Annotated in this window: 54 protein-coding genes (2 of these 54 only partly in view); 38 read left to right on the forward strand and 16 right to left on the reverse strand. The window is 38.8% G+C overall.

Annotation, left to right across the window (positions count from 1 at the left end; all coding sequences use genetic code 11):
* The 18 genes from ACXAFV_RS02000 to ACXAFV_RS02085 all read left to right on the forward strand — a co-directional run.
* Window positions 1-213, forward strand: partial view of an ABC transporter permease subunit gene (locus tag ACXAFV_RS02000; protein WP_475124078.1) — the final stretch only. Its footprint begins 531 nt before the window's first position; the window shows 213 of its 744 coding nt (coding positions 532-744); the start codon falls outside the window, past its left edge; the stop codon is at window positions 211-213.
* Window positions 210-1238, forward strand: coding sequence for an ABC transporter permease (locus tag ACXAFV_RS02005; RefSeq protein WP_475124080.1), 1029 nt, complete (start codon window positions 210-212; stop codon window positions 1236-1238). The genes ACXAFV_RS02000 and ACXAFV_RS02005 overlap by 4 nt, the downstream gene beginning before the upstream one ends.
* A gap of 52 nt (window positions 1239-1290) precedes the next feature.
* Window positions 1291-1833, forward strand: coding sequence for an RNA polymerase sigma factor (locus ACXAFV_RS02010; protein WP_475124081.1), 543 nt, complete (start codon window positions 1291-1293; stop codon window positions 1831-1833).
* Window positions 1820-2497 (forward strand): hypothetical protein, encoded by a 678-nt coding sequence (locus ACXAFV_RS02015; RefSeq protein ID WP_475124082.1) that lies wholly within the window; start codon window positions 1820-1822, stop codon window positions 2495-2497. The genes ACXAFV_RS02010 and ACXAFV_RS02015 overlap by 14 nt, the downstream gene beginning before the upstream one ends.
* Window positions 2498-2875: 378 nt before the next feature.
* The gene (locus tag ACXAFV_RS02020; RefSeq protein WP_475124084.1) at window positions 2876-3313 is read left to right on the forward strand and encodes a recombinase family protein; all 438 of its coding nucleotides are present in this window, start codon (window positions 2876-2878) and stop codon (window positions 3311-3313) included.
* A gap of 177 nt (window positions 3314-3490) precedes the next feature.
* Window positions 3491-3655 (forward strand): hypothetical protein, encoded by a 165-nt coding sequence (locus ACXAFV_RS02025; protein WP_475124085.1) that lies wholly within the window; start codon window positions 3491-3493, stop codon window positions 3653-3655.
* A gap of 55 nt (window positions 3656-3710) precedes the next feature.
* Entirely contained in the window at window positions 3711-3890 is a 180-nt protein-coding gene (locus tag ACXAFV_RS02030; protein ID WP_475124087.1) for a hypothetical protein, read from the forward strand.
* A 3-nt stretch (window positions 3891-3893) separates the two neighbouring features.
* Window positions 3894-5264: a recombinase family protein gene (locus ACXAFV_RS02035; RefSeq protein ID WP_475124088.1), complete on the forward strand. Its 1371-nt coding sequence runs from the start codon at window positions 3894-3896 to the stop codon at window positions 5262-5264.
* 2 nt (window positions 5265-5266) lie between these two features.
* Entirely contained in the window at window positions 5267-6826 is a 1560-nt protein-coding gene (locus ACXAFV_RS02040; RefSeq protein WP_475124090.1) for a recombinase family protein, read from the forward strand.
* A 233-nt stretch (window positions 6827-7059) separates the two neighbouring features.
* Window positions 7060-7248 (forward strand): hypothetical protein, encoded by a 189-nt coding sequence (locus ACXAFV_RS02045; protein WP_475124091.1) that lies wholly within the window; start codon window positions 7060-7062, stop codon window positions 7246-7248.
* Between the two features lie 128 nt (window positions 7249-7376).
* Window positions 7377-7709, forward strand: a complete 333-nt coding sequence (locus ACXAFV_RS02050) for a recombinase family protein (RefSeq protein WP_475124092.1) — start codon at window positions 7377-7379, stop codon at window positions 7707-7709.
* A gap of 246 nt (window positions 7710-7955) precedes the next feature.
* On the forward strand, window positions 7956-8132 hold the full coding sequence (locus ACXAFV_RS02055) for a hypothetical protein (protein WP_475124093.1): 177 nt from the start codon (window positions 7956-7958) through the stop codon (window positions 8130-8132).
* On the forward strand, window positions 8129-9628 hold the full coding sequence (locus ACXAFV_RS02060) for a recombinase family protein (protein ID WP_475124094.1): 1500 nt from the start codon (window positions 8129-8131) through the stop codon (window positions 9626-9628). Before ACXAFV_RS02055 ends, ACXAFV_RS02060 begins: the two co-directional genes overlap by 4 nt.
* A 420-nt stretch (window positions 9629-10048) precedes the next feature.
* Window positions 10049-11833: a type I restriction-modification system subunit M gene (locus tag ACXAFV_RS02065; RefSeq protein ID WP_475124096.1), complete on the forward strand. Its 1785-nt coding sequence runs from the start codon at window positions 10049-10051 to the stop codon at window positions 11831-11833.
* Window positions 11826-13085 (forward strand): restriction endonuclease subunit S, encoded by a 1260-nt coding sequence (locus ACXAFV_RS02070; protein WP_475124098.1) that lies wholly within the window; start codon window positions 11826-11828, stop codon window positions 13083-13085. Before ACXAFV_RS02065 ends, ACXAFV_RS02070 begins: the two co-directional genes overlap by 8 nt.
* A 13-nt stretch (window positions 13086-13098) precedes the next feature.
* A complete protein-coding gene (locus ACXAFV_RS02075) occupies window positions 13099-16113 on the forward strand; it encodes a type I restriction endonuclease subunit R (RefSeq protein WP_475124099.1) in 3015 nt (1004 codons plus the stop codon).
* Between the two features lie 213 nt (window positions 16114-16326).
* A complete protein-coding gene (locus ACXAFV_RS02080) occupies window positions 16327-22230 on the forward strand; it encodes an ATP-binding protein (RefSeq protein WP_475124101.1) in 5904 nt (1967 codons plus the stop codon).
* A gap of 151 nt (window positions 22231-22381) precedes the next feature.
* Entirely contained in the window at window positions 22382-23362 is a 981-nt protein-coding gene (locus ACXAFV_RS02085; protein ID WP_475124103.1) for a Gfo/Idh/MocA family protein, read from the forward strand.
* A gap of 490 nt (window positions 23363-23852) precedes the next feature.
* Here the strand turns inward: ACXAFV_RS02085 and ACXAFV_RS02090 are convergent, their stop codons facing one another.
* Window positions 23853-25034 (reverse strand): MFS transporter, encoded by a 1182-nt coding sequence (locus ACXAFV_RS02090; RefSeq protein WP_475124104.1) that lies wholly within the window; start codon window positions 25032-25034, stop codon window positions 23853-23855.
* Between the two features lie 82 nt (window positions 25035-25116).
* Here ACXAFV_RS02090 and yeiL point away from each other — a divergent pair, with 82 nt between their 5' ends.
* Complete coding sequence (yeiL, locus tag ACXAFV_RS02095) at window positions 25117-25788, forward strand: transcriptional regulator YeiL (RefSeq protein WP_475124105.1); 672 nt, start codon at window positions 25117-25119, stop codon at window positions 25786-25788.
* 146 nt (window positions 25789-25934) lie between these two features.
* Here the strand turns inward: yeiL and ACXAFV_RS02100 are convergent, their stop codons facing one another.
* Window positions 25935-27257 carry a YheC/YheD family endospore coat-associated protein gene (locus ACXAFV_RS02100; RefSeq protein ID WP_475124106.1) on the reverse strand — a complete coding sequence of 441 codons (1323 nt, stop codon included), beginning with the start codon at window positions 27255-27257 and terminating at the stop codon, window positions 25935-25937.
* 47 nt (window positions 27258-27304) lie between these two features.
* The gene (gene cuyB, locus ACXAFV_RS02105) at window positions 27305-27988 is read right to left on the reverse strand and encodes a cysteate racemase (protein ID WP_475124107.1); all 684 of its coding nucleotides are present in this window, start codon (window positions 27986-27988) and stop codon (window positions 27305-27307) included.
* A 278-nt stretch (window positions 27989-28266) separates the two neighbouring features.
* Between cuyB and ACXAFV_RS02110 the strand changes: the two genes are divergently transcribed.
* Window positions 28267-28752, forward strand: a complete 486-nt coding sequence (locus ACXAFV_RS02110) for a hypothetical protein (protein ID WP_475124109.1) — start codon at window positions 28267-28269, stop codon at window positions 28750-28752.
* On the forward strand, window positions 28749-29291 hold the full coding sequence (locus ACXAFV_RS02115; RefSeq protein ID WP_475124110.1) for a hypothetical protein: 543 nt from the start codon (window positions 28749-28751) through the stop codon (window positions 29289-29291). Before ACXAFV_RS02110 ends, ACXAFV_RS02115 begins: the two co-directional genes overlap by 4 nt.
* Window positions 29292-29335: 44 nt before the next feature.
* On the opposite strand, the gene ACXAFV_RS02120 is transcribed toward ACXAFV_RS02115, so the two are convergent.
* Window positions 29336-30331, reverse strand: coding sequence for a tRNA dihydrouridine synthase (locus tag ACXAFV_RS02120; protein ID WP_475124111.1), 996 nt, complete (start codon window positions 30329-30331; stop codon window positions 29336-29338).
* Between the two features lie 322 nt (window positions 30332-30653).
* On the opposite strand from ACXAFV_RS02120, the gene ACXAFV_RS02125 reads away from it, so the two are divergent.
* Window positions 30654-31592, forward strand: coding sequence for an AraC family transcriptional regulator (locus tag ACXAFV_RS02125; protein WP_475124112.1), 939 nt, complete (start codon window positions 30654-30656; stop codon window positions 31590-31592).
* Between the two features lie 15 nt (window positions 31593-31607).
* A complete protein-coding gene (locus tag ACXAFV_RS02130) occupies window positions 31608-32003 on the forward strand; it encodes a DUF1761 domain-containing protein (RefSeq protein WP_475124113.1) in 396 nt (131 codons plus the stop codon).
* A gap of 209 nt (window positions 32004-32212) precedes the next feature.
* Here ACXAFV_RS02130 and ACXAFV_RS02135 read toward each other — a convergent pair whose 3' ends face one another.
* Genes ACXAFV_RS02135 through ACXAFV_RS02145 form a run of 3 tightly spaced genes read right to left on the reverse strand, consistent with a single transcriptional unit; the run spans window position 32213 to window position 33386 of the window.
* Entirely contained in the window at window positions 32213-32608 is a 396-nt protein-coding gene (locus ACXAFV_RS02135) for an SRPBCC domain-containing protein (RefSeq protein ID WP_475124115.1), read from the reverse strand.
* Between the two features lie 18 nt (window positions 32609-32626).
* The gene (locus tag ACXAFV_RS02140; RefSeq protein ID WP_475124117.1) at window positions 32627-33079 is read right to left on the reverse strand and encodes an SRPBCC family protein; all 453 of its coding nucleotides are present in this window, start codon (window positions 33077-33079) and stop codon (window positions 32627-32629) included.
* The gene (locus tag ACXAFV_RS02145; protein WP_475124118.1) at window positions 33072-33386 is read right to left on the reverse strand and encodes an ArsR/SmtB family transcription factor; all 315 of its coding nucleotides are present in this window, start codon (window positions 33384-33386) and stop codon (window positions 33072-33074) included. Before ACXAFV_RS02145 ends, ACXAFV_RS02140 begins: the two co-directional genes overlap by 8 nt.
* 271 nt (window positions 33387-33657) lie before the next feature.
* On the opposite strand from ACXAFV_RS02145, the gene yiaA reads away from it, so the two are divergent.
* Window positions 33658-34128: an inner membrane protein YiaA gene (gene yiaA, locus ACXAFV_RS02150; protein ID WP_475124120.1), complete on the forward strand. Its 471-nt coding sequence runs from the start codon at window positions 33658-33660 to the stop codon at window positions 34126-34128.
* A gap of 276 nt (window positions 34129-34404) precedes the next feature.
* Here yiaA and ACXAFV_RS02155 read toward each other — a convergent pair whose 3' ends face one another.
* Both ACXAFV_RS02155 and ACXAFV_RS02160 read right to left on the reverse strand, forming a co-directional pair.
* Window positions 34405-34716 carry a nucleotide pyrophosphohydrolase gene (locus tag ACXAFV_RS02155; RefSeq protein ID WP_475124122.1) on the reverse strand — a complete coding sequence of 104 codons (312 nt, stop codon included), beginning with the start codon at window positions 34714-34716 and terminating at the stop codon, window positions 34405-34407.
* A 205-nt stretch (window positions 34717-34921) separates the two neighbouring features.
* Window positions 34922-35347, reverse strand: a complete 426-nt coding sequence (locus ACXAFV_RS02160; protein WP_475124123.1) for an organic hydroperoxide resistance protein — start codon at window positions 35345-35347, stop codon at window positions 34922-34924.
* Between the two features lie 171 nt (window positions 35348-35518).
* Here ACXAFV_RS02160 and ACXAFV_RS02165 point away from each other — a divergent pair, with 171 nt between their 5' ends.
* Complete coding sequence (locus ACXAFV_RS02165; protein ID WP_475124124.1) at window positions 35519-35953, forward strand: MarR family winged helix-turn-helix transcriptional regulator; 435 nt, start codon at window positions 35519-35521, stop codon at window positions 35951-35953.
* 137 nt (window positions 35954-36090) lie between these two features.
* Here ACXAFV_RS02165 and ACXAFV_RS02170 read toward each other — a convergent pair whose 3' ends face one another.
* From ACXAFV_RS02170 to ACXAFV_RS02180, 3 genes are all read right to left on the reverse strand, one after another.
* Window positions 36091-36630: a hypothetical protein gene (locus ACXAFV_RS02170; RefSeq protein ID WP_475124126.1), complete on the reverse strand. Its 540-nt coding sequence runs from the start codon at window positions 36628-36630 to the stop codon at window positions 36091-36093.
* Window positions 36627-37115, reverse strand: a complete 489-nt coding sequence (locus tag ACXAFV_RS02175; RefSeq protein ID WP_475124128.1) for a hypothetical protein — start codon at window positions 37113-37115, stop codon at window positions 36627-36629. The genes ACXAFV_RS02170 and ACXAFV_RS02175 overlap by 4 nt, the downstream gene beginning before the upstream one ends.
* Before the next feature lie 70 nt (window positions 37116-37185).
* Window positions 37186-37686 carry a CBO0543 family protein gene (locus ACXAFV_RS02180; protein ID WP_475124130.1) on the reverse strand — a complete coding sequence of 167 codons (501 nt, stop codon included), beginning with the start codon at window positions 37684-37686 and terminating at the stop codon, window positions 37186-37188.
* A gap of 732 nt (window positions 37687-38418) precedes the next feature.
* On the opposite strand from ACXAFV_RS02180, the gene ACXAFV_RS02185 reads away from it, so the two are divergent.
* The 8 genes from ACXAFV_RS02185 (at window position 38419) to ACXAFV_RS02220 (ending at window position 44235) form a co-directional block, all read left to right on the forward strand.
* A complete protein-coding gene (locus tag ACXAFV_RS02185; RefSeq protein WP_475124132.1) occupies window positions 38419-38760 on the forward strand; it encodes a PadR family transcriptional regulator in 342 nt (113 codons plus the stop codon).
* Window positions 38757-39743, forward strand: coding sequence for an HAAS signaling domain-containing protein (locus ACXAFV_RS02190; protein WP_475124133.1), 987 nt, complete (start codon window positions 38757-38759; stop codon window positions 39741-39743). Before ACXAFV_RS02185 ends, ACXAFV_RS02190 begins: the two co-directional genes overlap by 4 nt.
* 216 nt (window positions 39744-39959) lie before the next feature.
* The gene (locus ACXAFV_RS02195) at window positions 39960-40289 is read left to right on the forward strand and encodes a PadR family transcriptional regulator (RefSeq protein ID WP_475124135.1); all 330 of its coding nucleotides are present in this window, start codon (window positions 39960-39962) and stop codon (window positions 40287-40289) included.
* A 4-nt stretch (window positions 40290-40293) separates the two neighbouring features.
* On the forward strand, window positions 40294-41064 hold the full coding sequence (locus ACXAFV_RS02200; protein WP_475124137.1) for a hypothetical protein: 771 nt from the start codon (window positions 40294-40296) through the stop codon (window positions 41062-41064).
* A gap of 158 nt (window positions 41065-41222) precedes the next feature.
* Window positions 41223-41789, forward strand: coding sequence for a bifunctional transcriptional activator/DNA repair enzyme AdaA (locus ACXAFV_RS02205; protein ID WP_475124138.1), 567 nt, complete (start codon window positions 41223-41225; stop codon window positions 41787-41789).
* A 3-nt stretch (window positions 41790-41792) separates the two neighbouring features.
* Window positions 41793-42707: a DNA-3-methyladenine glycosylase family protein gene (locus ACXAFV_RS02210; protein ID WP_475124139.1), complete on the forward strand. Its 915-nt coding sequence runs from the start codon at window positions 41793-41795 to the stop codon at window positions 42705-42707.
* Complete coding sequence (locus tag ACXAFV_RS02215) at window positions 42691-43173, forward strand: methylated-DNA--[protein]-cysteine S-methyltransferase (RefSeq protein WP_475124141.1); 483 nt, start codon at window positions 42691-42693, stop codon at window positions 43171-43173. The genes ACXAFV_RS02210 and ACXAFV_RS02215 overlap by 17 nt, the downstream gene beginning before the upstream one ends.
* Before the next feature lie 66 nt (window positions 43174-43239).
* Entirely contained in the window at window positions 43240-44235 is a 996-nt protein-coding gene (locus ACXAFV_RS02220; RefSeq protein ID WP_475124142.1) for a DUF2268 domain-containing putative Zn-dependent protease, read from the forward strand.
* A 500-nt stretch (window positions 44236-44735) separates the two neighbouring features.
* Here the strand turns inward: ACXAFV_RS02220 and ACXAFV_RS02225 are convergent, their stop codons facing one another.
* On the reverse strand, window positions 44736-46082 hold the full coding sequence (locus tag ACXAFV_RS02225; protein WP_475124144.1) for a PepSY-associated TM helix domain-containing protein: 1347 nt from the start codon (window positions 46080-46082) through the stop codon (window positions 44736-44738).
* A 497-nt stretch (window positions 46083-46579) separates the two neighbouring features.
* On the opposite strand from ACXAFV_RS02225, the gene ACXAFV_RS02230 reads away from it, so the two are divergent.
* The gene (locus ACXAFV_RS02230; RefSeq protein WP_475124145.1) at window positions 46580-47560 is read left to right on the forward strand and encodes a glycerophosphodiester phosphodiesterase family protein; all 981 of its coding nucleotides are present in this window, start codon (window positions 46580-46582) and stop codon (window positions 47558-47560) included.
* A gap of 146 nt (window positions 47561-47706) precedes the next feature.
* Here the strand turns inward: ACXAFV_RS02230 and ACXAFV_RS02235 are convergent, their stop codons facing one another.
* Window positions 47707-49242, reverse strand: coding sequence for a vanadium-dependent haloperoxidase (locus ACXAFV_RS02235; RefSeq protein WP_475124147.1), 1536 nt, complete (start codon window positions 49240-49242; stop codon window positions 47707-47709).
* Between the two features lie 504 nt (window positions 49243-49746).
* On the opposite strand from ACXAFV_RS02235, the gene ACXAFV_RS02240 reads away from it, so the two are divergent.
* From ACXAFV_RS02240 to ACXAFV_RS02250, 3 genes are all read left to right on the forward strand, one after another.
* On the forward strand, window positions 49747-51249 hold the full coding sequence (locus ACXAFV_RS02240; RefSeq protein ID WP_475124148.1) for a malate:quinone oxidoreductase: 1503 nt from the start codon (window positions 49747-49749) through the stop codon (window positions 51247-51249).
* A gap of 548 nt (window positions 51250-51797) precedes the next feature.
* Window positions 51798-53186, forward strand: a complete 1389-nt coding sequence (locus tag ACXAFV_RS02245) for a YjiH family protein (protein WP_475124150.1) — start codon at window positions 51798-51800, stop codon at window positions 53184-53186.
* Between the two features lie 270 nt (window positions 53187-53456).
* Window positions 53457-54665, forward strand: coding sequence for an aminotransferase-like domain-containing protein (locus ACXAFV_RS02250; protein ID WP_475124152.1), 1209 nt, complete (start codon window positions 53457-53459; stop codon window positions 54663-54665).
* 100 nt (window positions 54666-54765) lie between these two features.
* On the opposite strand, the gene ACXAFV_RS02255 is transcribed toward ACXAFV_RS02250, so the two are convergent.
* Both ACXAFV_RS02255 and ACXAFV_RS02260 read right to left on the reverse strand, forming a co-directional pair.
* Entirely contained in the window at window positions 54766-55383 is a 618-nt protein-coding gene (locus tag ACXAFV_RS02255; protein ID WP_475124153.1) for a sterol desaturase family protein, read from the reverse strand.
* Window positions 55373-56077, reverse strand: coding sequence for a GntR family transcriptional regulator (locus tag ACXAFV_RS02260; RefSeq protein ID WP_475124155.1), 705 nt, complete (start codon window positions 56075-56077; stop codon window positions 55373-55375). The genes ACXAFV_RS02255 and ACXAFV_RS02260 overlap by 11 nt, the downstream gene beginning before the upstream one ends.
* A 230-nt stretch (window positions 56078-56307) precedes the next feature.
* On the opposite strand from ACXAFV_RS02260, the gene ACXAFV_RS02265 reads away from it, so the two are divergent.
* Window positions 56308-57671 carry the 5' portion of a putative bifunctional diguanylate cyclase/phosphodiesterase gene (locus tag ACXAFV_RS02265; RefSeq protein WP_475124157.1) on the forward strand. It continues 682 nt past the right edge of the window, so only the first 1364 of its 2046 coding nucleotides appear in the window; the start codon lies at window positions 56308-56310; its stop codon lies beyond the right edge, outside the window.

The raw sequence follows: 57671 nt of genomic DNA on the forward strand, positions 1-57671 counted from the left end.
AAATTAATACTGTGGTTAATCATTTCCAACCTTTTAATTACTGAATATATCTTTAATATGAAAGGTATATTTAGTTTTATGTTTAGACACTTAAGTTCAGCTGATGTACTCGCAGCATGTCTACTTTTTATTTTTATTCCGTTTTATTTCATCGAATATTTAGGAGAACTTATATCTAAAAGAGTGTCAGGTCAAGGAGGAGATAAAGCGTGAGTAAACTATTCAAGAATAAAAAGTTGTTCTTTGGGTGTTTCTTTATTCTCCTTCTAATAATTTTGAGTTTAGTATATTCAATATTTTTACATAAGATAATACCGCAGCCACCGGATACCATTTATGGGGAGGGTCATCGTATAGTGGATGTTCCTCCTTATCCACCAAGTAAAGAATATCCATTAGGGGTTGACCGTTACGGAGAAGACATCTTATGGAAGGTAATAGATGGAGCAAAATACACTATCATGGTAGCTCTAATTGTGAGTGTTGTAAGGATAATAATAAGTCTTTTTGGAAGTGTATTATTAGTTTTGTTTCTATACCGTTTCACTTTTTTAATCCATGCTTTCATAAGAGCTTTTAGATTTATCCCTGCTGTCATACTAGCTTATATTTTTTTCATAACCGTTAAACAGGATCCTGATATTCCAATATTAAGTCTGATAACTCAGCAAATATTAATTTTAGGTTTTATTGGAGGCATCCCTCTAACAGGTTACTTAGCAACAGAATTAAGAGGCTTTCTGAAAAATGACTTTATAAAGTGCTCTCAGTCTTTAGGCGCTAATAAAACTTGGCTGATAAAAAAGCATATCTTGAATTATCTTAGACCAAGGCTATTGATTCTTTTCACGCAACAAGTCGTTCAATCTTTGTTGATTTTGGTGCATTTAGGAGTTTTCCAAATGTTTATAGGAAAAGTAAAAACATTGAAAATTATGGATGGAATAAGTTCTGCCGACAGTGTAACATTGTCATTATCAAATGAGTGGTCCGGATTAATAGGCCTTTCATATCGTGAGTTGATGCTTGATCAATGGATTGTATTAGGACCTTCTTTAGCTTTTGTTCTGACAATATATTTATTTAGACTAGTAGAAAAAGGATTAAAAGAATCTCTTGAAGCCCTTGAACAAAAGAATAATCAAACTCCTCAAGAAAAAGAAATTTCAATGGACGAGATTTCAGGTGGTTCATTTACATTGATAGCAGGAAGAGATAATAAAATGCATACTTCATAAATCACCAAAGCATTCTTGTGCCAAAAAAGTCCTTGAGAGGAGTAAAAGTTCATTGTTTATTGATGAGGAAAAAGCAGAAAGGATTTTCAAAGAGTATGGAGATTATGTATTTAGGACTGCCTTACTTTTAACAAAATCACGCAGTTTGGCAGATGACATAACTCAAGAGACTTTCATTAAACTCTTAAGCAAATATGATACTTACGACCAGACTAGACCAATTAAACCATGGATATATACCATCACTATGAATGTAGCTAAGACGGTAATCAAAAAACAAAAGATAATAAAATGTTTTTCTTTCTTTTCTGATGATGTAGCACATGACCAAATTGATTCAGTTGAAGGTGATTTTTTAAAAGAGGAAGAGATTCAAGAACTGTGGAGAATTGTCAACTCTCTATCTTGGAAAAGTAAAGAAATCATAATACTTCATTTTTACTCAGATCTCACGTTAAAAGAATGCTCCTATGTTCTGGGGATTCCTTTAGGTACTGCGAAATCAAGGTTACACACGGCTCTTAAACAATTGAGGCGACTAGAAGTAAAGGGTGAATTTGATTTTACCAAGGCGGGATTATATGAGAAAAGATAATCTTAAAAAGCTATTCAATTATGTAAATGAAAATGAAAAGTCGTCGGTTGAATTTCAAGCAGTATGGAGAAAAGTTCATCGAACTAGGTGGAAAAAAAGAATTCTCCAATCTGCGGTGCATAATATAGCAATATTTATAACCATATTAATCCTCACTCCCATTGTGGGGAATTATGTTATTACTCAAAAACCATTATCTAATTCTTCTCAGTCTAGTTCTGATCATATTTCAAAAATTGACTACAATATCTCTGGAAAAGTATATAACTTCCCGAACCAAATAGTCATAAAGGGGCAGAGTAATTTACCAAAGGGAACGATCATCAGTTTAGAACAGTTAGAAAAAGAGGGAGAATTCATTTCGGAAGATAGAGTTAGTACTAGCGAAAGTGGTTCGTTTCAATTTACAACCGATCGTCTTGACAGAAGTAAGGAATATATAGTGAAAGTATCTGTTTACTCTCATATTCAAAAACAAGACATTAAGGCATTGTTAGGGGATAAAGGGGAGTATTTAAGGAATAATGGATATCTCTATCAGCAAGACGGGGAAAGTTTCTATGGACTGAAGTTGTTAGGGCTTGCGAATAAGATTGACGATACCAACCAATATGTATTATCTACATTTCTACAAAGTCCTAAAGAGTTTGATCCCACCTATTGAAATTTAATTTTTAAAGTCAAATAATCATAGAGAAGTGATGAATTAATTAATCAAGTAGTATGTTCTTATAGTATTAGAGATGGTAGGGTTTATAAAAGTTAAGGTTAATAGATGGAAGAAGCTAAAAAAATCACAAAAACTTTTTGTACTTATATTTGCTATCCTAATGTACCTGGTATATGATAAGGTCAATTCAACAAATAAAAAGTAACTATAAGCGAAGCACGCTAGGTTACATAGTCTATCAATCTATCCGGATTGGTAGCTGTGTCTCCTTGCGTGCTTTTTTTGTTACATACAGAGGAGGAGTGTAATGGACTGTAAATAAGCACACGTATCAGCAGTAGTTATACTACAAAAAATTGGAGGAAATAATAAATGAAGAAGTGTAAAGCAACTGCCGTTTATGCTAGAACTAGTTCAAAAAAGCAAAATTTTGTTTTGCAAATTGAGGCTGCTAGCCCACATCTGAAAGGCATTGAGCCAGAAGGTTTGTTCTACTTTGTGGACGAAGGGGTTTCGGGGTTCTCCAAGCCAGTCGACCTATTAAAACTGATTGACTTAATTAAAAATGATGAAATTGGTACTTTAGTCGTTTATGATCGTAAGCGGTTGGTAACCAGTTTGGATATCTATCTGCAATTAGTCAATTTAATTGATAAACATGAAGTTAAGGTGATTTTTACAGCAACAGATGAAGATATACTTGGAGATATGTTTTCAGAAGGCTTTAAGGCATTGATGATAAAGTATGAAGGTATTATGTTGTCAAATCGAATAAAAGCAGGTAAAAAATATAGAGCAAGTAGAAACTAAAAGTCATATATTCGTATCGTTAATAGCAAAAAAATACAAAGATAAATCGGAAGGACCGTTTTATCTTGTGTATCTTAATTTCCTATGGAGATTAAGTTCTACACAAGATATCCGGTCCTTTTCTTGTTCTTGAAACAGTAGCCTATCATTCTATGAATATCACAAGGAGGGAGAATAGTGAATAAGGCTTTTGAGAAATATGATTTCCCACAATCAAGCCCAAAGAAGGTTATTATTCCGAGAGTCATCAATAAAGATGCACAGTCACAGGTGGCTTTTCAATTAAAGCTGGACTTAATGGAACCGGACTCGAAAGGCAATCTAAAAGAAAAGGAAGTATAAACCTTACACCTCCTGTCAAGTATGGATATATCAAATACTTGGAGGAGATGAACACATGTCAAAATCAAGGATCACGAAGATTACTTACTCACAAGATCTTTCAGCAGAATCTGCTGTGTGGGTGCAAAAGCTAGTTACAAAACTGTTAATCAATGAATTAGACATTGATTGCTCTGTTAAGGCAAAGCTTCTTCACTCAGCTGATAAAAGATTCAGATACAAAGGAGGTAAATAATTTTTGCAGAGAAAACTGGTTGCCGTCTACTTGCGAGTTAGTTCAAGCTCGCAGAATTTACGCGAACAAAAAGATGCCGCAAAAAAGTTTTTAAAGACGAGAAACATAAATGAGGATGATGTGATCTTTCTCGAAGATTTTAGTGTTTCTGCAACAAAAAACGATGCAAACAATCGTCCTGCCTATAAGAAATTGCAACAATTAATAAGAGAAGGCAGAGTTGCTTTACTTATTGTTTATGCTCGTGACAGAGTTCAACGGAACTTTTATGAAGCCTCTGAGTTCAATGAACTTGTTAATATTTTTGGTGTAGAAGTTGTATATACTGCTTCAAATGAAGCTCCCTTCAACAAAAATTCCAGTATTGAGAATTTCTACGGGATATTCAGTCAGCAGGAAGCTAAGAACATCGGAAGACGTAGCCATGATGCCATTAAAAGATATCCAGGGGAAGTCATTGGCTTCAAACGCATTAACGAACCACTAGAGAATGGTCGTACAAAAGTACGATTCTTGCTGGATAATGATCGAAGTATTGTTATTAAATCGCTATTTGAAGAGTTTAGTCAGATTATAACAAGAGAAGAGTTTGTTAATGTCTTAGCTAAGTACGGAAAAAAGCTTAGTGGACATGCTACCGTAATGAAAATTTTACAAAGGCCATTCTACTCTGCGTACTGTCTCACTGATTATGGCTATGATGAACTCAACCATGTAGAAGCACTCATTTCACTGAAGCTGTTTGAAAAAGTCCAGGCAATTCTTAATCAATTTATTGACGAATACCAGGAAACAGTTTCACGAGCAAAAGACAAGGTGTTACTCAACCCCATTTGTGGAGTTTGCAATAAAAAAATGGTATTCAAAAAGTTCCTGGACAAACCTTCTTACTTTGTATGTAGTTCCCGCCATAAGAAAGTGGTTGTCGAAGTAGATGAGTTCAATAAGATTATTGAAGAAACAATCATAAAAGAAACAGAGTTATTTGTTATAGAAGAGTATGAATCTATTTTTAAGATGCACCTTCGTGGAATAACAGATAATCTGGTTCATCGTAAACAACATAAAGAACATCTACTTAACAAATCCATGTTGTCTGTAGCTAGTAATTTTAACTCCAAGCACGAGAAGTTGAAGCTGGTAATTCAAAGAACACATGCTGAAATTGATGAAATAGATCATGAAATCACGTTATTACAATCATTAAGAAATGAAATAAAAACAATTTCTCAAATTGTACAACCTGCTCTTGGAAGTTTAACAAAAACCGAAAAAGAAACTTTAATAGAGCTCCTGATTAAAGTTGTTAAGGTTCATCAAGATTATTTTGAAGTAGATCTTTACTCATTAGTCAAAGAGAAAGGAGTTAGATAAAAGTGGTGAAAAACCTTATACCAGCTGTAGGTTACTTGAGAAATTCAGACAATAAGCAAAAAGATAATCATTCTGAAGAAATTCAAAAAAGAATGATCACTGAGAAGGCGAAACAAGAAGGTTATGAAATCATTAGATGGAGATTCGATGAAGCTGTAAGTGGATTTCGTAAGAGAGCATCTAAACGAAAGAATATGCAGTTACTACTCGAAGATGCAAAAGAAGTAGATGCAATATTCTTCTATGATGAGTCTCGTTTAACACGCAAAATTTATGACTTTCAGCGTGAAATTTATCTTCCTCTTAAGGAACAATTTCCAAAGATAAAATTCTATAGCTCTGAATCATCTAGTGGTGAATGGGATCCAAACGATCCTCTAGTCCAAGCAAAGTTGGTTTTTGCTGCTGAAGAATCCAATATAAAATCTAAGCGAGCAAAAGATGCACAACTCAGCATTATCGCAAATAATGATTCTGACAAACCAATCCGCCCAGGTACAAGAACACCGGTTGGATATGATTTAGTCGAAGGTCTATTAATACCAAACGCTGATTCCCCAATTGTTACTAAGATATTTGACATGGCATCTTGGGGCTATTCGAATGGGAAAATTGCAGATGTATTAAATGCCGAGAATGTTAAAACAAAGCATATAAGCCAATGGCATAGCAGTACGATCGATTACATCCTAAAGAATATTGTATATGCAGGTCACCTTAGTTGGTCTGTAAAGCAGATCCAATCACCCTTGAATAAAAGAAATAACGGAGATTTAGAGGCATTCAAAGATGTACATGATCCTATCATATCTCCTGTCATGTTTTCTGTTGTTACACAAGTTAAAAGCTATAAGAAAAGATACGGCAAACTAGAGACACCATTTTTACTTAGGAACCTCTTATATTGCAGCCAATGTAACACAGCGTTCAGGACAAAAGACAATTCGCCTAAAGGCAAAGAAGGGAAATATCGAGTGTATCGATGTCATAATTGCAAAATGAATATTAACGCCGATGACATTCATGAAGAAGTAAAATCTGATCTGTCAAAGAAATGGACATCAAATCTGCATCAAATGATAGACGAAAGTAAGTCTGCCCTAACAGATTGGATGAAAACATTAAGAGCTTGGAAAAAATCAGTAGAACAAACGGAAGAGAGAATTCTCTTTAATGAACGAATGCTAGGCCAAAAAGAAGATCAAGAATACATTGCAACTATCTTCAAGAGCTCTAAAGATTTAATAAATGAAGAAAAGCGTAAAATTAACCAGGCAATCGAAAAAATCGATTTACTGAACAATGACATGGCATTGCTTGAGGTATATTCTCATTTCAAAAAAGCAGATATTTCCTCGTTATCAAATAATGAATTAAGGGTATTGTGCTTAACTTTCATAGATGATATCCAGTTATCTTATAGTAGAGATAATGATTTCACACTCTCTATAAATTATAGGCTAAACCCTTTCGTTGAGATTGAAACAAGCACTGGTCAAATAACCGAAGAGTTATTAAAGCAACTGCCTGAAAAACCGAAAGACCTGAAATTGAAAAAATAAACTAAAACATCCTATCTCCAAAATCCCTTGATATCAAGGGATTTTGGAGAGGGTCTATCGGTGAAGTAACCACAAAAGGATACTTTTCCGGTTGTAAAATCGAACTTGTTATTTACTTTATGGTCAAAAAACCGAAATTTTAAACGGTATTGAATAATCTTTTAAAAAATTTATCGCTTATGTTCGCCATTAGAACAAGCCCCAATTATCATAGGGTGTAAGGAGGTATTCGAATGTATAATTCTTTATCAGAAACAAGAAAACTTAAACCAGCAGTTGGCTATATAAGGGTAGCAACTAAGGAACAACTTGTACAAATTCATCATGCTAGGGTTAAACCCCTTCTGGAAACCAAGTATGATTATCAAAACCTCCCAAGGGTTCGTGGTCTAATTATGGAAGAGTATTTAAAAAAATTCTAGGGAGGCTCGAAGATAATAATATATGAACAAAATTCCAACTCACTTCAACCTGCAGTTGATGATCCTCTAATCTGAGGGTTTCGGGTTCCACAGATAAAACAGTAGATTACTGAAAGGATGAACTCACAATGAATAACGAAGTAGAGAGTGTCTTATATATTCGCTCAGCTAATAACGCTAAGGAATCCTTAGAATTACAAAGGTTAATGGGGGAAAAGTTTGACAAGGACAATTCCATGTCATTGAGCATTATAGGAGATACTCATGCATCAGGAAACACCCCTGTGCGAGAATTAGCTGGCTTACGGAATCTTTTATATTTAATAGAAATTGGAATGATTAAAACTGTTCTCGTTAGCTGCTTAACCAGAATTAGTCGAGATGTAAAGGACGTACTTTATTTCCAAGCATTCCTAAGAAATCACAATGCAAAACTTATTGTATTATCTGATGAGCAATAACAGAGATTATTAACACTAAGAGGGATGTCATAAAATAGTAAAGACACTCTTTAACCAAATGGAATTTTAATAAAGAGTTACAAAACTTAAACTATGCGGAAGCACCGCTAACGATGTATTTGAAGAAAATCTATTTCTTTTCTTTAAATATTGTTAGCGGTGCTTTTTTGTCTAAATGAACACTGATTCAGTCATAAATCTTTGCTGAAGAATTCTAGAGAATAACAATTTAAAGAGGTGCTGTATATGAAGAAAAACATACCGGTTGATTACAACCAACATTATAGATCAGTTTTAACGATTGAAAAAGATTTGGAGAAGGTTAAGGCTTCAGACTTTTTACACAACTTCGCGGATTTAATAATAAAATATTCGAGCCACATAGAAGAGCAACTTAAAAAAGAAAGTGAGGAATTACAATGAAGAAGAAAAGAGCGGTAGGGTATAAACGGAGAAGTCCAAGGTCGGAAAAAGACTTTGGGAACACATCCTTGGAAAAACAAGAAGATGAGATAATTAAGTATTGCATGCAGAATGATATCGAACTAGTTGATGTTTACAAAGATGATCTAAAGTCGGGTAGTTCATTCAAAGGTAGGGACGGATTTATTGAAATGTATAGCCGAGTTTTAGATGATTATGAAGAAATAGATTACATAATTGTCTACAAGCAAGACAGATTATCCCGTGATTCGTTGGATACATTGTATTTTATGAAACAACTTAATGCAGTTGACAAACATATCATATCAATAGCCGACCGTATAAATACAGAGGATCCGACGGCAAAGATTCTTGTTCATGTTTTGTCATTAGTTGCTGAATTGGAAAGGGAATTCATCTCATTTCGGACGAATTCCGGAATGGAAAAAAGAGCTGAAGATGGAGAGTTTTTAGGTGGAAAAGTCTTTGGGTATGAAGTAATAAATAAGAAATTATCAATACTGCCTGAGGAAGCGAAGGTTGTCAGATATATATTTGAAAAATGTGCTTCGGAAAAGTGGGGTTACAAAAAGATTGCTGCTAACCTTAATTTACAAGGTATAAGGACTAAAAATAAAAATCAATGGACAGTTAATGCAATAAAAACTGTGTTACAGAATCAGCAGTATATAGGTAATTCTAAATGGCGAGGGAAACTTAGAAAAGGGCAACATACTCCAATCATTGAAAAGTCATTGTGGGACGAAGCAAGAAAGGTAATGCAAGCAAGAAGTTATACACCTAGAAAGATACATCCAGGCTCCTATCCTCTTAGTGGAATACTTAAATGTCCTCAATGTGGGGGATCTATGGTTCAAGGGAATAGTAGTCAGAAATACAAGTATTACCAATGCAATAAAAATAAAAATAGTGGGAGTAGTGTCTGTTCTTCCAATCTCATTAAAAAGGAGTATGCTGAGGGGGTTGTACTTAAGGATTTTCTGCATCAGCTCAAAAGAAAAGTATCTCCCTCAACTGTTTACTCAGTAACACAGTCAATATTAGGCTATGAATTAAATCCTTTGGAGAAAGAAGCTAGTAAACTAAAAAAACAGGTAGGAAGGTTAGAAAGAGAGATGTTGAAAATAATGGAGCACTCTAGTGACACCTCCCTTAATCTAGATGCCGATATGATAAAGTCCCAGTTAGCAGCAAAGCAAGATGAATTAAACAAGATAAAATCAGCACTTTCAGAAATTACTTTGCAAGTAGAATTAAAACAAAACGAAGCCATAGTAGATATTATAGAATTTTCTATTAAAAACTTTGAAGATTTCTACCTTACACTCTCTGATGATGAGAAGAAGATGTTTTTTCACTCCGTGATAAAAGAAATTCACGTTGTTAAAGGGAAGAAAACAAGGGATCGTCGTATAAAGGAGGTTAAGTATCATTTTAATTTTGAGGACATAAATTACTTAATAGCGAAGTATTAAGTAAAGCCTGTTTTCTAATATATTGAGGTTTTTAAATAATGAAAATAAGCTTTAAGGGACTTTATTTTATAATGTTGATATAGAGGGGTTTGTTGATGGTGGAAGGTGTATCCTTCCACCATCAACTTTATTTATTGAAGCCACAGATGACTTCATCGGCAAATGGTTAAAAGTTTCATACTTCTTTTTCCACACCGGAACTACTTTCCGTACATTTGTTCATTATAGTATTATACGAGATTGGAATAATATCTTGCGAAAACAGGCTGATTTTTGAATAAGTTAAAGGTGGATTTTTGGTTTAAACTAAATTGCTTAAAAGGTTACTAGTTATCACTAATAAACTATTCCCCTAATTTTTACATATGATAAAATTAATATAGTTAATAGTTGCAGTAGTTGAGAAGGGAAGAAGTTATAATGACAGAAAATCAACGAAATACACAAACATCAATTAATGTACAAAAACAAGCCAATTTAATATGGAACGTTGCAGATATATTAAGAGGTCTATACAAGCCACATGAATATGGAAAAGTAATTTTACCTATGACTGTAATTAAACGTCTTCACGACACGTTATTACCAACACGTGAAAAAGTATTAAAGGCTTCAGAACAGTATAAAGAAATGAACGATTCATTCCGTCATCGTTTCTTAACGCAAGCATCGGGTTACTCATTTTACAACACGAGCGTATATACATTTGATACGCTGCTTGCAGACCCAACAAATATCGAAACAAATTTCCGAACTTATTTAAATAGCTTCTCAGATAACATGCTAGATATTTTGGCTAACTTTAAATTTGATGTTGAGATTTCTACATTAGCTGAAAATGATGCGCTATTTCACGTCATTCAAGAATTTAATAAAAAAGAATCATATCTAGGTCCAGATAAAGTAACAAGTACAGATATGGGATATATTTTCGAGGAATTGGTTCGTAAGTTTTCTGAGAGTTATAACGAAGAAGCCGGGGAGCATTTCACCAGTCGAGATATTATCTATTTAATGACAGATTTATTATTAATTGAAGATAGAGATACGTTAACTGGAGAAGATATCGTAAAAACGGTGTATGACCAAACAATGGGAACTTCACAAATGTTATCAGCAATGCAAGAACGCATTCAGGATTTTAACGAAAATGCAGAAGTAAGGACATATGGACAAGAATTAAATTCAGAAACATATGCTATTGCCAAAGCAGATACCATGATTCGTGGAGGTAATCCAGACAATATGGCATTAGGAAGTACTCTTTCAAATGATCAATTTGAAGGGTATGAATTTGATTACTGTATTTCCAACCCACCTTTTGGTAGTGATTGGAAAAGAGATCAAAAGGCGGTAAAAGATGAGTATGCTTTAGGTGAAAAGGGACGTTTTGGTGTTGGGCTTCCGAAAATAAGTGATGGTCAATTATTGTTTCAGTTAAATGGTATTTCAAAGTTAAAGAAGACAGGAAGAATGGCGATCATTCATAATGGTTCTGCATTATTTTCAGGTAGTGCAGGTGGTGGAGAAAGTAGTATTCGTCAATATGTCATTGAAAATGATTGGTTGGAAGCGATTGTTCAATTACCGAATGACTTGTTTTATAACACCGGGATTTCTACATACGTATGGGTCATTACGAAAAATAAATCGACCGAACGTGAAGGAAAGGTACAACTAATAGATGCATCAAAAATGTATGAAAAACGAAGAAAAAACATTGGTGAAAAACGTGTCGATATTTCTGAAGAATGTAGAAACGTGATCGTACACGCATATGGTGAATTTGATAATAAGGAATATAGATTGGATGAAAAAGTAGTAGAGTCTAAGATTTTTGATAATGAGGATTTTGGTTATACACGAGTTACGGTTGAAAGGCCACATTGTGATGAAGATGGAAATATCATCTTAAAGAAAAATAAACCTGTAGCAGATCCGAAATTACGTGATACAGAAGATATTCCATTAAAAGAAGATATTGATGCTTACTTTAAACGTGAAGTACTATCGTTTAATTCAGATGCATGGATAGACCGAAAAAAAGATAAAGTTGGTTATGAGGTTCCATTTACAAAATTGTTTTATAAATATACCCCACCTGAACCTTCTGACGTAATTGCCGAGCGGATAAAAAAAATCGAAGAATCGATCGTTGCAAACTTCCAAGCTTTATCTGGCAAGGATGTGAGTAACGTTGAGTAATGTAATGAAGGATTCAGGTGTGAAGTGGATTAAAGAAACACCAAGAGGTTGGAAGTCAATGAGGTTAAGTAACTTAATAAGAATAATTAATGGACAATCACCAGATGGAGAGACGGTAGCAAATAATCAGAGAGATAATTCAATAGAATTCCATCAAGGTAAAACTTTTTTCTTTAACAGGGAATTGAAAAAATCAAACCTTTACACTACTGGCGCACGTCAGGTAGTACGTGGGAAAACTATACTTATGTCTGTTCGAGCGCCTGTGGGCGATGTTGTAATGACTGATAGGGAAATTGCTCTTGGCAGGGGACTTTTGGGTATAAAGGTGAAGAAACTAATAGAATTAGAATTTCTATATTATACCCTAATTGCTCATAAAGAAAATCTGTTATCGTTTGTAACAGGTACTACCTTTGAATCAATAACTAGTGGAGTTTTTAAAAAAGTATTTATAAGTTTACCTAATATAAAGAAACAAAAGGAAATAGTAAGTATCTTAAACAATAAAGTAGAACATATAGAAAACATTACTTTAAACACTAAACAATCCATCGAAGAATTAAAAAAATATAAGCAAACTATCATTACTGAAGCAGTTACAAAAGGATTAGATCCAAATGTGGAAATGAAATTTAGCGATATTGATTGGATTGAAAAGATACCAAAGCATTGGAATGAAATTAAAATAAAGTATGTATTAAATGAGAAGAATGAGAAAAGTGTTACAGGTGAAGAAGAGCCACTTTCCATGTCACAAAAATACGGAATTATTCCAAGTAAAAATATGGATGTCATACCAAATCCTTCAGCAAATTATATTGGGAGTAGAGTTGTTGAGAAAAATGATTTAGTTTTTAATAAACTAAAAGCACATTTAGGAGTTTTTGATGTATCAAAATACTATGGCATAGTTAGTCCTGATTATGCTGTTTATCAAACTAAAAATCAAAATAACATTAACATTGAGTACTTAAATTATTTATTTAAAACCCCATTAATGATTGGTGAGTTCATAAAGAATTCAAGAGGGGTAGGCTCAGGGTTAACGAGATTATATACAAATGAATTTTTTAACATCAAAATACCTATTCCCATTATTAACGAGCAAAGTCAAATAGTTTTTTATTTAAATAATCAAGTTAATAAAATTGACAACTTAATTCAAGATAAAGAAAAAGTTATCGTTGAACTTCAAAAATACAAGAGTTCACTGATATTTGAATATGTAACAGGTAAAAAAGAAATGTGAGGGGGGTTGGGATTTGCTTGAAAACCAAGAAGAGCGTTTTGAAAGAGATATTGAGACCAGTTTAACAAATAAAGGTGGCTGGGAGTCGGTCGCTTTTAAAGATACAAACTATGCTCCACAACAAGGGTTAGATGCTTCTGTCCTACTGTCTTTTATTCGCGAAACACAACAAAAAGCATGGAAGCGATACGAAAAGATTTACCGTTCTGATGCTGAAACAAAGTTTCTAAAGCGATTTAATGAAGAAGTAAATGCACATGGTCTTTTGTATGTACTTCGAAAAGGAATTAAAGATCGTGGTGTTTCTTTTAAAGTTGTTTATTTTCGACCTGTTTCTTCTTTGAGCTATGAAAATATTAAGCAATTTGAATCCAATCGTTTTCAATGTATCCGCCAGTTTGCTTATAGTAGTAAAAACCGAAACACAATCGATATGGTACTAGCTGTAAACGGTATTCCTCTTGTTGCTTTAGAATTAAAAAATCAGTATACCGGACAAAATGTTGAACATGCAAAAGTACAATTTGAAAATGATCGTGATCCGAGTGAAATTGTATTTCAATTTAATAAACGATTTCTAGTGTATTTTGCTGTTGACCATTTCGAAGTACATATGACTACCAAATTAGAAAAGAACAAAACATACTTCTTACCATTTAATCAAGGATCAAATGGAGCGGGAGAAGTAGGTGGAAAAGGGAATCCACATAATTTAGCTGGATATCCTACAGCCTATTTATGGGAGCAAGTTTTACATCGAAATCAGCTCATGGATATTTTGGAGCGATTCATGAATTTTGAAGTGAAAAAGGATATATTAATTTTTCCACGCTATCATCAATTAGATGTAGTAAATAAATTAGTACAAGATGTGGGAGAACATGGCTTAGGGAAAAACTATCTAATTCAACATTCTGCTGGGTCAGGAAAATCTAATAGTATAGCATGGCTTGCTTATCATTTAGCATCCTTACACGATAGAGATAACAATCCAATTTATTCGTCTATTATAATCGTGACAGACCGGACAGTGTTAGATCGACAGCTACAAGACACGATTACAAGTTTTGAACATACTACAGGACAAGTAGAAACAATTGGTGATAATAAATCGTCTCAAGACTTGAAGGATGCAATTAACGATAAAAAGAAAATCATTATTACTACACTACAAAAGTTCCCAGTCATTTATCAGGAAATCGATGCTGTAGAAGGAAGAAGGTTTGCAGTAATAGTCGATGAAGCACATTCTTCGCAAACTGGAAGAAGCGCACAAAAGTTAAAAGAAGCACTTGCAGATAAAGAAGCATCTCTCAAAGAATATCAAGAAATAGAAGAAGATATTGAAAGTCAAACACTAGATGATCAAGATCAACTTGTGCAAACGCTATTATCACAAGGACAACATCTAAATTTAAGCTTTTTTGCTTTCACGGCTACTCCTAAAGAGAAAACGGTGGAAATGTTCGGTACAAAACAAGCTGATGGGAGTTTTAGACCGTTCCATATTTATAGCATGAGACAAGCTATTGAAGAAGGTTTTATTTTAGACGTGTTAAAAAACTATATGACCTATAAAACTTCATATCGCATTGCAAAAGAAATTGAAGAAAATCCTGAGCTGCCAAAAACAGAAGCTGTACGAGCAATTGCACGTTATCAATCGTTTCATCCTTGGGTATTAAGGCAAAAAACCGAAGTTATGATTGAACAGTTTAGAGCAGTAACTAAAAAAGCTATTGGTGGCAGGGCAAAAGCAATGATCGTTACCCCGTCACGTCTTCATGCTGTTCGGTATATGAAAGAATTTAAAGATTACATTAAAGAGAAAGGCTATACAGACCTTGATGTTCTCGTGGCTTTTTCAGGTTCAGTTACTGATGACGATAATGAATATACAGAGCCGAATATGAACGTCACAAAAGATGGTGAGCGGGTTAAAGAGAATCAATTAAAAGAAACATTCCATGGGGATGACTTTAATTTATTGATAGTAGCAGAGAAATACCAAACTGGTTTTGATGAGCCGCTACTTCATACAATGTTTGTCGATAAAAAATTACGTGGAGTTAAGGCAGTACAGACACTTTCTCGATTAAATAGAACTATGCAAGGAAAAAAAGATACATTTATCTTAGATTTTGTTAATACTGAGGAAGAAATATTAGACGCGTTCCAGCCTTTTTACGAAGCAACAACGCTAAAAGAGGAAGTGAATCTAAATTTAATTTACGATACGCAAAGTAAATTACGTAAATTTGCCCTTTATAATAATGATGACATAGCAGAAGTAATGAAACTGGTGAAACAAGCTCAAAAGAAACAAGATGCACGTTTATTAGGTCGCTTGTCCAGTTTATTCAAGCCTGTCATTCAGCGTTACGAAGACTTGCCAGAAGATACACAATATGAATTTAGAGTAACATTACGTAACTTCGGTAAATGGTATAACTATGTCGCGCAGCTAGATCGTACATTTGATATGGAATTATTAGAAGAAAATATTTATACGAGTTATCTATTGAAATTTATCCCGAAAGAAAACCGTGAGAAAGTGGATATTGCAGATAAAGTGAAGCTGGAATATTATAAGCTTCAAAAGGACTTTGAAGGCGAAATCATGCTTGTTGCTGAAAATGAAAAGGGTGGCGAATTAAAACATCCTGAAGAATTTAATGCAAACTTAAAACCAGCTGATGAGCGTGATTCGTTAGAACAGATTGTTCATCGAATTAACGAGCGATTCCCAGATGATTTTTCACCACAAGATCGCGTAATTGTGGAAACCTTACACAAGGCGTTTACTCAAGAAGTGGATGCGAAAATAGTAAACATGGCCAAAAATAATAGCCAAGAAATGTTCGAAAATAGCTTGTTTAAAGATATATTCCTTGATCGAGTAATGGATGAGTACACTAAGAATTCAGAAGCCTACCAAAAATTAATTGGAGCTGACGATTCATACTTTAAAACTGTCTATGCATATATTGCTGCGGATGTTTATAAGACATTGCGGTCGGAATTATAGCGTGGAAATATATTGGTAACCAAATCAAAAGATAAATATAGAATAATACAGCGAATGTCAGTCATTTCTAGAGAAGTTAGTAAAGGAACTTACGAATGGCTGACTTTTTTTCTGAAGAAAAAGCTAGCGATGAAATTAAGAAAGAGATTCCAATTAAAGAGTTTGGATTTTGGATGGTGAAGTAGAATAAAAACCAATCTTAGAGGTGATAAAATGTCAACGCCGGGAATTGGAGATCCATACTGGTACGAATGGTACGTGGGCTTGCAAAGAGTTATAGAAATGATTAATCCGGATAGCAATATATCATATGTGATTTTTCAATCAGATATTCATAATACGATTGATGATGTAGTTGTTGGAATTGGCAATATTGAAGAAGTATGTTTTCAAGTTAAGCATGAAGTTGGAGATGCTGGAAAGGGAAACCTTACATTTTCAAAATTAATAGAAACAACTACTAGGGAAAATGGAAGTACCAAGATTAGTTTAATAAAGTCATTAGCTAGTGGTTGGAAAGAAGCTAGGGATAATGGGGGTAAGATTATTACACCCGTTTTATATACCAATAGAAATTTAGGAGTGAATAGAACAACACGAACATTTGATGGTGAGAAGTATAGTGCTTTCCCTTTAAAGGAATTTATCCAAGTAATGAAGTCATATATAGAACAATCAAAATCAATAGTAGAAATCGATAAATTAATTGATGATAAAGATTTAGGAATGCAGTGGAATGAATTTAAATCATCAATAGGTGAGAAATTCTTAGAATTAGGTTTTTTAAAATCAGTTGTAATAAGAAGTGATGAAGGCTCATTAGAGGAATTAGAAAATTCTATGCTTATATCCCTACAAGATACATTTAATTGTAATTCAATGGTTGCGAAAGGCTTGTTTGATAAGCTTTGTTCTAATCTCAGAATTTGGGCAACTACTAGAAGAGGAGATAAAGTACAAGTAACCCTAGAGGATGTTTATGATGCTCTATCACTAAGCTTTGACATAGAGCATGGAGAGCATGAGTTACCTTTTCCAACGCCATTTTTTAAAAGCCGTGAAGAATTTGCTGATAATGTAATTAAGAATATAAAGGAAATGGATCGGAAAGTAGTTTGGATATCCGGTGATCCGGGAAGTGGTAAAACTAGCCTTATAAGTTATTTACAATTAAATCATAATCTTTTTAATGCTAGATATCATACTTTTAAACCTATTTCTCCTGAACAAAGATTTTACGATATTGATTCAGGTTTATGTAAGCCAGAATCTTTATGGAATGATTTATTAATTCAATTAAGAAGATACTTTAAAGGAGAATTAAAAAAATATAATGTTCCAATTACTAACGCATTATGTTCAGTAGAACAAATGAGAAAAGAAGTTATTCGTTTAGCTGAAATTTTATATAAAAAAACATCTGAAAAAGTAATTATTTGTATTGATGGTATTGATCATGCAGCGAGAGCAAATAATGAGATAACTTTTTTACATAGTTTATTCAGTCCGGACGAAATTCCAAAAGGTGTTGTATTTGTAATTGTGGGTCAACCAGCTCAATTATATGATCAATATCCGCTTTGGATAAAAGCAAGTACAGAAAATGTGGAACATTTACAGGTGCCACCTCTGTTTAAAGAAGATATTAAAGAATTAATAGAACAAAAAGGCATAAAGCTCAATATAGATATTAATACCTTATCTGAATTTATTTATAATAAAACCCTTGGGAATAATTTATCAGTAGCATTTGCAATCGAGGAAGCTAGATACTGTACTACACTTGATGACTTCAAAAGAATATTAGATGAAAAATATGTGAGTAGTGATATTACAAATTACTATAGTCACATATGGAGGTATGTAACAAATTATTTGAATAAAAAGAACTTAGGATTTCCTTTTCCAGATAAAGTAGTATCAAGTGCGATTATTTTATTGAATGGAAGAGTCAATTCCGAGATATTAAGTAAAGCATTAAAGATGAATTTACAAAAAGATGATTGGGACGAATTATTAGACCTACTATTTCCTTTAGTACAGAAAATGAGTAATGATGAATATGCATTATTTCATAATGACTTTAGAGTTTTCTTAATGGCTAATAATAGTAGCGGTCCTAAGTATAGAAGTATCGCCTTGCAATTAGCTGAATATTTTATGAGGGATAATTATAGTCTATCAAGCTTAAATAACTTAATACCCTTATTAATCAGTTCCGGTAGGAAAGATTTAATATCAGAAGTTTTTAATGTAGATTATGTAATTCACTCTTTGGCTAATGGATTGTCAAAGAGGGAGTTGCAAGAATATGGATCCTTGGCTTACCAATCTGCAATTGATTCTAGGGATTGGGAAAGATATCATAATGTCTATCTTGCAATAAACACAATGTACCAGCATGATCGTTATTATGAGTATTATGAAAAGGAATATAAAATTAAAGATAAATCTTATGTGAAGAACATTAGCTCTTATGAGTTAAAAGCAGAAGATTTAAGGCTAGAAAGTCTAGAAAACTATCTATTCATGTTGAAATTTTGTTTAGATTTATTATCTTATGATGATCCCGTATCTTATTCTAGAGCAAGTTCAACTTTTAATCTATGGATGAAGGATTTCACACCGTCATCATTTATTGGAACAGTTCTCTCTGAGGGAAAAAGTGTTTTATGGGATCAAAACTTGCTAGATGAAATAATAACTAATTGGGCAAATTTAGCTATTGAATTTAACAAGGATTTTACTAAAATCGACAAATCTAAACAAACAGACGATGAAATAAGCCTTTCTATACTATTTAATGATACTTACTTTGAAAAGTTAATTAAAATGAATGAAACCGATAAAGCGCTTGAAGTTATTTATAATGGTGGTGTTTCTTACAGCTGTATTGAAAAGAATCTAATGAAAATTTTATTTAATAATCAGATTGATAAATATAATAAGATTTTAGTAAGAATAGCTGAAGAAAGAGAACCTTCAAATGATGTCTTATTAGCCCATGTTTGCTTAATAATTGATAATCAGAAACCACCAGTAATAGATTTGAAAGAGTTAGATAAGATTAAATATATTACGAATGACACTAGTTTTAGAGCTATACTTTTATCAATTATAATAGGATACCAAGAGTTTAATAATGATATTTTAGCGGGACTTGGACTTATTTATGACTTAATACGGGATGTTGAAAAAAGAGATGCAGATAAAGACTTCCGATATTTGAGGAATTTAACTCGTCATGGCTTTTTAATGGGTAGAGCTCTAAGAGAGTTCAATAATGATAAAAATACAAAAACTAATACCAGAGATCTATTAATAAAAAGTTATAGGGACTTTTTTGAGTATTGGACCAGAGGAGTAAGAACCTTTAATTATAATGAAGGATTTAAGGTGCTGTTGTATATATCATTAAACCAAAATAATCTTTTAAAAACAATCGAAGATGACTACCTAAACAACTTATTAAGAACACACTTATTTGATAGAAATCTATTAGGAATGCATTATAAAACTATTATCTTGGACTTTTTAATTAAAAATGAAAAAAATGATACAGTACAAGAATACTTATTAAAATTATACGGGGAAAATGGCGAAAAGCTTTTTATAGAAAGTAATTATGAAGAAATGCATGAGTGCTTTAAGAAATTTGGAGAAGTTGTAGTTCCTGAATTAACGAATGAGATTGATAAGAAGATACAATGGGATGTTGTTAGCTATGTAGATCACAAGGAATATGCTCTATGGCCGCTACTAACTTATTTTAAAAAAATTATTAAACAATTTCCTCATGAATGGCTGTCTAGAGGTCTAGAACTATATCAGTTATCTAGCATAGCAGATATAAAAGGGAGTAATAGAGCCTCAGATGATATAAAAAAAGAAATAGCTTCAGCTGCAGTAAAATGTGGAATTAATGATATATGGAAGTTAAGGCAGCACGATGAAGAGTTTCGGTTTTCGCTAGATATAATGTATGGTCAGCTATTTGAGATGGTGGAAAACTCAACAGATATTGAGGAAATAATTTCGATTTGGATGTTAAGTTGTGGAACGTTATCTTGGTACAACAATAATGACAGGATAGGATTAAAGAATATTTATTTTAAATGTTTAAACAAGGGGAAAAAAATAGAAGCTGGTGAAATAGAGAGTATATTAGCCCGACTATCACCAGAACACGTAAAAATTGCCCTAAATCAAGAAAATAAGCATGATTATAAAGTACGAAACCAAGATGAATTTAGTCAAAAGAGAAGATTAGAGAGAGGGAATTTAAAATCAAGCCTAGCTGAAATGAAAACAGAAGAGATTGTTCACTTTTTGGAATCTGAACAGGATCCATTTATGAAGTGGGATTCTATTAATATTGCGTGGGATATAATCGACAAGCGCGATGAGATCTCTAAAAATATAGCTTCAAAGTTTACAGAAATCACTCTAACTAGACTAGAAAATTATGCTTGGGAACAGTCCGGATGTACAAATATTGTTGAAAAACTTTTAGAAGTATTTGAAGAGGATATTTTGTGGGTTTTAGCTGACTATAATAAAAAAAATTTAGATGATAACGACCAATACTATACTTGTAGTTCTAATATGGAATTTTTATTACGATATGCTGGTAATTTGTTATCTACTGATTTTTTTAAATTAATGTTTGATAAGGGACTGGAATGTCATTATAAATGGCTCACTGGATGTGGTCATTTGAATTTTAGTAGAGAGTTAATAAACTCATCAATTAGTAGTTTACTTCTTCCCAAAAATGTTACGGAATTAACTTGTAATATTTTTATGGAACAAATTTTATCTAGGAATATCCATAGAATTGAAATCTGCTTACAAGGTTTACAACTACTTGTTGAAAGATATCCAGATTTATTCAAATTCATGTTGGATTCATGGGAGCTATATACCGATGAGCAAAGAGAATATCTTTTATTAATGTCGGAAAGATGGTCTCAAGAAAATATTGAAGGATTTGATGTTATATATCCTTGTATAGAGAAAGAATATTTTGAGACTAATGATTTATCTAAAAAGATACAATTATTTACAATAATAAAAAATGTAAAAGATATAGAAATTCAATACACAGCAAACGGGATTGATTACGAGCTTCCTAGTAATCCGCCAATGGTATTTAGTGATTCTAATGTAAGTTTTTCAGCAAGGAGATTTTTAAGCATAATGGAAGATATTACTTATGTGTCTAATGATGATATTAGTTATTTTTTGCAGACCGAGAAGACAATAAAACGCCAAAACCCCTCTGTAAATATAGGAGGTAGACCGGGCGATTCTATGCTTTACCCACAATCTGATAGTGAGTTAGACATGAAGGTACTATATGCGGAAGAAAAAAAGGGGAGATGGAGAAATGTCCCTTTATCTATAAAAGCCCAAGTTTTATTAAATACAGATGATGCTTGGGTAATTTCAAAAATACCACAGGTTACTTATGATAAAGAATGGGATATAGAGAACGAACTTAAAAAATTTGCGGAAGAAAGTACTGTATCAAAAAGCAAGCCTTATTTAAATGAAATTTTAGAAAAAAATGTGCCTGAAGATAAATACGTTATAGGTGGGATAGTATGGTATCCAATCGGCAGTAGAGATGGAATTGTTTATACCGAAACAGCAAAAATAGTAAATAATAATGTATTAGTTAAGGACTTATCAATAACAAAATCTTTAAATACGGGTGGTCTAGTCTCGTCGTGTATTTCAAAGGGGAAAGAAATGTTTATTATTGAAGAAGAATTCTTGGAGAGTACAGGAGTCTGCTTTACGAATGAACTTGTAGGAACTAGTGTTTTTATATATGGAAATACTATGATGTATCCTTCACCTATTTTAATAGATTTATTTAATATTAACCCTTCAAGTGAAAATTCATTAATCTGGGTAAATAAATGTAATGAAATGGTTTTACAATTTGAACGTTTTACTTCTCCGAATAGAGAAGCTATGCACCAAAATTACTTTAGGCAACCATTAATGTGTAGATGGCTAGGTGATAAAGAAAAAATAGATGATTTGTGTCGTAAATATGGATTAACTTATTATAAGACGAATAAAGTACAAAATATGCCGAATTTATAAAAGGTATAAACTAGATGTATCTTAGAAAAGTTGAAGACACTGGAATTATTACTCCAGTGTCTATTTTTGCCTCTTAAATAACCACGGTGAACCGTATCATAAATAGACAAGCCAAGCAGAAAAAATAAGATTTATGAGGAGGAATCCACCCGTGAAATACAATAAAGTCCGATGGGGAATCATCGGCTGCGGCGATGTAACGGAAAAGAAGAGCGGTCCTGCTTTTCAAAAGGTTGAACACTCGGAACTTGTTGCGGTCATGCGAAGAACGGGTGAGCTGGCGAGGGATTATGCAGAAAGACATCAGGTCCCCAAGTGGTACGATGACGCGGATGCATTGATTAACGACCCTGAGGTGGATGCAGTTTATATCGCAACGCCGCCGGGCTCACATAAGGAATATACGCTGAAGGCAGCCGCAGCGGGGAAACCTGTTTATGTGGAGAAGCCGATGGCGCACAACACAGAGGAATGCAGCGAGATGGTGGCTGCCTGTAAAGAGGCTGGGGTTCCTTTATATGTGGCTTACTATCGCCGGGCACAGGAGCGGTTTTTGAAAATAAAAGAGTTACTGGATCAAAAGGCGATTGGAGACGTTCGTTTTGTCTCTTCGACTCAGTATCAAAAAGCGGGGGACGACGTGAAGGATTCAGACCATCTTCCGTGGCGGGTGCAGCCTGAAATAGCCGGTGGCGGCTTGTTCTTTGATCTGGCGAGCCATACCCTCGATATTCTCGATTTCCTGCTCGGGCCGATCCAGGAAGCAAAAGGCTTTTCTTCGAATCAAGCCGGCTATTATGAGGCGGAGGATATCGTGACGGGTACATATCAGTTTCAATCCGGCATTCATGGGGTTGGAAAATGGTGTTTCACGGCTTTTGAAGATGTGGATATGAATGAGATTGTCGGAAGTGAAGGAAAGATCAGCTTTTCTACATTTGGGGATGACCCCATCATCTTGACGACCCGTGAAGAACAGCAGCAATGGAGTTTCGAACGTCCAGAGCATGTCCACCAGCCGCTAATAGCGACGATTGTCAAAGAGTTAACCGCCGGCGTCAATCGGTGTCCCAGCACCGGAGAAAGTGGCGCAAGAACCAACCACGTGATGGATGAGATCGTCGGGAAGTAGAGGATCTGGTGAAGAAATGTGGTGAGGTTGCTGTGATAGCGCAGCGAGTCCCTCTAGTTTGCTAGCAAATAAAAGGCTGGAATATAAGTGATGTTACCTAAGTAAAACCCGAATCAATTTGTTAACTATCTAGCAAATTGATGCGGGTTTTTAGTTAAATATTAGCTCTTTCCAGCGGTTGATTGGAGTGCAAGACGAAGACTCCTGCCGGAGAAGTGACTAATGTGAGACTTGTCTAGCTGCGGAGCTTAGAGGCACATGTCATAAGTCGAATCGACCAAGAAGGCAAAGAACGCCTTCGTGGACGATTCGCCTTATGCCAACCGCCTCTGAACAAAGCCCCTCCGCTTTTCTTCCCGCAGGAGCAACGCGACGAGGAGGCTCACGGGTCACCCTCGAAAAGCGAAGTCTTGCACGGAAATCAAAAGCGGTGTTAGAAAGTGTTATTAGGGTCTAGTTCCAGCTACTTTCTTTAAACATGCCAAATAAATCAACGTGCTTCAGCAGACAACAAAACTTCCTTTTCCACTTCCGATTTCCGATACACAAGAGCAATAAACATCGCCGGCAGGCTGCAGGCAAGCATTCCGATGAAGGCATATCTTGGCTCAATTTCATATAAGAACCCTCCGAATATCGTAAACACTGCCGTGCTCCAGCTAAGTGCAAAGGCTGAATACATGCCTTGAGCTTTTGGGATATGTGTATGCGGAATGTTCGTTGTTAAGTATTTCATAAAAGCATAGTGTCCCATCGCAAACGAAAATGCATGCAGCGTCTGGGCAATACAAAACACCACAACGTTTGGAAACGAAAACACCAATACCCACCGAAGAGAAGAACCGGCTGCAGCTAACGCTAATAAGGTTCCTGGTGAGAAACGATTAAAGCGTTTATCAGCAATTGAAAAAAAGATAATTTCTGCAATGACGGCAATATTAATGATGACGCCGATGAGATAGATGGGTGCATGGATCTCTTGTAAAAAGATGTAGCCATAGTTGTAATAGGTTGCGTGGGCTGCTTGAAGAAGCACCACAATAAATAGGACTACCAGGAAATGTTTCGTCTTGAATAGATCAAAGATATTGACCTTTATGGATTGATTTACTTGCGGTTTCTTCGTTAAAATCTCCGGGCCATTCGTTAAGCTGAGAGCAACAAAGCAGCTGATCCCAAGCAGTAGTGCCCAAAAAATAACGTCATCCCCAAACATCCCTGTAAAAACCGTTAACAATATTCCTACGGAGACGAATCCTATAGATCCCCACTGGCGGCTTTTCCCATATTGCTTCAATTGCTTACTTTGCACAAGAACGCCGGCAACGCTGTCTAAAGCGGGCATCAAGGTCGGGTAAAAGATGTGCAGTACAACGGTTACGACTAGTAAGGCGGTAAACGAGTCAGCCGGGATATAGCAGATTATCGCGACCAGTGTACCAATTCCTGCGATGTTCAAGAGTGCCTTATTACTGACCCTTTCTAGTAAATAAGGAAAAGCAAATAGTGTAGAAAGGCCCCTCGCCACTAAACCGATACTCATGATTAAACTCACTTCTGAGACCGAAATGCCCTTCGTTTGTATCATCCACCCTGACCAATAAGGCAGAAAGATTCCCCATGTCAAAAAGAAACTAAAAAAATGTGTACTCATCCAACGTTGTGTATTCATTTGTATCCTCCTTTATCAATCGCATGATATCATGGGAATAAAGAAGATTAATATGAGATATCTCATATTTTCGAGGTGGAAGATGGAAATTTATATAGGTGAGAAAAAGCGGTTATATCTAGAAAATCACTCAATCGCTCGTCGATTTTCTTTTCAAATTGAAGAATATCTTGAAGTGAGGGAATATAAACGGGATGAATGGATCATTCAAGAAGGAAAAAGACCGGATTACTTATTTTATGTGACAGAAGGAAAGGCAAAAATATATGTCACGCATCAAAATGGGAAAGTATCGCTTATTAACTTTATCAATGCGAATGATTATATAGGTGAGATGGAATTACTGAACGATGTGTACTATACAAAAGGAATTCAAGCATCCACAAAAACAGTCTGTTTTGCTATGCCTTTTTCCAAGTACCGAACCAAACTGCTTGAAGACACAAAATTCCTTCGTGAATTAACAAAATTCTTGAGTCTGAAAGCAACGTTAATGGCAGCCAAGTATTCACAGAGCCTTGCTTTTCCGTTGGAAAACAGGCTTGCAGACTTTATTTTACAGACGTCCGATAAAGGAGTTTACCTGGAAAAGCACGTCATCGTTTGTGATTATTTAGGCGTCTCTTACCGCCACCTGCTGCATGTACTGACACAGTTTTGTGAAAAGGGGTATTTGCAAAAAGAAGGCAGGAATTATCGGATTAAAAAGCAGCATGCTTTGTATGAGCTTGCCGAAGCGATAAAGAATAAATAAATGTTGATTTCATGAGTTTATGACATCTGATATGTTTAGATACAAAAGGTGAACCTTACCTTATAGTAAATGTAGTTTTATATATACAAAGAGTTAAAAGAGACTGTCTCTTAATAGTAGAGACAGTCTCTTTTAACTCTATCGCATCAAAATCCTGCCAGCGCCCTGGCATATTCAAACGGAGTTGGAAGTATATAAGGCAAAACCCGGCGCTCATCCGTGGTTCTGTTCGCTTTCCTTTCTGCAGCATAATTCGGCTGCATTTCTAATACCCACACCTTGCCCTGTTTATCTAATATGAAATCAAAAGCAACATCCCCGAGGTGTACTTCTTCATTCTCCATCACGTTTAAAATATTCATACACAATTGGGTGATTTCAACTATTTTGAGTTTCATTTGATCTTCACTTAAATGATATATTTCCTTAAGAGCTGCTTCTCCTGGTAGTACTTTCTCTCTGTTACTTGAATTTGAGATTACACTTCCAACCTTTGCTACTTTCGTTTCCATGCCTGAATATTTCCAGTTTTTCGTTTCATCTTTTTGAAGGTATAGTCGGAAGTCGATTTTTTTCCCTGTGTGGGTAAAAGGGATTTCCTGTTGAATGATGTATTTACTATTTTTCATTATGCTTGATTGTAATCTCTCTTCTAAATTCTCCAGGGATTCGATTAGAAGCTTATCTCCAGTTGTATTTGATAATAAATATCCTTTATTCGCTTTTTTTATCTGAAGAATCCCCTTGCCTCTGCTTAAGGAGGCAGGTTTCAAAAAGACGGATTCATATTTTGCAAGCATGTGAACCAGACTTTCCAGCCCGTTATATTTTCTTGTAATAGGTAAATGCTCTCTTATAGAAGGTATTTTGGACATGTTGAGCCAAAAAGAATATTTATTGTCATTGCGATATGGATAGTTAAATATATTTTCACCTATATGCTTTTTAAAGTGTCTATAGATGTCTGGATTCATAGGAGAACGATTGTAGATGGCAGAAGGATAAGGAAAATTTCCTTTAATGAATCTGTTTGTAGTTGGTTCGTAATAATATCCGGTAACCGTATTATTAGATTGATTAATCGTTTTACTATTAAAAATATAAATTAACCCCTTAATCTTGTCATAATTTGAAAACCGTAACTTGGCGGTCTCTTTCTTAGGATTGAACCAAGGTGTTTCCAAAAAACCAATAACTGGACCCAAGAATAAATGATTTTCATTAAAGTAGGATTCATATGGGAGATCGGGGATAGATATGTTTTCGTTCAAGCAGGATGGGAGGTTGATTTGATTTAGTTTCAGATTATGATCGATTTCAATCGTAAGTTCTTTTTTGAATTCACCAAAATTTAGTATGATGGAGTTTGACTCAATGTTTAGTCGTTTTAATGTTTCTTCATTCATATGAGTATAAAGTGGATCAAGCTCCTTATCAATATGGACTGAACAGATAAGCTGTTTTTTCATCGCTTATGCAGCTCCCTTATATGTTGTCATGATTTTATAAATAGTAACTATTTTGCTTTTTGCACGGCCAATTTTGCCAGTAATAGAGTTGGATCGACCATCTTCATATCTGCTTTGAATAAGTGAAACAATAATGGTATTTCAGTGCATCCGCCTATGATCACGGAAATTCCGATTTCTTTATAGACATGTAAGATCCTGTTAAGCTCGTTTACATACTGATTAGATGAAATCTTTCCCAATTTAACCTCTTTAATGGCGTTATCAATGATATGTTGTTCTTCTTTCAAAGGGGTGATGATTTCATAAGGGGTTTGATGAAATGCTTTTTGATATAATCTGTTATTTATGGTTGTTTCAGTAGCGAGTAAGAGGATTTTTTTATTGGCAGAGTCTTCTTCTTCTATAAGTATTGATTCCACAGTGGTTTCAATTATGCTATAGAATGGTACTTGAATGGCTGCTTTTATTTGTTCCAGCCATATATGGGCTGCGTTACAGGGCATAATAATGAAATCTGCACCTGCCTTTTCCAATAATATGGCAGATTTGATTAGCTTGGGTAATGGCTGCGATTGCTGCGTTCGAGGAGGGATTTTAGGGTTATTGTAGATAATAATGCGATGATGTTCTTGTTCGGTTTGTACAGGAGTGTTTAAGATAATTTTACTGTATAAGTCCAAAGTTGCCGCTGGACCCATTCCCCCAAGGATCCCTATGGTTTTGGACATTTACTTCTCTCCTTAATGGAACGTAATGACAATGATCTTGCTAATAGTAATAATATGTTTATAGTAGAGTTGTAGTGTGGACTTATCATGAGTTTTATATACTTAGGAAAATACAAGCCAAAAATGAAACAAGTTATAAATAAGACTTGTTTCATTTTTGGTTTGTTCTATTCTTGCCTAAGAAATGTTTTTCGGTTACGTTTGCTTTCTTTAGATACCGTGTATTTTCAACATTTTATGTACAAGATAGTTATATATAAATAAAGATGGTGACTACTATGAAAACGGTTTTGATTTTTCTGGTTTTAGCAATAGTATCCTTTATTTCCTTGTACATCCTGATGAAGAAAATGAACGTCATTAACGTCTTGGGTTCTTATTTTCTATCCAATATCCTTCTTACTAATACCGGTGTAATCATTAATTTAAATTTAAAATTAACAAAGCAAGACCCATCAAATGAATTGATTTTCTGGACACAAAAGATTCCTGAGTTGTCACTCAAGCCGGCTTTGCTTTTATGGATCATTTATATTTTGTTTTCTAATAGGACGATTGTTAATAAACTAATTCAACTCTTTATTTTCTTAACAGCACTTGTTTCAATTGAAGTCTATTTCGTATACATTAACTATTTGGAATGGGTAAATTGGAATGTGTTTTATTCCTATTTGCGATACATTCTTATTATTTTTTTAATGGCTGTTTACGCATTTTATTTAGAAAAAGGTATGCATAGAAACAAAGAGGTGAATACGATATGATTTTCCCTCTTCCTGAGAAATTTGATGAAAATGAGCTCTTTATTATCTTTTCGACCATAATTACATGGGCGCTTATATTTATGCTGACAAAACGCCTGTCGGCTGTTACGGTCACAATCATTTGGACGTTTAATGTATTTCTTGCGCTGCTGGCCGATATTACTCTTACGGTGAAACCATATGAACTTTACTTTACGATCGATCATAAAACCCATGAGTTATTTGATATGGTACTGCACTTTGTAACGTACCCAACTCTTCCTTATTTTGTAGTGAACTCTTATCAACATTACAAACCTAAAGGGATGAAATTTTTATTTTTTGTTATTTTTTGGGGAGTGGTAGCCATAGCTTTAGAATGGATATCCGTGCAATTTCATGTTTTCACCTATACTGGTTGGAAGTTGTATCTATCCTTTCTTGTTTACCTGATTGTGTTTGCCGTTACCATTTGGCTTTCGGACTTTGTTGAAAAGAAATATCCTTCCAATTGGAATTCGAAGGTTCTGAATATAAAAAAAGGGTCAGCCCCCCAATAAGTTAACTCTCACTGGGGGCTGACCTCTTTTTTATTCAAATGCATTTACTTAGAAACCGAAAAGCTCTCATCTTCCTTTACTTCACCTGCATACTCATCAAGCAGAGCACGAACTTCATCCGTCGTTTCTGTCTCCATCAAACGATTTCTCAGCTCGCTTGCTCCGCGGAATCCGCGAACGTAAATCTTAAAGAAGCGGCGGAGCGGTTTGAATGGGCGAGGCTCGAGTTCATCGTTGTACTGATCATGAAGATCCAGTTGCAATCGTAGTAGGTCGAGGAGCTCCTCGCTCGTATGCTCTTTCTTTTCTTTTTCGAACGCGAATGGGTTATGGAAGATCCCGCGTCCGATCATGACGCCGTCGATACCGTATTTCTCGGCAAGTTCGAGTCCCTTTTCACGGTCAGGGATGTCGCCGTTGATCGTCAATAACGTATGAGGAGCGATTTCGTCACGAAGTTTCTTGATCTCCGGGATCAGCTCCCAGTGCGCATCGACTTCACTCATTTCTTTTCTCGTACGGAGGTGGATAGACAGATTGACAATATCCTGTTCCAACAAGTGTTTCAACCAGTCGTGCCATTCCTCCACTTTCGTATAACCGAGGCGGGTTTTCACGCTGACGGGAAGTCCTCCCGCTTTAGCTGCCTGGATGAGCTCAGCTGCGACGTCCGGACGGCGGATCAGGCCGGAGCCTTTCCCGTTCGCTGCAACGTTGTGCACAGGGCAGCCCATATTGATATCGATTCCCTTGAAGCCCATTTCCGCCATGCCGATACTCATTTGGCGGAAGTATTCAGGCTTGTCTCCCCATATATGGGCGACGATCGGCTGTTCATCTTCGGTGAACGTCAGACGCCCGCGTACACTGTCTTTTCCTTTCGGATGACAGTAGCTTTCTGTATTCGTAAACTCTGTAAAAAACACGTCAGGTCTCGCCGCTTCACTCACGACATGGCGAAAAACGACATCGGTCACGGCTTCCATCGGTGCCAACACAAAAAACGGCCGAGGCAACTCATGCCAAAAATTATTCTTCATAATATATTTAAACCCTTTCCTTCAGGGAAACACGTTCCCAAAATTAAAAAGTAAGATGACTTAGTATATTATCCATTCCCGGGCAGGATGGATTTCTACCAGTATATACTTTAATAGTATTGACCGAAAAGTGCAAGGGGACTCCTCTAAACCAAATACTACCAATAACATAGGGGACCTTCCGTTTCTTTGAAAGATGTCTACACCTATAATATGCATACTGGATTTTAATTTTTCCTGAACACCGAAATACATGGTTTCTCTCCACTATCTATTGTAAATTTATACTAGTGATTAAAGAATCGTTAAAGGAGTTTTCATATTGTACGGAACAGAACAGCAAAAGCAAGTCGATAAAGTACTGCAATATATTGAAGAGAACTTAAACGAATCTCTTCCTCTCAAGAAGCTGGCTAAAGTCTCCACCTATTCGGCCTATCATTTTCAAAGGATCTTTAAGTCACTTACCGGGGAAACTCCTGCAGGTTATGTGAAAAGGCTCCGGTTGGAGAAAGCGGCCCATTTATTAATTTATGAACAACACATTCCCGTTACCGAGATTGCCTTCATGTCGGGTTTTTCATCCCTATCTTATTTTACGTATGCTTTTAATGAGTACTTTCATACAAGTCCCAAGAAATGGCGGGAAGGTGCTTACTTAGAACGTTTCCCGAGAGAGTATGATAGCAAGAATTCTAAACTTAACCGCAATATTAAGAAAGAAGAACAATCATCGTCTGCCTATAATAAGTTTAAATGGTTGGATTTGAACAAAGTGAAGATCATTGAGTTTCCAGTTTGCGCAACTGTGAACAGAAGAAGTGTCGGTCCATATACAGAAGGAATCCCAAATGTCTGGGAAGATCTTTATCATTGGTCAAATTCAAGGGAATTGATTAAACCGGGTATATTGATTTTTGGAGTTCCGAGGAATAATCCCTATATCACCCCTCCGGATAAAAGCCAATATGATTGCCGGATTGAAATTGATGAGGATGCTGTCCAGGCTATCGATCATGAAACTGTGTACCCATTCAAGGGCGGCAAGCATGTGGTCTATGAATTCGATGAGCCTGTTGATTACAGTGAAAGAAGCCTGCTGATTGAATGTTATTCCGAGCTCTACAGCTTTTGGCTACCGAGAAGTGGATACAGATATTTAGGGAATCCGATTGAATTGATACAAATGGAACCTGTAATAGGATCGCTGTCGATTGAATGCAAAATTAAAGCTATTTGCTTAGCAATTGAACCAAAGTAAAGGGGGATTTTTGTGATGTTGATCGATTGGGGAAGCATCAACTACGTGCCGGTTATTGTCGGCGGAATCATATACATGCTTTATGGAGGGGTCTATTATTCCGTCGTATTGTCAGGAAAAAAAGAAAGCAGTCATGGGTTCGAACCAAGTAAGGGTCCATTTAAATACATTTACTCCGTGATCATTGCATTTATCAATTCGTTTTTGCTGGCGATACTCGTTCAATCCATTGGGTCCGAGGGAGTGACAGCTGGAGCGGTAATCGGGTTCATCATCGGGTTGATCATATCAATGGTCTATCTGAAAAATACTTTATTTGGATTAATGTCTAAAAAATCATTTTTGACGGCGATCGGGGATCACCTTGTGATTTTTACCATACTGGGTGCTGTTCACGGTTTATTAATATGACAAATAGACTCTTAAACGGGCTTGAAGAATTTTTTACGGGCCCGTTTATTTTTCCGCTTAAATAACCATTGTGAATCGCACCATAAGTGATGATTCAGCATAAAATCTGTGTGAAATAGGAGGGGACTCAAGCAATACTTGAGTCCCCTAATTATCCATTTCCCCATTCACTTTTCATTGATTCCATTTGAATAGGTGTGTGTCTCTTCTTAAGATTTAGCTAAAAATTTTTCAAGAGGTCCCCAATAATTGTCTTTCCATCCTCCTGCAAGATGTTCTGCTTGTCCTTCAGGAAAACCAACATGATGAAAACCAACTAGTGTATTTTCCCCTTGTTCTTTTATCTCGAACTTCGCGATTGAATATTCTCCCTCAGGCCAATTAGCAGCTCTCCAGGCTTGAACGATTCTTTCATTTGTTAGCAGTTCAATATTTCTTCCCGTGATCATGCCGCCAAATAAAGAGAATGCCCCTCCTGCCTCAGCGTTTATTTCAGTTGGAGCTCCCCCAGTAACAGCTTTGAATTGATCGGCATCAATCAGTGCGTCATATACTTGTTGTGGACTTGCATTAAAAATAATTTCTTGATGAATTGTTAAAGACATACGACTATTCCTCCAGTGTTATTTATTTTTTAAAACAGACCAAGGGTCTATTCCTGGTTCTTTCCCCTCTGCCAGCATTTGAAGACGTCCCATATAATGAGACCATCCGTTATTATTGGAAGTAGCTTTTTCAGAAGGCAAGTTATAATGGTGTAACTTAAGCAGAGTACCGTTCTCTTGTGGAGTAAACGTAAATTCAACGGTACTGGAACCTGGAGGCATGATGTCTGAATCAGCCCATCCCCACGTCCATACAATTTTTTTAAATGGTTCAATTTCCTTAATCCCGCCAACAGCGATGTCCAGACCATTAATGTCGATTCGATACTTCCCACCAATACTTGGATCTAATAAAACGTTTCTACCAATCCAACGAACCATTTTATCTGGATCAGTAAAAAAGGAGAACAGCGTTTTAGGACTGCATTCAATAAAAATTTGTTTCGTTAAACGTTCACTTTTACTATTCATTTTTCTTCCTTTCCTCTTCTTCAGCAGCTTCTTTTAAGAGCATAAGGCTATCATCCCAAAAACTGTCTAAGTATTGCCGTAATTCTCTAAAACCTTCCCTTCTAATACGATAATATCGCTTTGTACCTTCTTTTCGGGCTACAACCAACCCTGAGCTTTCTAATACTTTTAAATGCTGTGAAATTGCAGGTGCAGATATATGAAAGTTAAGAGCAATTTCACTAGACGTAAGCTCACCATTTCGTAAAATAGAGAGTATTTCCCGCCTATTTGGTTCTATTATGGAATGAATCACTTTTTCAATCATAAATATAATTTAGCACGCACTTAATTAAGTGTCAACTTAATTAAGTGCGTGCTTTAAGTGCGTGCTTTATATTAAGAACTAAAATTGAATCTTGACTCATTACGTACATCAACATGAAATGAATAGAATATCATTAAATAGAGCAATTTTATCTGTGATAAAAATAATAAATCATACTAAAATTCCAAATCAATACTGTAAAAAATTGTTATAATGATTCTTAGCAGCAGTGAAGGCGCTGCATTTCAATGACAGTAAAGGAGAGCGGCGAATGTCAGATTTCAATGAAAATCCGTTAATGAAGAGTGATGATAAGAAACCAAAGATCAAGGTTGAAAGAAAAGAAGGGGAACCAACTGCCGCCTTTAAAGGGGCAAGCTGGGCAGCTTTGGTGATAGGTGTATCCGCTTATCTGATCGGACTGTTCAATGCGCGAATGGAACTGAATGAGAAGGGGTATTACTTCGCTGTACTCGTATTCGGATTGTATGCAGCGGTATCACTGCAAAAAGCGGTCAGGGACAAGGAAGAGGACATCCCTGTTTCGGGCATTTATTACGGACTCAGCTGGTTTGCAGTCATCGTAGCGATTTCATTGATGGCGATCGGACTTTATAATGCCGGCAGTATCATCCTGAGCGAAAAAGGATTTTATGGTATGGCATTTGTTCTTAGTCTGTTTGCAGCGATTACGATTCAGAAGAATATCCGGGATACGCAGGTGGCGAGAGATAAAGATTGATTGAAGGGGGCGGTACTGGTTGCAGTACTGCCCTTTGTCGTTCCTGGTCGGATGGTTCTACCCTTCTTTATCCGAAGTACGGGAAAAATCGTAGAATAAATAGAGTGTGCATAGTGTCAGAATGATTGCACTTATATTGACTTCAGAGCTTAGTATCAAACTGTATAAAAAAGATATGACACCATATATGGCGGCACAGCCTGTGATGAGTTTTACTGCCTTTTTTTGCTTAATGGTAAGAAACAAATGATTCAGCTTCCTTTCTCGTCACGGTCATTACTTTTCAACTGGAACAGGATACTTACGCGCATTCTTCACCATTTTCTCTTCAATGATTTCTTTCATGTCCAAATCAAGTTTAGAACAAAGCATTAAAGAGTAGATCAGGACATCCGCGATTTCTTCCCGGATGTTTTCTTTATTTATTTCGAGGGCTTCTTCACTGCTGATCCATTGGAAGTCTTCGAGGAGTTCGGCGGCTTCGATGGAAATGGAGATGGCGAGGTCTTTTGGGTTTTGGGAAGGTCCCCAGTTTCGTTCATTTATGAATTGGTCGAGTTTGTTCATTAGGTCTTGGATTTCGCTCATTTTTGTTTTCTCCTTTCAAGTAAACGTAAAATCTCTTTTGAGAATGTTATAGGTATATTTTAACATTAATTAAAAGGTAGAAGAGGCAATCTCAAGAATCCATGAAAAGAAAGAGCCAGTTTAATAAAATGGGAGATCTACAGAAAAAAGCTCAGAGATCAATCACCTCTGAGCCGCTAATCAGTTGGGTAGTTTTCCCCCGCTATTATAAAGAAGTTGTGTGATAGTCTACCTCGATGTTTCCGCTTGTGGCTTTAGAATATGGGCAGACACCGTGTGCTTTTTCAACGAGCTGTTCCGCTTCAGCGATTTCAACTCCACCAACCGCAACGTATAGGACAACGCCAAGCTTGAAGCCTCCGTCAGCAGGATCTTTTCCAATTGACACTTCAGCAGTCACTTTGGATTCGATCTTTTTCTTTGCTTGTCTTGCTACCAAGTTCAAAGCACTGTCAAAGCATGCGGCATAGCCGGCTGCGAAAAGCTGTTCAGGGTTCGTCGCTCCTTCTGCCCCGCTGCCTCCAAGTGATTTTGGCATAGCCAATCCAAGATCCAATACCCCATCGCTGCTCTTAATTTTTCCTGCACGGCCGCCTTCTGCCGTCGCTGTTGCTGTGTATAACGCATCCATTTCATAACACTCCTTGTAAAATAAAATTTTTAAGTTGTGCACAATTAAATAGTAATTTAAGTTATTATAATTGTCAACAATTTAATTGTACACAATTAAATTTGATAATCACTAATGGATTTTGTATGATTATCTCAACAATCAGTATGGACAAGGAAGGATACAACAGATATGGATGATGTACTTTTATTGGAGAATCAAATTTGTTTTAAGATCTACACGGCGGAAAGGGAGATCACAAAGTTATACCGCAGCCTCTTAGAGGAAATAGGGGTAACCTATCCCCAGTATCTCGCACTGCTGGTCCTTTGGGAAAAGGAGAGGATAACGGTTAAAGAATTAGGGAAGAAGTTATTTCTGGATTCCGGGACACTCACCCCTATGCTGAAAAGAATGGAGAGCAATGGACTGTTGAGCCGGGAGCGTTCAAAAGAAGATGAACGGAGTGTTATCATCAGTCTGACGGAAAAAGGAGTCGGTTTGAAAGAAAAGGCAAGCTGCATTCCGGCACGATTAGTGGATAGTCTGGACGTCGATGGCATCGAGCTTGAGCAGCTAAATCAAACGTTGACGACGATATTGAGTAAATTAAAGAATAGGGAATAGCGGCTTGCACGCCGCTATTTTTTTAATGAATCAAAAACAAAGAACCCGGTTTGTCTCCCAGGGTTCAGCCATGTTGAATTGCTAAATCTTGCGGGGAATCAGGCATATGTTTAAGATTTAGAAAAAAAGCATGACTTTTATGAAATTTTCCTAACCACATACTCATGAAACTTATTAAAAAACATGATATTAAGCACTATGACTGGAAAATAAAACACGAGAGAATACCAGGACTTCCACGTTTTAAAGGTAAATAGGTTGAAGTATTCAACCGAGATCCACTCTAATCCATAAAGCAGGAATGTTCCAAAGGCGATATATAGAACATTGTTAGGTTTATACATTGCATAGAAGTGCATCAGAATCAGGAGAGAAAAGGGATATGCAATGTTCTGCAGGAGTATATCCATAATTTCACCACTATCATGATCAACGGTATCATAAAAATCATATGGATCCATTGCTAAGAAGTAGTCCCCCACGGTTGTATAAAGGAGATTAAATAGAAGAATGGCAATGATTTCAGTCATTAGCAGAACTTTTTTCCTTCTATGTACATATAGAAAGAAGATAAATACAAACAGAGAAATTGTAATCGTGAACCATTCGTTTTCATCAAATTGCTTTGGCAAAATAGGCTTGAGTATTTCATAAGCTTTATGTAGAAAATCGTTCATATAATGTTCTCCTTTCTCAATACTGTATTGAGAAAGCTCGTGAAAGATAAAGTAAGAAGAATGACAATCATTTCAAAGAACATATCCAAAGATGGATACCAACTTATGCTGTCAGAGCGAAGTACACCAATTTCTAAAAATAGCTTTTCTGAAACTATTCCAAAAATAATCCATGCAAACGTTACGGATAGCTTACGCAATAATGTCCAGTTTGTTCGATAGGCAGCCATGAGCCATAGAAGTGTAATGGCAAAGACTGCCCCATATTGCAGCCGTACCGTCCAAAAAGGGAAATGTTCTTCTACTACACTTATACGGTCATAAGGAGAGGAAATGGTATAGAACATATTTTGACAGATATAAGATGTAAACATGAATAAGATAAATATTTCTATTGGCTGAAACCACTCTCTCAATAGCGGCAGTGTGAAAAGCAAAATAATCGAAAGGATAAGAACAACAAAAAAAGTCACTCCTAAGCTCATAGAAAAAACTCCCATACACTTCATATAATGTATAGTATAGCCACCATCTTATATCATCATGTATTTGTCCTTAAAGAATAGAAACGTCAAACATATAGAAATAAAAAGCGACGATGAGGAAAGAAATAACATATGCTTTCAAGGGCTTTAAATAATGAAGATACAGCATTGGATACATTGTTGAATAAAAGAATGCTGTCCACCAAATATTCCATCCATTGAAATACACTATGTATCCTAATTGATGAGCGATCCACTCAATCAAAATCGAAATAAGTATATACTGCATAACATAAAACAACTTTGATTTGAAATGGTCAGGGAACTTATGAAGAAACATAACAACAAGAGCAGGGTAAGCAATAAACGTATAGGCATAGTCCGTTATGAAAGTACTGATAAACACTTGTTCCAGTTCCCACACTTTCTTTATGGAAAGTGATATATATTGATAAAACATATTAAAAAATGAAAAGTAGTAAATTGTCGGCAGAAAATCCTTCCATCTGCTCCACTTTCCTCTGAAAATGGATACAACAAAGATGGTACTAATAAGAGCAGCATGATACATCAAATTTTCCTCTTTTCCGATTGGTCAATACTATGAGTATTTTACACTAATTGGAAATAAGATATACTTTTAATAAAAAACGAGTTCAAAATGAACGACCAGATGCAAATAACAAAGCTGGATCACACTTTAGAATCTGCAGTAACGACTGCGGCATGGGAGCAATCGAGTTGTACTTAGATTGTGAAATATTGAACAAAGTTTGAACTTTTAAAAGAGAACCTGTCCCCCAGTAAGTTAACGCTTTAGTACAATGGGGGACAGACCCTCTTTTTTTTGATTTATTACATATTTTACCATGTGACGGAATTATCGCCGGAATCGAAAGATTAAATCGGAAAATTGAAAGATTAGTGGTTAAAAGTGAAAGATTAACGGCCAAAACTCGAAGATTACTGATCCAAACGGAAAGATTCCTTCTACTCAGCATGAAATAGACCTTCCATACATGGATTTAAATAGCTCTATCAACTATAAATCCGCCTCCGGTGATTCATCATGCCATTTAATTTGACCAGCCCGGTAGTTCTCGGCTGGTTTTTGTTATTTTGGAATGTTTTCGTGATGGCGTATTGATTTGCCGGCTGTATCCTGTGTTTTATCCCTATTCTCAATGACCATTTGATAAATGATGAAAAAAATGTTCTTATTTGCACGTCTATAGTGTATGATACATAGTATAAAGCATATAGTGTACGACACACAGTATAAATCAAGTAAAGAGGTGAAGATATGGATAAGTCACTGCTGACATCCTTGACGACGGAGCTCAGGAGGGGGACGTTGACCCTGGCGGTATTGAGTCAATTGCGGACACCTCAGTACGGGTATTCACTTGTCCAATTGCTGGAGAAGAGCGGGATTTCGATGGAGCAGAGTACACTCTATCCGCTGCTGCGCCGATTGGAGAAGCAGGAACTGGTTTCAAGCAGCTGGGACCGGTCGGAAAGCAGGCCAAGGAGGTATTATGTGTTAAGTGAATACGGTGATGAGATTTTGAAGCAGTTGAAGGCCGAATGGGAAAAGATGTCCGGGGAATTGGCGATTTTATTGAAGGAGGAAGAGGAAAAATGAAGCTTGTTGAACTGTATATTCAAGAAGTGATGAGAAGGCTGCCTGAGAAGAATCGTGATGATATCGCCCTGGAGTTGAAATCCACGATTGAAGATATGCTGCCTGAAGGATATTCAGAGGCTGATGTGAGGGAGGTGCTGACTTCACTTGGGGACCCCGCTGTGCTGGCCTCCAACTATCAAGACCGGCCGATGCATTTGATCGGGCCGCGGTATTATGATTTGTATATCACACTGTTGATGCTCATCCTGCCGATCGCCGCTGCCATCACGTTCATTGTAGTGGCTGTATCGTCCGTATTAAACTATTCAGGTGATTCCAATCCGATCGGACTGTTCCTTTCTATCGCCGGCAACGGGGTTGGGGAGGCGATCGGAACTGGGGTGCAGGTGTTCTTCTGGCTGACACTGACCTTTGCCGTCATCGAACGGACCGTAACATCGGAAAGTCAGCTGCCGCTCACGATGAAGGGAAAAGAGTGGACGCCGGACGACTTGAAGGATATTCCGTATATCCCGAAGGAAAAACGGATTTCCAAGCTGGAGATATTCGGGGGACTGGTGTGGACGGTCATTTGGTCCACCTGCTACTTTAAAGCTTCAGATATTCTTGGATTGTATGAAAATAGTGACGACGGAAGGGTGTTCACCCCTCTCTTTGACCAGGATGTCCTCCTCGGTTATTGGCCGCTGGTCGTGTTCCTGATTGGCTTGGAGCTGCTTCTTTTTATCAGGAAATGGCGGGCGGGTGTCTGGACGAAAAGGCTGGCAATCGAGAATACGGTATTTCAATTTGTTCCTGTAGCTGTGTTTCTGTTTATGTTCCGAAACATGGAAGTGATGAATCCGGCATTCATCGACAGGATCCAGGTGCTCTTTAACAACTCCTTCAATTTTCAGTGGTTCTACCTGACCATATCGGTCGGCCTCCTGGTTGCTGCGGTGATCAACAGTTATGAGGGATTGAAAAAGGCATATAAATAATGGGATAAGGAAAAACGCTGTTGGATTCTCCCAACAGCGTTTTTTCTTTTATCTGGAAACCGACTTACCGTGATACCATTGCTGGAAACGCCGGAAAAGATTCACGTTTCCAGTTCATCGTTGTAAAATTTTCTCAAATATATCTTGCAATACAAGATAGTGGAAATTATACTAATGGTATATCTTGTATTACAAGATACCGAAAGGAGCAAGTCAATGGCAGATACAACGCAGATGTTAAAGGGAATATTGGATGGCTGCCTGTTGTCCATCATCAAGGATGGGGAAATCTATGGCTACGAGCTGGCGTCGCGACTTGAGGCATTCGGATTTACCTCTTTCAGCGAAGGAACCATATATCCATTATTGCTGCGGATGCAGAAGGAAGGTCTTGTCACGGCCACGCTGCGAAAATCGACAGCCGGTCCGAAAAGGAAATATTATTCCCTGACTCAAAAAGGAGAAGAGGAACTGGAGTCGTTTATCAAGCGCTGGGAACAGCTGAGTTTCTCAGTGAACAATGTGTTGAATAAAAGGGAGATGTGAAAAGATGCTTTCTAAAGAGTCAGAACAGTTCTTGATCGAACTTCGGCTGCACTTGATTTCAAAAGGGAAAAACGACAACGAAATCAATGAAATCACGGAGGAATTGGAAGACCATTTGCTTCAAGCCGAGGCAGAGGGAAAAGATGTCAAGCACATCGTCGGGGAAAGCCCGAAGCAGTATATGAAAAACATAGGAGAATCGATGAAGACGGACTATCGGCAGCTCTTGGGGCTAGTGCCCCTATTTATCCTGTTAATCGCTGCCTATTTAAGTCTTGCCCCTGCCATTGAAGGCAACTTCTCGCTGTCGGGAGGCACGATCATGATCGCATCCGTTGGCTCCATCGCCGGAGGGCTGATCTATGCTGTCCTGCTATTCAAAGTGCTGCCTGGATACATCCATTCTAAATGGAGCTACTTCCTGATATTTGCGACCATGCTTCTCGTCACCGGATTGGGCGTTACCGTCTTGTTCTGGTACAATGCGCAGGAGTTTCAGCCGGTGTTCACAGCGACGCCTCTACAAAACAATTTGATCCTCGCTGCGTGCATCGTGATTTTCATTGCTGCAGCCATCTATACAAAAACGTGGTTTACAATCATCATCCCGCTGTTTCTTTCGCTCGGGCCGATTGCAAACCGTTTGATTCCTGAGGATGCCAACGAAGACCCAACCCTGATCCTCTATACGATCATCCTGTTGGCGGTCATTTCATCAATTGTAGTTTTTGTTTTAGTTAGAAGGAGGAAAAAGCAAAAACAGTCTACACTGTAACTTTCTGAGCCCAGGTATCAAACCTGAGCTTTTTTTGTAAGAAAATGAGTTATGAAGTTCATCCTCAGACCATAAGAGCAAGAATCAGGAGGAAAGGTGAGGGGCATTCTTGATAAAATAAGATAACAAACAGTATGGAAGGCAGAAAGGGGGGTGTGATGATGACTGCTGTCAACCTGACATTCGAAGAGATGTGGGAAAAGATCATGGACTGTGACAGGAAATACGACGGGTTGTTTTTTACGGCTGTGAAGACGACAAAAATTTATTGCAGGCCTTCTTGCAGGTCAAGGAAACCGAAAAAAGTGAATGTAGACTTTTATTTTGACATCCATGAGGTAGAGAAAGCCGGATTTCGTGCATGTAAAAGATGTCAGCCTGAAGTGGAGCATTCCCCGAATATCGAGGTGGTCAGGAACGTGATCGGCTATCTTGTCAATCATACGGACAAACCCTTGGTGTTGAAGGATATTTCGGATTATGCAGGTCTGAGCCCCTACTATCTTGAGCGAATGTTTAAACAGGAAACAGGGGAGACGCCGCGTACCTACCTGGAAAAAATCCGGGTTGATAAAGCGGCTCATCTGCTGATGACAACAGGCCTGACGAATCTTGAAATCGGCTATGAGGCCGGATTTCAAAGCTCATCCAATTTCTATAAGGTGTTTAAGCAGCTGAAAGCATGTTCACCAAGCGAATATAGAAAGCGTATATCGGAGGTTTAAAAAATGAAGTGGACTGACGGACAATCATGGATCAAGATCTATCCTCCCAAGGAATTCAGCTTTGATGAGTGCCTGCTGTTTTTAGGCAGGTCGAATCTTGAAATCCTTCATGAAATTAAGGAAGGTTGTTTATTTAAACTGGTTCGTGTGAGTGACGAATTGATTTTATGTAAGATTGAATACATCCGTGATTTTATGAACGTTGAATTTCTGAACGGCACCCCATCTGAAGACGCCCGGGAAAAAGTGGCGGAATATGTATGGGAGTGGTTTGAATTGGATGTGAATCTGGCGGAGTTTTATGAGTGGTCGGCTGGTGATCCCATCCTATCGGGACTCACACAGAAATATTATGGATTGCGAATGATCTGCCTTCCTGACCTGTTCGAAGCATTGGTATGGGCGATCCTCGGGCAGCAGATCAATTTAACTTTTGCCTACACATTAAAAAAGCGCTTTGTTGAGCAATATGGTGAAAGTGTGACGGTCAACGGCGAACGGTTTTGGCTATTCCCTTCTTTTCACAAAATAGCTTCTTTGGATGTGGAGGACTTGCGGAAGCTGCAAATCACTGGCAGGAAGGCCGAATACATCCTAGGGATCGCGGGGGCGATGAAGACGGGTGAATTGAGAAAAGATTCATTAATGAAGCTGGATGAGCGGCAAGTGAGAAACACGCTCATGCAGTATAAAGGCATAGGAGCCTGGACAGCGGACTATGTCATGATGAAATGTCTGCATGTCAAATCGTCGTTCCCAATCGCAGATGTCGGTCTTCAAAATGCGCTGAAGGCTTTATTGGGTTATGACCGTAAACCGGCGCTTGAAGAAATGGAAGAATTCTCGACAAAATGGGAAGGCTGGCAGGGATATGCCGCCTTCTATCTTTGGAGGTCTTTATATGACGAAGCTATATAACAAACTGTACCGGTCACCGATCGGATTGATTGACATACAGGGAACGGATGAACAGATCACATCCATTCTGTTCATCGAAGAACAGCAGGAAGACGATTGTCGGGATGACTGTCCCCTGGTGCTTGAGGAGTGCGAAAAGCAGCTCGATGAATACTTCAGAGGCAAACGCCGTACGTTCACTTTCCCGTATCATCTTGATGGGACCATTTTTCAAAAAAGAGTGTGGGAGGCATTGACGGAAGTATCGTATGCGGAAACGTCCACCTATAAAGAAATCGCCGTCAGCATCGGTAATGAAAAGGCAGTCCGGGGAGTGGGCAGCGCCAATGGAAGGAACCGGTTGAGCATTGTGGTCCCCTGTCACCGGATCATAGGATCGAATGGAAAGCTGACCGGGTATGCTGGAGGTTTGTGGAGGAAGGAATGGCTTCTGCGGCATGAGCGGGGTTTGAGGGAAAGGGAATAATCTGCTGTGAATAACCCATATTATGGTAAAATGAAATGAGTCAATTTATTTTGCATAATTGGGGGAATGTATTTGAAAAAGAATCTGAAGATCCTATCTATCATTTCAATACTGCTTCTTAGCCTTCTTCTAGCTGCTGCCTGCGATAATACAGAAAAAGCAGACAAAGAACCGGACAAACAAAAAATAATATATGAAAATACGGTTACTACATTTGAACACCCGGGAACAAAGCAAAAATATAAAATTGTGAATGCCTATAAGCTTTATCAAAATTACATAGATGAAGTTGAAAAGAGCCCCGATGCTCCGTATCTGGATATTTATCAGAAAGAGGTAATCGATCCTATATACAGTGATTGTTTTGAAAATGGTGAATTTATCCATATTGCTGATCCCATACTGAATGCAGATCCCAATCACTTGAATGTGTCTCCAACACACTTAGCAGAAATCCAAAACTTGATCGATAAAATGGACAGCCAGCAAAGCGATGACATCATCAAAGAAGCCCTTTTTAAGTCTTCTGACCTTCTGCCATCTGAGAAAGAAACAACAGTTTGTGTTCTTCCTTCCACCAATAAGAATACCTTAATGATAACAGTTGGGGAAGGGAAGATAGCCGTTCTCTATAATTGGCAATACACAGAGGATACACTGAGGGCGGGAATCGCCCATGAATACCATCACAGTATCTGGGCTGAAAAGCATCTGGACAGAACGACGCAGTCATCCGTGCTGGATAATCTGATCTTTGAAGGAAAAGCAGTCATGTTTGAAAAAGTCGTTTATCAGGATATTGATTTTACTCCTGTCGACCCGGCTTATGATAAAGAGCTTTGGTCAAATATCGAACCCGATCTTCATACATACGATTTCAACAGATCCATTGAAATCCTTATGGGCGGCAAAGACCTTCCTTGGCTTTATGGCTACAGCGAAGGATATAAAATGGTCAAATCCTATTTGGAAGTGAATCCGGATCTAACACCAGCTGAATGGACCGGCATAAGTCCACAGGACATTTTCGAAAAGGGAAAGTATGTTGAAAAGTATCAATGATCATAACTGGTGTCTTTAATCGTTTGACCGAAAAGTTTTTCGGCGGAAGCTTGGGAATACGTCCCGGGCTTCTTTTTATGTGAGCGAGATGAAAGTGAAACAGTCTTATACCCACGTGTGTATAAAGGTGAGATTTATAGTGAAATTTGTCGAAAATCGGTAGTTCGCCCTTATATGGAAAATTCCGCCCTTATATTTGAAATTTCACCCTTAAAATCAGAATTTCGCCCATATATGAAAAATCCCGCCCATAAATCCTGCCCGATACCCCCGACCCTCCGAAACCTCGTAGGGATTTCCGAGCTGGAGAGACAACATGCCAGCGGGGATCAAGCTTTCTTCCATCACCAACATAGAATTCCCGCAAACCCCTTTAAAATCCCTCTCCGTTGTAACATGCTGAATCAACAAAAAACGCATGGTGCTTTCTAAAGTGAAAGACCATGCGTTTTGGCATTGTAGAGCGTTTATTTTTATGTGAAACCGTTCCTTTTTAAGGATCAAGCCTCTTTCGTCTTCTTCGTGAAGTAGATGATCGTTTCAATGATAAAAATCACGAGAACGGATAAACCGAAAAGCGGCATGAGGATACCAAGAATCAAAAGTGTTGCGATGGCGCCGATCGACCATGGTTTGTTGATCCTTTTCGGACCCTTCGATTCACCTGGTTTCATCCGCTTCATCCATGACATGAAGCCCATCGCGATCGCTGCAAGGAATGCGATGCAGACGAGCAGGTTCAGGATCTTGTTGGCCATCCCGAATAGATGCCCTTCATGAAGAGGGATCCCCCACGTGAACCATTTGCCGATGATGCCGTAGTCCTCAAAGTCGATTTGAGCGATCATGTCTCCGGAATACTGATCAAAGTAAGCGGTTGTTTCTTCGTCCGGATTGACATCGAGTCCGGTGACGCCTGTGTTGCTTCCTTTGGACACGGTGAAGACGCCGGTTTCATCAGAAGGATAGACAATGGAGAACGGCCTTGAAATATTGTTCTCTCCGGATTCCGTGATGATTTCTTCGATGGTTTTCTGGCCGGCTATCGTGTCATCTGTACTGCTGTCGGAGTGATGTCCCGCGTGCCCCTTATGTTCCGAAGCGGGCTGGTCCATGCTTCTTGTCGCCCAAGGGATTTCATCCTCATCCGACTGAGGGGGATTGTACCGAAGCTCCGTCCTGCCCCAATCAGGATGGTCGGCTGCGAATTGCCCAATTTTACTTCCCGTAAAAACTGACCATGGAATCCCGGTCACAACAATGATGATCAGAGGTACGGCAAGTACCAGTCCAAGTATTGCATGTAGTTTCTGGAACCTGAGAGGATTTTTCCTGGAACGGTTCTGGAGCAGTTTCTTCTTGAATGTCATATAGGTCCCCGACACGATCAGGAAGATGGCCCAGCAAGCCGTCAGTTCGACCAGGTAACGGACAAAGGTATGCTCGGTCAATAAGGAACTATGGAATGTCCTCATAAAGTTGGAATAGGTATTTTTCGAATTCTGGCTGGCGACGATCTGATTGTTTTCGTCTAAAAATACATATTGAGACTCTCCTTGATCATTGCTGATCGTCACCCTGTTGTTATAGGGTTCTTCCATCATGCTGATCTTACTGACGGAGTAGCCGTTATAAGTTTCTTTTATTTCTTCTATCGCTTCATCCATGCTTTGCATCTCTTTTTCATCACTCTGCCCGAAGAATTCGTGTTCATAAATCGTGTTTTCGATCTCGGGATAAAAGAGGAAGCCGATTCCTGAAAGGGTCAGCGTCAACAATAATGGTGTGATGAACCAGGCAGCATAAAAGTGAAGCCTTCTGAATGGATTGAACGTGTTCCTGCTCATATGAATCTCCTTTTCTTGCATTAATTAATAGGGATGAATACTCGTTACATTCAGTTTATAGCGAAAATGTGTTGAAAGAATGAAATAAATGTAGCTATTTTTCAACAGGGGTATCCGTTTTTCACTCAACTTCCTATATGGAAGGTGAAGGAATGGAGGAATGAATATGACTTGACGGGTGAAATTCAATGGGATGAACTGAGCGATGTACAGCGTTTGATGCCGGCACGAAAAACGTGCTGTCTTCTTTTTTGTGAATTAGACATGAATCAGGTTTGGGGCAAGTTTGATCTAGAATCGCAAACAGAAAGAAGAATGTAAAGAATGTAGAGAAAGAAAAGAAAAAAACCTCACCACCCTAATATACACTTGGGCAGATAATATAGCGTACGAACAGGACGTGCCATCGGAGTGAAGCCGAATTTACATAGCGGGATTCCTGGAAAAGGGATACAATTTACTAGAATTCAATTTTTACGGAAACCTTGGAGGAAACGATGAAAAAGTTAAAGACGATCATGAAACGGATTTTGCTAGGGATGGTGATTCTGGCAGCGTTCATGTATGTAAACAACACATCATTATTTACAAAAACCATAGATAAAAACCCTATACTGCTTGCACACAGAGGGATGGCCCAGACCTTCTCGATGGAAAGGATCAAGAGTGATACCTGCACGGCCGAGAGAATCTATGAACCCGAACATCCATACCTTGAAAACACCATTCCATCGATGGAAGCGGCTTTTGAAGCAGGGGCAGATGTTGTCGAGTTCGATGTGCAGCCAACGACTGATGGTCAGTTTGCGATTTTCCATGACTGGAAACTAGAGTGCCGGACGGACGGCGAAGGGGTGACGAGGGAGCACACGATGGAAGAGCTGAAGCAGTTGGATATCGGGTATGGATATACGGCTGATGACGGGAAGACATATCCATTCCGCGGGAAGGGAGTCGGGCTGATGCCGTCACTAGATGAGGTGCTGGATCATTTCCCCGAAAGCTCTTTTCTAATCCATATCAAGAGCGATGATCCTGAAGAAGGGGAGCAGCTTGCCCGCTATCTTGACAGACTTCCGGAGGGACGACTGAAAGAACTGACGGTATATGGAGGTGACCGGCCGATTGCAGCTTTGAAAGCTGAACTTCCGAAACTTCGGGTCATGTCGATTGCTACAATGAAAAGCTGTATGCTGCCTTATATCGCTGCAGGATGGACAGGGTACGTCCCTTCTGCCTGTCAGAACACTCAGATTCATCTCCCTGAGAAATATGCGAAATGGATGTGGGGATGGCCGGGTAAATTCATCAATCGATTAGACGATGCAGATACGCGCGTGATCCTGGTCGCAGGTGATGGTGGATGGTCGGAAGGTTTTGACACACCTGTCGATCTTGAACGAATCCCTGACGATTATTCTGGTGGAGTCTGGACCAATAGAATTGATGTAGCGGCCCCTGTTTTACAAGAAAAATAAAAAAAGGACCAACCCCCGGTAAGTTATCACTTAGTACCGGGGACAGTCCCTATCTACGAAGCACAATAGATATCCCGTGCTTTCTTATCAAAAAATGTGGTCTCGCTTCAAGCTCTTTTCAAAAAAATAAGAAGCTCATCAACTGGTTAAATCGTAATAGAAGAACCATCAAATTTAGTCAAAGTGAATCCTTTGAAGTTTTCATTGTACGTAGCCTTATAATCCCGCAGGATTCCGATGGCTACCTGTTCCCCAAGATTTAAACCGTTGATACCACTGGCTCGAAAGTGGACTCCTGCTGCGTCCCGTCCAATGGAGATGTTATAGGCAAGCTTGTTCAATTCACCGCCGACAGTGAGTGGTGGACCTTCGTAGTCTATCAATTGCAGGCCGTCGCTTGTTGCGATGACTGGGTCTGGAATCACGAAAGATTCGTCGAACAGTGCCTTCAGCATGGTCACCATCGCTCCGACAAACGCAGCATGGCCGGCTGGATAGGCCGGATGTGTAGGGCAGCCTTCCGGGTAAGCCTGCGGCAAAAGGTAGGAACCATAGTTTTCATAGATTTTTCCCAGTGCCTCTGAGTTCAGTACGTCCGGATGTATTGGATAATCAGCCTTGCCCATCAATTTGTTGTGGATGCGCCCGCCGAATTCTTCCGGGCGGAGACGTCGGTGAACAAGCCATTTCTGGAACCAGGCTGCTTCTAAACCGGGACGGGCTGCTCTGGTGACAAAATCCAGAATATGTGGAACTCCAAAGGTGGAGAATCCGATCTGGGTGTCAGAGTCGAGGTAGGGATTGTTCTTATCCAATGCGGCAGCCCCATAACGGAAGAGGATCAAACTGGAGGCTAGTCCGCTTTCGATGGATCGATCATTGAATACAAATTCGGCCATATCCCGCGCATTTCGTATATACCTTGGAGTGGGATCATAATCGGGTCCGGACGGGATGGAGCCATTCTGAACGGCAAGCCATTCATCGTAGTCAGTTAAAAAGTCTTCTCCTGCCTTCGTTGTCCGGTAACGTTGAGTGATCGTTGTGGAAACATAAGGGATATCCTTCCAAAGGAATTGTGAGATATACGGCCCTGTCAACGCTCCTGGGAGATTGTCCCTGAATAATGTCCCAGGGGTCACTTTACCATCGATTTTAGGTCCCCTGAAATCTGTTAAGTCAGATAGCTCATTTGCCGCTGCAAGCGTTAAGGGGTTCGTGTCATAGTCATTAAAAGGGACATCACGCGTAAGGGCCTGCCAGTATAGTTCCACCATCTCGGCAGCGATTTCAGCACTGCTGAAGCTCGGAGCGGGCGGTAAAACCAATTGGTGACAATCTGGTCCGGCCATTTCATATGCATACGCGGCTTGAGGATTAACCAACTTCCTTTCACCGGCAAGCGGGAGGTCATCAAAATCTTCTGGATCCCCTGAATTCAATATCTGGATATATTCGTTATAATCATCAACATTGACCTCGCCAAGTTCGTTATGCGGCAGCCCTTTTGAAAAATTACCTATTTTATTCTCATATCTTATTTCGTCGTTGTTGTTGGGGTGGCTCTGCACGGGCAGTTCTTTGTAGAATTCAGCTGCCTCTTCACGTATTTTAAAGGCTTTCTTCAGGCGACGTTTGAACGATTTTAAATCATCTAGTAAATTTCTTTTTTTGTCCTTCAACTTTTTCCCTCCTTTCTTTAGGACTTGTATTATCTTATGTTGAAAAATACTGAATGGAATAGACAGATAGATTAGTAATATGTAATATACTAGAAAAAATTCAGATGAAATCAGTTTTTTGAAATAACGTGTTTTAGAATTCAGATGTATATACAATAACGAAATAAAAATGGGCAGCCCTTATCATAAATTACGGAAAAAAATTAATTGTTCATTCACAGCGTAAAAAGCCTTAACCCTTGAAACGAGCTGGGTGAAGGCCTTTTTTTCTATGTAATCTAAAGAGATGTGAGAGCAGTTTGCACTTTTTTATTATCTTTAAATAGTTTATAATTATCAGATAACAGAAGTTATTTTTATCCATCAACCATTATAATAGACTATGATATATTTAGTATTAAGACAGATAAGATGTGTTCCTGGAGTGACGCCTTGCTTTTTACGACATCGAAGCAGGAGCGCCTGCTCTTTTTTGTGAAAATATAAAAGGTAAGGAAGGTTATCATGAGCAGCATACAGAAGAAAACAGACGTTATCTTAATTGGTGCCGGAGTCATGAGCGCGACTTTGGGATCATTATTGAAAGAATTGGCACCACAATGGGAAATCACAGTTTTTGAGAAGCTTCAAGAGTCAGGGGAAGAAAGCTCTAACGAGTGGAATAATGCAGGTACGGGCCATGCAGCATTGTGCGAGCTTAACTATACATCCGAAAAGCCTGATGGCTCCATTGATATCACGAAAGCCATAAACGTAAATGAACAGTTCCAGGTTTCAAGACAGTTCTGGTCGTATCTGGTGAACAGCAATCTGATTCGCCGTCCGCAGGACTTCATCATGCCGCTGCCTCATATGAGTATGGTGCAAGGGGTAAAAAATGTTGAATTTTTGAAAAAACGTTTGGAAGCGCTGTCAGAGAATCCGCTGTTTGAAGGCATGGAATTTTCAGATGATCCTCAAAAACTGAAGGAATGGATTCCGTTGATCATGGAAGGCCGTACTTCGGATGAACCGATAGCGGCAACCAAGATCGACTCCGGTACGGACGTCAATTTCGGGGCTTTGACACGCATGTTGTTTGACCACTTGAAGGGTCAAAATGTCGAGGTCAACTACGGGCACAGTGTCCAGGACCTTAAGCGTATGAGCGACGGTTCCTGGGAAGTGAAGGTGCAGGACCTTGCAAATGGAAGAATCGAAACCCACACGGCGAAGTTCGTCTTTATCGGAGGCGGGGGCGGAAGTCTTCACCTGCTTCAAAAGACGGGCATCCCTGAATCGAAGCGTATCGGCGGATTCCCGGTGAGCGGCCTCTTCATGGTGTGCAACAATCCAGAGGTCGTGGCACAGCATCATGCAAAAGTGTACGGCAAGGCTAAAGTCGGCGCTCCGCCAATGTCTGTTCCGCATCTTGACACACGCTTCATCGATAACAAGAAATCACTGTTATTCGGTCCGTTTGCCGGCTTCTCTCCTAAGTTCCTGAAGACAGGTTCAAACCTGGACCTGATTACTTCTGTCAAACCGAATAATGTTCTGACGATGCTTGCGGCAGGAGCGAAGAACATGGGATTGACAAAGTATCTGATTCAGCAGGTGCTGTTATCAAAGGAAAGCAGAATGGAAGAGCTGCGTGAATTCATCCCTAACGCCAAAAGCGAAGATTGGGAGATCGTCGTAGCCGGCCAGCGTGTGCAAGTGATCAAAGATACCGAAGCAGGGGGGAAAGGCACCCTTCAATTCGGTACGGAAGTGGTAAGTGCTTCAGACGGCTCGGTCGCTGCATTGCTTGGCGCATCCCCGGGTGCTTCCACTGCCGTTCACGTCATGCTAGAGGTACTAGGTAAATGCTTCCCGCAGCATATGAAAGAGTGGGAACCGAAAATAAAAGAAATGATTCCTTCTTACGGCCTGTCATTATCGGAAAACCCGGAGCTGTTTAAGGAAATTCATGCTTCGACAGCCCATACGCTGGGACTGAACGGAAAAGAGCTTGCGTATAGTTGATTTTTGAAATAATAGATTTGGTGATGGACCCTTTGATCCTTGTTTGGATTGGGGGTTCTTTTTTGTGTGTTCTTAGGGGAAACTTCAACTCTTAGTCGGTCTGCTTGCCTTTGTTTGTCAATTTAAAGATTTTTAGACAAGCAAGATCATATATTTTCAAATAGGATCATAAATCTTGAGATAGGATCGTAAATACATAAACAGGATCGTAAATCTTAAAATAGGATCATAAATTGTCAAACAGGATCAAAAACCACTCCTCTCTCCCTTTCAGCTGCTCGATCTCCACTTTGAAACTAAAAAAATAGCTGATTTACCCTCTCCGGCTCATCAATTCTCTCAAAAAAGTCCTCAATCTCATCAAAATAAGTCCATTTCCCGTAAAATCTAATATAAAAACAGCTCAGATTCTGCTATTTCAGGGTCTGACCCTATTATTTTTTAAAAATATGGTTGTATAATTATTCATAAAAATGTTACCTTATTTATATTCAGAAAATTTACCGGACGAAAATGAACAAAACATACGGAAACGGGAGGGTTTAAATATGCAGGCAGAAAAACTGCAGCAAGTTAAGGAGATGGCGGGTAAAAAAGAGTTTACAGCGAAGCAATATATGAAGTTCTGGCTGCCTTCTTTGTTGGGGGTACTGCTATTCCTGGTTCCCATTTCGATTGACGGCAAGGTGACAATCGGTCTTGGAATCCTGGCGGACGGACTGCAGGCGATGATTGCGGATTATATTCCTGTAATCATGACCAGCATAATCAGTCTATCCGCTATTGCTAGTTTAGTAGTCAGATTTACGGATATCCAACTGATCAGGAAGAGTCCATTCCTGACGGCGTTATTCGATGTTACGCCGTTTTGGCTGGCCCTGCGCTGGATCGGGGCATTGTTCGCAGTCTCGACCTTCCTTAAAGTCGGTCCTGAATACATATGGTCTGAATTTACGGGTGGGGTCGTCCTGCATGATTTAATCCCGGTGCTGATGGTATGGTTTTTGTTTGCATGTTTATTCATGCCTCTGCTGCTAGAGTTTGGCTTGATGGACTTTTTCGGCACATTGGTTCGAAATGTGATGGTGCCGCTGTTTAAATTGCCGGGCAGATCCTCCATTGATGCCTTGGCATCGTGGATGGGGAGCGGGACGGTAGGTGTCTTATTGACGACGCAGCAATATGAAGGCGGATATTATACGAAACGGGAAGCGGCGGTAGTCGCCACAAACTTTTCGATAGCGTCGATTGCCTTCAGTCTGGTGATCGCCAAATTTTTAGCGATTGATCACATGTTTGTCCAATTTTATTTGACGGTGGTCGTGACCGGTGTGATTGCTGCAGTCATCTGCCCAAGGATCCCGCCGCTTTCCCTGAAAAAAGAAACATATTATGAGCCGATTGGGAAGCAGATTGAAGAAGACGTTCCTGCAGGGGTATCCAATTTCCGCTGGGGTCTCGAAACCGCAGTAGAAAAAGCTGATGGGGTGAAAAGCTTCCGCAGCGTGGCCGGCAGCGGGATCAAAAATGTGGTGGATATCTGGTTTGCACTGATTCCCTTGGTTATGGCAATCGGTACGCTTGCCCTTGTGATCGCGGAATTCACACCGATTTTTGATTATCTGTCGTATCCTTTCGTGCCGATTCTTGAATTGCTGCAAATACCTGAGGCTAAAGCGGCTGCGCCGGCAATGATCGTCGGCTTTGCGGATATGTTCCTCCCGGCAGTTGTCGGAAGCGGGATCGAGTCTGAACTGACACGCTTTGTCATCGGGGTCATGTCTCTATCTCAGCTTATATATATGTCTGAAATCGGGATTCTTTTGTTGAAATCAAAAATTCCTATTTCGTTCCTGCAGCTGTTTCTCATCTTTTTACAGCGTACGATCATTACGCTGCCGGTCGCAGCATTGATGGCGCATTTGTTTTTCTTCTAAACTTCAGGGTATCAGGGTGAATAAATTACTAATTGTTTCACGTGAAACATATACCGTTTTTTCGCTTGGAATAAGCCCATCGTTCGCCTGCGGAATGCGAAGTCTTGCACGGAATCAGGCAGTGTTGTATAAGAATAAAAGCATTGGCAGCCGTCAATGCTTTTTATTTGGTTTACATTCAAAAAGGCGAATAGGAAGATTACGGGTAGTAGCCCCGGTGTTCTTCCTATACAATGTTAATAAATAATGAATGGAAAGGTGATTGATCACGTGAATCCGGAATCTTTTTTTTCAAAAGACATCAAACCCGCGTTACAGAATGATCCCCCAGGTGAGTGGATGCCTGCAATCCCGGCTGATTGTATCAGGCTGAGTTCCGGGTATCCGGATCCGGGGCTTGTGCCGGTGGAGGAGCTTAAGGAAGCGGTAGTGAAGCTTCTGGAAGAGGAGAAGGATCTGCCGCTTCATTATCTTGGGAGCAAGAAGGTTGAGGATCTCAAAGCTTTCATACAAAATCTGATGGTGGGTCGTTCCATGCTGAATGAGAATGATGAAGTGCTGATCACGTCGGGTGCTTGCCAGGGGATTGATCTGATCGCCAGGATCCTTATGGATGACGGGACGGTCGTGGCCGTGGAGTCGCCGACGTATATGGAAGCGTTGGAGATCTTCCAAAACTATACGAAGCACTTTATCAGTGTCGAAGTAGACGAACATGGACTCCGTACAGACCTATTGGAAGAGGTACTGGAGGAACGAAAAAAGAAAGGACTTAAGCTTCCAAGGGTGTTGTATACGATACCGACGTTCCAGAATCCGACGGGGACTACATTGACGCATGAGCGCCGGGAACATCTTGTGAAGCTCGCGGGTGAATATGATTTCCTTGTGATTGAGGATGATGCTTATGGGGAAGTGTACTTTGAACAAGGTATGGATTCATTGAAGTCTGAGAGCAGGGGCACGGATCCCCGTGTCTTGTATGTCGGTTCTCTTTCGAAGGTGGTGGCACCCGGGATGCGAATCGGATGGGTGGCTGCCCATAAGGAATTCATCCGCGCGCTCGCATGGTTTAAGAAGGATCTTGATCATCCCTTCGCCCAGGCGAGCATGAGTTCATTTATAGAGAACACGGATCTGGATACGCACTTCACCACCTTGAGAAAAGTTTATCGTGAAAAATGTAGTCTGTTACTTTCCGAGTTGAAAAAGAATCTGCCTGACTCTGTTTCCTGGTATGTCCCTCAAGGCGGGTATTTTGTTTGGGTCAAGGTGCCGGGAGTCGATACGTCGAAGATGCTGGACAAGGCCGTTGCTGAGGGGGTGTCCTATATCCCGGGCAAGTATTTCTACTTGGATCAGGAAGATGGTCTGGAATATCTGCGGCTTTCCTTTAGCTATGCGAGCGAAAGCGACATCAAAGATGGTATTAAAAGACTGGGAAAAGTTATTGAATCAGCTGTTTCAGGGAATGGATGATTCTAGGACATAAAAAGCATTCATCTTGTCGGGGATGAATGCTTTTTTTCTTTCCGAAGCTTGTGTTTTCAACATGGACCCCTACGCCATCGAACTCTATTTACGCCCGCTTCTCCAAATCCTTTGCCGTCTCACTCAGCTCCACTTCTTTCTCATCTTTTAGCGTCCTGAATAGTACATCAACAAACGGGGTGGATACACCGTACCAGTAATTTTCATTTTTATAGTGATGCAGCACATGAGTCTTTTTCAGCCACTTCCCAAACCTCGTCTTTGGTTTCAGGGGCCGGTGGGCTACGTAATGCTTCCATTCGTATACGAAGAACATGAGGAGAATGCCTGCGCTGAAGGACAGGGTGGCTGAAATAGAGCCTGAAATAATATAGAATATGAGACTTAAAGCAAATAAGCTGGGTGCGCTGTACCAAATAGGGAGGAATAGCAGCTTAAGGTCATTTGGTTTCTTGTGGTGGTCATAGTGCAGCCTTTTGATTAATTTTAATAGGATGCTATTCTTCGGGGCCTTGATGTGAAAGACGAATCGATGGGTGAGGTACTCACTGAACATGTAGGTGACAATTCCGGTCACAAGGTATATCGGGGTGAAAAGTGACAGCTCCATTGTAAATAGGAAAACGAGAACAGTAAGAAAAATGCAAGCCATAATCAAAATGTCGACATGCAGGAAAAAGTCCCGGTAGATCCCTTTATTTTTCATGATCATCTTCTCCAGTCATTTTTAATTTCCAAAGGCTCAGGCTCTTCTCCATCATTGTTTTCGTAAGAGTCTCAGCTCCTTCCGGGTCCCCCTTCAAAACCACTTCCAATAACTCGTCATAATAGGCGCGGGAAGCCTTTCGAAGAGATGCATCTGAAAAGTATTTTACTGCCATCTTCTGATAGATTTCTTTAAAGCTGTTGAGAATAAGCAGATAGATGGGATTGGAAGACAGTTTGGCTGTGCCGACCTGCAACTGCCAATCAAATGCAGCATACGATTCAGCATCCTCTCTCAGTTCTTCTAGGTCAACAAACAGCGAAATGACTTTTATCCGGTGATGGATAACAGCGTCCCGTACATATGAGGGTGTCAAAGAGATTCTGAGTTCGAGCATATGGTTAATGAATTCATCCGGTATGTCCTCATGATGTTCGAGAATAGTGGCGATGGTCATTAAACTTCCTTGCTTCCAATAGTCATTCACTACGGCAGGGGACCCTTTCCTGATGGTGATCCACCCGTCCCGTTCCAACCGCTGCAAGGCCTCTCTTATGGTGGGCCTGCCTACATTGAAGCAGGATGCCAGTTCTCTTTCCGACTTCAGGGGCTCGTTCATGCAGCAGGTTCCATCCAATATCGATCGGACAATCTGTTTGGCGATCACTTCAGAGGCACGTTCCTTCATTGACATCTTTCCCTTCTGGTAATACCAAAATTTAGTATGGTAATACCATTATACGATGAGTAGTGAAAATTTTTTCATCTTATTTTCCGAAAAGTAAAATATTTAATCTTGAATGTGCTGGTGCCGATTAGAATAGTAGGTTGCTCCATTTCTTTTTTTGTTAACTTTAGTATAATTTAACATGTATACCATATTTGGTATGTCTGATTTCAATTTAATTAAAAAGAGGTTGTTATATGTTTTCATTACCGGAATCGCAAGACATTTACGTCCTTCATGGGGAATATTCCCTCCCGATGGTTGTGCTGTCGATTGTGATTGCATGCTGCGCTTCTTATACGTCGCTTTCCATGAACCAGAGGATGCAGCAGAACAGTTTTTTCCATAAATCATTTTGGCTTTTACTGGAATCGGTGGCGATGGGATTAGGGATCTGGTCCATGCATTTCATAGGGATGAGTGCTTTTATGCTGCCGGTTTCCATGACATACGATCTGTTTTTGACGATTGTTTCTGTCTTCCCAGCTGTGTTTGCCTCGTATTTGGCCTTTTATGTTGCCAATAGAAAAAACACAGGCCATCTTCCATCTATCATAGCCGGTCTCATCATGGGGGTTGGGATTTCGGCGATGCATTACATCGGAATGGCTGCGATGGTGATGGAAGTAGAGCATGTGTACAAACCGTGGGTACTCTTTGCCTCGGTGCTCATTGCAGTGATCGTTTCCTATGTTGCTTTGTTTATTTTCTCTACCCTGCAAAAGTATATGGGGAATCAGCTGATTAAAATAGTGACATCGATCCTGATGGGGCTTGCGATCACCAGTATGCACTACACAGGGATGGCGGCCGTCGTCTTTTATACAGAAGACGGACTGCACAGCGGTACACATGAAATGCACAGAATGGATATGCCCCTTTTCGTCGTAGTGGTGACAATCGGTATTTTTGTGCTGCTTGCAATTTCAAGTCTGGCCAGTCTGCTGGATCGTTATGTTGACTATCGATTGCATCATTTCGATGCATTGACACTCCTGCCGAACCAAAGGCAGTTTGAACAGGATCTCAAGACTTCCAAAGCAGCCGGGAGTCTCGCTATCATCCATCTCCATGACCTGGAGAAATGGATCAGCGGATACGGATATACATTTGGTGACCGCGTGATAAAAGCTGTGGGAGAAATCATTGCTGACTTAAAGATAGGTACTTCAAAGGTCTACCGGATAGAAGGAAACCGTTTTGCCATCTACCATAGCGAAGAACATGAATTTGAAAAATTGAAAGCTTCTATGGAGAGGGTCCTTTCTGAACTGAAGAAGCCTTTAGTGATCGATAACTACCGGGTCGTGATCGAAATGGTATGTGCCCTCTCTCATGGTGACAAAAAAGAGGCAAAACAACTATTATCCAATACGATGGCTGTCCTTCAGCATTCCTCGATCCGTTACCAGCACGAGGTAATCGAATATGACCCGGGCATTCATACGTATAGTTTTGAGAGACAAATTGTTCAGGATATTAATAGAGCGATAGAATCCAATGAGCTATTTATCGTTTATCAGCCGAAAGTTTGGCCAGGGACGGGGGCTGTGACGGGTGT

Source organism: Rossellomorea sp. ABR4_012, assembly GCF_056159545.1.

Bases quoted from the DNA above. Each gene is read 5' to 3' on its own strand.
- ACXAFV_RS02120 (WP_475124111.1), bottom strand. From the start codon at position 30,331: ATGAAGAATAATTTTTGGCATGAGTTGCCTCGGCCGTTTTTTGTGTTG.
- ACXAFV_RS02100 (WP_475124106.1), bottom strand. From the start codon at position 27,257: ATGAAAAAACAGCTTATCTGTTCAGTCCATATTGATAAGGAGCTTGAT.
- ACXAFV_RS02050 (WP_475124092.1), top strand. From the start codon at position 7,377: ATGAATAACGAAGTAGAGAGTGTCTTATATATTCGCTCAGCTAATAAC.
- ACXAFV_RS02230 (WP_475124145.1), top strand. From the start codon at position 46,580: ATGAAAAAGTTAAAGACGATCATGAAACGGATTTTGCTAGGGATGGTG.
- ACXAFV_RS02210 (WP_475124139.1), top strand. From the start codon at position 41,793: ATGAAGTGGACTGACGGACAATCATGGATCAAGATCTATCCTCCCAAG.
- ACXAFV_RS02190 (WP_475124133.1), top strand. From the start codon at position 38,757: ATGAAGCTTGTTGAACTGTATATTCAAGAAGTGATGAGAAGGCTGCCT.
- ACXAFV_RS02065 (WP_475124096.1), top strand. From the start codon at position 10,049: ATGACAGAAAATCAACGAAATACACAAACATCAATTAATGTACAAAAA.
- ACXAFV_RS02060 (WP_475124094.1), top strand. From the start codon at position 8,129: ATGAAGAAGAAAAGAGCGGTAGGGTATAAACGGAGAAGTCCAAGGTCG.
- ACXAFV_RS02015 (WP_475124082.1), top strand. From the start codon at position 1,820: ATGAGAAAAGATAATCTTAAAAAGCTATTCAATTATGTAAATGAAAAT.
- ACXAFV_RS02045 (WP_475124091.1), top strand. From the start codon at position 7,060: ATGTATAATTCTTTATCAGAAACAAGAAAACTTAAACCAGCAGTTGGC.
- ACXAFV_RS02185 (WP_475124132.1), top strand. From the start codon at position 38,419: ATGGATAAGTCACTGCTGACATCCTTGACGACGGAGCTCAGGAGGGGG.
- ACXAFV_RS02140 (WP_475124117.1), bottom strand. From the start codon at position 33,079: ATGAATAGTAAAAGTGAACGTTTAACGAAACAAATTTTTATTGAATGC.
- cuyB (WP_475124107.1), bottom strand. From the start codon at position 27,988: ATGTCCAAAACCATAGGGATCCTTGGGGGAATGGGTCCAGCGGCAACT.
- ACXAFV_RS02170 (WP_475124126.1), bottom strand. From the start codon at position 36,630: ATGAACGATTTTCTACATAAAGCTTATGAAATACTCAAGCCTATTTTG.
- ACXAFV_RS02175 (WP_475124128.1), bottom strand. From the start codon at position 37,115: ATGAGCTTAGGAGTGACTTTTTTTGTTGTTCTTATCCTTTCGATTATT.
- ACXAFV_RS02160 (WP_475124123.1), bottom strand. From the start codon at position 35,347: ATGGATGCGTTATACACAGCAACAGCGACGGCAGAAGGCGGCCGTGCA.
- ACXAFV_RS02155 (WP_475124122.1), bottom strand. From the start codon at position 34,716: ATGAGCGAAATCCAAGACCTAATGAACAAACTCGACCAATTCATAAAT.
- yeiL (WP_475124105.1), top strand. From the start codon at position 25,117: ATGGAAATTTATATAGGTGAGAAAAAGCGGTTATATCTAGAAAATCAC.
- ACXAFV_RS02240 (WP_475124148.1), top strand. From the start codon at position 49,747: ATGAGCAGCATACAGAAGAAAACAGACGTTATCTTAATTGGTGCCGGA.
- ACXAFV_RS02245 (WP_475124150.1), top strand. From the start codon at position 51,798: ATGCAGGCAGAAAAACTGCAGCAAGTTAAGGAGATGGCGGGTAAAAAA.
- yiaA (WP_475124120.1), top strand. From the start codon at position 33,658: ATGTCAGATTTCAATGAAAATCCGTTAATGAAGAGTGATGATAAGAAA.
- ACXAFV_RS02215 (WP_475124141.1), top strand. From the start codon at position 42,691: ATGACGAAGCTATATAACAAACTGTACCGGTCACCGATCGGATTGATT.
- ACXAFV_RS02110 (WP_475124109.1), top strand. From the start codon at position 28,267: ATGAAAACGGTTTTGATTTTTCTGGTTTTAGCAATAGTATCCTTTATT.
- ACXAFV_RS02205 (WP_475124138.1), top strand. From the start codon at position 41,223: ATGATGACTGCTGTCAACCTGACATTCGAAGAGATGTGGGAAAAGATC.
- ACXAFV_RS02055 (WP_475124093.1), top strand. From the start codon at position 7,956: ATGAAGAAAAACATACCGGTTGATTACAACCAACATTATAGATCAGTT.
- ACXAFV_RS02080 (WP_475124101.1), top strand. From the start codon at position 16,327: ATGTCAACGCCGGGAATTGGAGATCCATACTGGTACGAATGGTACGTG.
- ACXAFV_RS02135 (WP_475124115.1), bottom strand. From the start codon at position 32,608: ATGTCTTTAACAATTCATCAAGAAATTATTTTTAATGCAAGTCCACAA.
- ACXAFV_RS02200 (WP_475124137.1), top strand. From the start codon at position 40,294: ATGCTTTCTAAAGAGTCAGAACAGTTCTTGATCGAACTTCGGCTGCAC.
- ACXAFV_RS02020 (WP_475124084.1), top strand. From the start codon at position 2,876: ATGAAGAAGTGTAAAGCAACTGCCGTTTATGCTAGAACTAGTTCAAAA.
- ACXAFV_RS02090 (WP_475124104.1), bottom strand. From the start codon at position 25,034: ATGAATACACAACGTTGGATGAGTACACATTTTTTTAGTTTCTTTTTG.
- ACXAFV_RS02220 (WP_475124142.1), top strand. From the start codon at position 43,240: ATGTATTTGAAAAAGAATCTGAAGATCCTATCTATCATTTCAATACTG.
- ACXAFV_RS02260 (WP_475124155.1), bottom strand. From the start codon at position 56,077: ATGTCAATGAAGGAACGTGCCTCTGAAGTGATCGCCAAACAGATTGTC.
- ACXAFV_RS02195 (WP_475124135.1), top strand. From the start codon at position 39,960: ATGGCAGATACAACGCAGATGTTAAAGGGAATATTGGATGGCTGCCTG.
- ACXAFV_RS02130 (WP_475124113.1), top strand. From the start codon at position 31,608: ATGTTGATCGATTGGGGAAGCATCAACTACGTGCCGGTTATTGTCGGC.
- ACXAFV_RS02145 (WP_475124118.1), bottom strand. From the start codon at position 33,386: ATGATTGAAAAAGTGATTCATTCCATAATAGAACCAAATAGGCGGGAA.
- ACXAFV_RS02165 (WP_475124124.1), top strand. From the start codon at position 35,519: ATGGATGATGTACTTTTATTGGAGAATCAAATTTGTTTTAAGATCTAC.
- ACXAFV_RS02030 (WP_475124087.1), top strand. From the start codon at position 3,711: ATGTCAAAATCAAGGATCACGAAGATTACTTACTCACAAGATCTTTCA.
- ACXAFV_RS02225 (WP_475124144.1), bottom strand. From the start codon at position 46,082: ATGAGCAGGAACACGTTCAATCCATTCAGAAGGCTTCACTTTTATGCT.
- ACXAFV_RS02115 (WP_475124110.1), top strand. From the start codon at position 28,749: ATGATTTTCCCTCTTCCTGAGAAATTTGATGAAAATGAGCTCTTTATT.
- ACXAFV_RS02255 (WP_475124153.1), bottom strand. From the start codon at position 55,383: ATGAAAAATAAAGGGATCTACCGGGACTTTTTCCTGCATGTCGACATT.
- ACXAFV_RS02180 (WP_475124130.1), bottom strand. From the start codon at position 37,686: ATGTATCATGCTGCTCTTATTAGTACCATCTTTGTTGTATCCATTTTC.